We start from the raw sequence: 57,671 nt of genomic DNA on the forward strand, positions 1-57,671 counted from the left end.
CCTTGGCGCCGTAGCCCGCCGCGATCCGCGCCGCGCGCACGCCCCCCGAACCGCCGCCGATGACGAAGAGGTCGACGTCGAAATCGCTCATGGGAGATCATCCCCATCGGATGTCAGAATCGCGCCGGGTCCGGGCGCGGCGCGCATCCAGGTGATGGCAGCGCCGAGGCCCGCCGTCCACCACGCGGCCCAGCCGTTATGCTCCACGAAGGCGATCGCGGCCGCGCAGGCGACGAGACCGAGCGCCGTCGCGCGGTCCGGCTGATCGAGTCGGGCGATGCGGGCGAGACTCAGCATCAGGGTCAGCGCCGCAAGGAACGCGCCGGGCAGGCCCAGCTCGGCCCAGACCTGAAGGAAGCTGTTATGCGGGTGCCCGACCCCCAACAGCACGCGCATCTCGGGGGGAAGGGTCTGGGCGACCGGGGTCTCGGCAAAGCGCGCGCTCGTGCCGTAGCCGGTCCCGCGCCAGGGATCGGCCGCCACGGCCGCGCCGAAGCTGCGCGCGATGGCGACCCGCGCCCGGGAGGAGGATTGCACGAGGCGCTCGTGGGCCGCCTCCGGCATGGTCCGGGCGAGGAGATCGCCCTCGACCGGGGCGAGCGCCACCGCGAGGCCGAGGCCGAGGCCGGCGAGGCCGATTCCTGTGCGCCGGGGCAGGAGGCGGCCGGCCGCGAACATCGCGCCTCCGGCCAGCAGCCCGAGCTGGGCGGCGCCGCTGATCGAGCGCAGGACGCCGAGCGCCGCGAAGACCAGCGTCACCGCTGCCAGGCCGCGGGCGCGCTCCCGCCACAGGACCAGCGCGAGCGGACCCGCCACGAGATCGAGGGTGAGCGCCGGCCGATTGTGGACGAAGGCCGCGGCCCGGTGCCCGAGAGCGCGCTCAAGGACCAGATCGGCCGCGAGATCGATGGCGATCAGCAGGCCCGCGAGGGCCACCGCCACGGCCCCGAGCCGCGGCGCGAAGGCCGGGATCCGGCCCGGCGCGAGGCAGGCCAGGAGGTAGGCGGCCGCCAGCGTCGGCAGGAACTCGCCGGCCACACGCAGGGATGCGGCCGGGAACGGGCTCCAGGCCAGCGAAACGAGGCTCCACCCCAGGAAGGCGAGCGCCGCGACGGCGGGGGCGCTCGTCAGCGGCGCCAGAAGCCGGCGGCCCACCCCGGCACGATCCTCAAGCATGCGCCCGGAGAGGAAGGCCAGCGCCGCCAGCCCGATCACGACCGGGCTCGATCGGTTGGCCAGCACCATCGCGAGCGGCATGACGGCGAGGAGAACGCCGCCCGCCGTGTAGAGCCGGCCCGGTGCCGTCATCGCGCGCTCATCGGAGTACCGTCACGGCGATCCGCGTCCCGGATCCGCGGCCCTCACTGCATCTGGTGCCCGCGCTTGCCCATCTCGGCGCGGACGCGGACCATGACGTATTCCGACACGTCCTGGGTCCAGTCCTGCATCTCCTGCACCATCTCGTCGAGGAGCTGCGGCTGCGCCTCGACGTAGTGCTTGCCGGCCGGCGAACGGAAGAAGGTCGCGATCTCCTGCAATTCGGCCTCCGAGAACTTCGCCGCGTAGGTGCGCGCCGCGATGTCGATCATGCGCTGCTTCTGCAGCTCCATCTCGGGTTGCAGCGAGGCCAGGACTTCGTCGAGATCCTTGGCGAGCTCCGGCCGGGTGACGGCCTGCTTGCGGATCTGGTCGGCGAAGGCGGGCAGCACCGAGTCGAACGAGCGGGCGATGCCGGAGGAAAGCATCACCTCACGGGCCAGCGCGAGGTGGCCGGGCGTGAAGGTGGTGGCCGGCGTATTGGCCGCGGGGGTGCTGGGCTGCGCCGCCGGCTTGGCGGGCGCGGGCTTGTGGGCCTGGGCGAAGGCCGCGGCCGGGAGCGCGAGGCCGAGCGCGAGGCCGAGCGCGGCGGTGAGGCGTCGGGACATGCTGGATTGATCCTGAAAGGATGGCTTGCGAGAAAACCGGCGCCTCAGGCGAGGCTGCCGAGAACGGTGATGTCGGCCTGGCCGTCCCGCGCGGCCGCCAGGATCGCGGCATCGGCGATGCCGAGGAACAGGCCGTGCTCGACGACCCCCGGCACGGCCCAGAGCGCCGCGCCGAGCGCCTCCGGATCGGGGATCGCGCCGAGATGGGCATCGAGGATGTGGTGGCCGCCATCCGTGACGAGGGGCGTGCCGTCTGGCCGCCGGCGCAGCCGGACGTCGCCTGAGCAGCCGGCGCCGGCGACCGCGCGCTCCACCGCCCGGTGAGTCGCGGTGAGGCCGAAGGGATTGACCTCGATCGGCAGCGGGAAGGCGCCGAGCCGGGCCACGCGCTTGGCCGCGTCGGCGATCACCACCATGCGGCGGCTCGCGCAGGCGACGATCTTCTCCCGCAGGAGCGCCGCCCCGCCGCCCTTGATCAGGCGCAGGCTGTCATCGACCTCGTCGGCGCCGTCGATGGTCAGGTCGAGCTCCGGCTGCGCGTCGAGGGTCGCGAGCCGGATGCCGAGGCCCTCGGCCTGGGCGCGCGTCGCTTCCGAGGTCGGCACGCCGAGGATGTCGAGGCCCTGGCGGACGCGCTCGCCCAGCAGCGCCACGAAGGCCGCCGCCGTCGATCCGGTGCCGAGGCCGAGCCGCATGCCGGGCTCGACGAGGTCGAGGGCGCGCGCCGCCGCGGCCCGGCGCAGATCCGGAGCGCTCACCGGGACGTCGCCCGGTCGGCGAAGTGAAGCGAGGGCACGCGCGTCATGGGAGTCAGTCTTTCCGCGAAGGTCGCGCGGCCCCTACCACGGGAGCCGACGGACCGGAACGCCCCCGCGCCGACAATGCCGCGTCACGGGCGGGTGCCCTGGGCCGGCGTCGCGCTGGCCCCGGCCCGGCCGGGGGCCGGACCGGTCAGCGGCGCGTCGGAGGCGCCTTCGGCGCCGGGCTTGCCCTGCTGGGTGCAGACGACCTGCTCCTTCTTCACCAGCACGAAGCAGATGCTCATCTCGCCGGTCCGGTAATTCACCCGGAAGACGCCGGCCTCGCGGGTGTGGCGGCTCGCGACCAGCCCGTATTCAGAGGGCGTCTGCGGCCCCGCCCCCTCCCCGGCTCCGAAGCAGACCGTCTGGCCGATGCCGCCCGCCGATTCCTGAAGGCCGTACTGGCAGGACGTGACCTCGCCGGTCACCTTGTCGACCCGGTACATGCGGTTCAGGTCGGTCTGCGGCGCGGGCACGAACTCGTAGGAGGTCGCGGCGGCCGGCAGGACGTGGAAAGCCGCGCAGGCGGCCAGGAGAGGCAGGAAGGGTTTCATCGCGGGTTCCGGGGCGGGGACGCGCAGCCTTTCGCCGGGCTTTCGGGCGAGTCTGGGGCGGGGCGGCGAACGAATGGGCGAGGCGCAGGGGCGCAGGCGCGCCGGGTTGCCCGCCGCGGCGCCCGCCGGTAGCGAGGCCCGTGCCAGCCAGGAGCCCCGTCGACATGTCCGCCGCATCCACGACCCGCCCGCCCATCGCCGTGTTCGATCTCGACGGCACCCTGGCCGAGACCGCGGGGGACCTGATCGGCACCCTCAACGTGCTGATGCGGCGCGAGGGCCTGTCCGAGCTGCCGCTGTCGCAGGCCCGCGGGCTGATCGGCGCCGGCGCCAAGGCGCTGATCCGGCGCGGCTTCGAGGCGGAGGGGCGCACGCTGTCGCCGGACGACCACGAGAGGCTGTTCGAAGCCTTCATCGCCCATTACGGCGCGCACCTCGCCGACACGTCGCACCTCTTCCCGGGCGTCGTCGAGGCGCTCGACGCGCTGGAGGCCGAGGGTTTCCGCCTCGCCGTCTGCACCAACAAGTACGAGGGCCAGTCGGTCGAGCTGCTGCGCCTCCTCGGCATCGGCCACCGCTTCGCGGCGATCTGCGGCCGCGATACCTTCCCGTGCTTCAAACCCGATCCGCGCCATCTCACCGGCACGATCGCGCGGGCCGGCGGTGACCCGGCCCGTGCCGTGATGGTGGGCGATTCCCGCACCGACATCGACACCGCGAAGGCGGCCGGCATCCCGGTGGTCGCCGTGACCTTCGGCTACACCGACCTGCCGGTGACCGAACTCGGGCCCGACCGGGTTATCGAGCATTTTTCGGCGCTTCCAGCCGCGGTTCGGAACCTCGTGCCGGCGAAGGCTGCCTGAGCCGTCAGGCGAGCCAGCGCCGCAGCCGGACCACCGCCTCGCGGCACTCGGCCTCCGAGCCCGCGAACGAGAACCGGACATGGTGGCTGCCGAGGTCCGGGTCGAAATCCAGGCCCGGCGTCGCCGCGACATGCGCTTCGTGGAGCATCCGCCGGCAGAAATCCGCCGCATCGTTGGTCAGGTTCGCCACATCCGCGTAGAGGTAGAAGGCGCCGTCGGCCGGGTGCACGCGCCCGAGGCCCAGGCCGGGCAGCGCGTCGAGCAGGATGGCGCGGTTGCGCGCGTAGCCGTCGCGCACGGCGTCGAGCTCCCCCGTAGCGTCGAAGGCCGCGAGCGCCCCGACTTGCGACAGGTAGGGCGCCGAGATGTAGAGGTTCTGCGCCAGACGCTCGATCGGCCGGACCAAAGCCTCCGGCACCACCATCCAGCCGACGCGCCAGCCTGTCATGCAATGGTACTTCGAGAAGGAATTGATCACCACGGCATCGGGATCGAAGCGGAGCGCCGTGACGGTCGGCTGGCCGTAGCTGAGGCCGTGATAGATCTCGTCTGAGATCAGCGGCAGGCCGAGGCTGCGCGTGGCGGCGCAGAGCTCCCGCAGGGCCGCCTCCGTGATGACCGTGCCGGAGGGGTTGGCGGGGCTCATCACCAGCGCGCCCGCCAGGGGTGCCCGGGCGTGCGTGTCGCGCAGCAGCGCGGCGGTCGGGGCGAAGCGGTCCTCCGCGCGCAGGACCATCGGCGCCGGCACGAGGTCGAGGGCCGCCAGGATGTTGCGATAGGCCGGATAGCCGGGCTGCGGCACGGCGACCCGCGCCCCGGCATCGAACAGGCTCATGAAGGCCAGCACGAAGCCCGCCGACGACCCGGTGGTGATCACCACCCGCTCCGGCGCCACCGAGACGCCGTGCCGTTCCGCGTAGTCCCGGGCGATGCGCTCGCGCAAAGCCGGAAGGCCGAGGGCCTCCGTGTAGGGCACGCGCCCCGTCGCCAGCGCCGCCTGCGCGGCCGCGATCACCGCGCGCGGCGCCGGCGCCGAGGGCTGGCCGACCTCCATCCGCACCACGTCGGCACCGGTCCGCGCCTTGGCGGCGGCGGCGGCCATCACGTCCATGGCGAGGAACGGCTGGACGGCGGCGGCGCGTCGGGAGATCGGGGTCATGGGATCCTTCGGAGTGCCGGATGCGGCCGCGCGGTTGGGGCCATCCGGTCGGACCCGGAGGGTAGAGCGCGCCGCAAGACGGCTCAACCGCGCCCCGACGTCCCGAATCGCCTCTGATTGACCCGGTGCCGCGAAAACGCCAAACCCGGCGCCTACCGCTCGCGCCCAGCGCGGGCCGGCTTGCCCCGCAAGCGAGGATCCATGCCGTTCATTCGCCCCCTGCCCGCGCTGGCCCTGGCGCTCGGCCTCGTCGCCGTTCCCGCCCTCGCGCAGAACGCCGAAACGCCCGCCTCACCCTTCACGGATGCGCAGCGCACCGGGATCGAGGTGATCGTCAAGGATTACCTGATCAAGCACCCCGAGGTGCTGCAAGAGGCGCTGGCCGAGGCCGAGAAGCAGCAGGCCGAGACGCAGCGCCTCGCCCAGGCCGCCGCCCTCAAGGAATCCCGCGACGCGCTCCTGAACGGTCCGCACGACGTGATCGCCGGCAACCCCTCCGGCGACGTCACGATGGTCGAGTTCTTCGATTACAATTGCGGCTACTGCCGGAAGGCGCTGGGCGACGTGCAGGCGCTGATCAAGTCCGATCCGAAGCTGCGGGTCGTGATCAAGGATTTTCCGGTGCTCGGCCCGGAATCGCTGGAAGCCAGCCAGGTCGCGATCGCGGTGCGCCAGCAGCTCAAGGGCGACAAGCTGTTCGAATTCCACCAGAAGCTGCTCGAGACCAAGGGCCGGGTGAACGGCGCCCGGGCGATCCAGGTCGCCAAGGATCTCGGCGTCGATACGACCAAGCTCCAGAAGGACATGGCCGCCCCCGAGGTGAAGGCCGCGCTCAGCGAGAACCGCGGGCTGGGCGACCGGCTCGGCCTCTCGGGCACGCCCGCCTTCATCATCGGCGACGAGGTGATCCCCGGCGCGGTCGGCGTCGACCCGATGCGCAAGACCATCGCCGACGTGCGTCAGTGCGGCCACGCTTCCTGCTGAGGGAACGGGCTTTCCGGCGGCCCGCCGCGAAGGCAGAGGCGGCCTTGTCGCGCTGCACTGCCTTCGTCTAAGAGCCGCCAGCCGCAGGGCCGCGGTCCACCGCCGACTCGATGGACGGACCGACGCGCCGCGATACGAAGTAGGCCGGATGTCAAAGAACGACGCCATCGACCCCGAGCTCGTGCGCGAGCTCGCAAACCTCGTCACCGAAACCGGCCTCTCCGAGATCGAGGTCGAGAAGGGCGACCTGCGCATCCGCGTCGTGCGGCGCCTCGAACCCGTGGGCATCCAGGTCGCGGCGGCGGCGCCGGTCGCCGCCCTGGCACCGCCGCCGGCCCCGGCCCAGGCCGCCCCGTCCGCGCTGGCGCCGGCCGAGCCGGCCCGGAATCAGGCCGGCACCGTGCCTTCGCCGATGGTCGGGACCGCCTATCTGCGCCCCTCGCCCGATGCCAAGACCTTCGTGGATGTCGGCTCGAAGGTCGAGGTCGGCGACAAGCTCCTGCTCATCGAGGCCATGAAGACCTTCAACGAGATCGTGGCGCCCCGCGCCGGCACGGTGAGCGCCATCTTCGTCGAGGACGGGCAGCCGGTCGAGTTCGGCGAGGCCCTGCTCGTCATCAGCTGAAGCGCTCTTCGGAACGACGCCGCTTAACCAGAGGATAGAGCCTCCTGCGCGGTCCCGGATCGTCAGGACGCCCTAACGGGTCCGATGTTCGACAAGATCCTGATCGCGAATCGCGGCGAGATCGCCCTGCGCATCCTGCGGGCGGCGAAGGAGCTCGGGATCGCCACCGTGGCGGTCCACTCGACCGCCGATGCCGACGCCATGCATGTGCGGCTGGCCGACGAGAGCGTCTGCATCGGGCCGCCGGCGGCGCGTGACAGCTACCTCAACATCCCGTCGATCATCGCGGCCTGCGAGATCACCGGGGCGGATGCGGTCCATCCCGGCTACGGCTTCCTGTCGGAGAATGCCCGCTTCGCCGAGGTGCTGGCCCACCACCAGATCGGCTTCATCGGCCCGAAGGCGCAGCATATCCGCACGATGGGCGACAAGATCGAGGCCAAGCGCACGGCGCTGAAGCTCGGCATTCCCTGCGTGCCGGGCTCCGAGGGGGGCGTCGAGGATGCCGACGCCGCCAAGCGGATCGCCGCCGAGATCGGCTATCCCGTCCTGGTCAAGGCCGCGGCGGGCGGCGGCGGGCGCGGCATGAAGGTGGCGCGCACCGAGGCCGAGCTGGAGCAGGCGATCGGCATGGCCAAGTCCGAGGCCAAGGCCGCCTTCGGCGACGACGCGGTCTACCTCGAAAAATATCTTGAGAAGCCCCGGCACATCGAGGTGCAAGTCCTGGGCGACGGCCGCGGCGGCGCCGTCCACCTCGCCGAGCGCGACTGCTCGCTGCAGCGCCGCCACCAGAAGGTCTGGGAGGAAGGCGGCTCGCCGGCGCTCAACGAATCGATGCGTGCCGAGATCGGCGGCATCTGCGCCAACGCCATGAAGGAGTTGGGTTATCTCGGCGCCGGCACCGTCGAGTTCCTGTATGAGGACGGGCGGTTCTATTTCATCGAGATGAACACCCGCATCCAGGTCGAGCATCCGGTGACCGAGATGATCACCGGGATCGACCTCGTGATCGAGCAGATCCAGGTCGCCTCGGGCGGTCCATTGTCCGTCAGTCAGTCCGACATCAAGGTCGAGGGCCACGCCATCGAGTGCCGGATCAACGCCGAGCACCCCGAGACCTTCCGCCCCTCCCCGGGCGAGATCACCCACTATCACACGCCCGGCGGGCTCGGCGTCCGGGTCGATTCCGCAGCCTTCCAGGGCTACCGGATCCCGCCGAACTACGACTCGCTGATCGGCAAGCTGATCGTGCATGGCCGTACCCGCAACGAGTGCCTGATGCGCCTGCGGAGGGCACTCGACGAATTCGTCATCGACGGCATCGACACCACGCTGCCCCTGTTCCGAACCCTGGTCCGCAACCCGGACGTGCAGAACGGCCTTTACGACATCCACTGGCTGGAGCATTTCCTCGAAGACGGGGGCATGAAGGCCTGAACCGGAGCTGCGGCGACACCGGCACGCCGCGCCCCTGGTCTTCGCGCCGCCCGCGCGCGACACTCAGGCCATGCACGACAGCCACCGCGTGGACATCACCCCCGAGATCCTGCTGAAGGCCTATGCGGCGGGCATCTTCCCGATGGCCGAGGACGCGCACGACCCGACTCTCTACTGGGTCGAGCCCAAGGCGCGCGGCGTCCTGCCCCTCGACCATTTTCGCGTGCCCAAGCGCCTCGCCCGGACGGTCCGGTCCGACCAGTTCACGGTGCGGTGCGATACCGATTTCGACGGGGTGATCGAGGGATGCGCGGCCCCCCGCCGCGATAGCGAGCGGACCTGGATCAACGGCCGCATCCGCGAACTCTACGGGGCCCTGTTCGACCTGGGCCATGTCCACACGGTCGAGGTCTATGCGGGCACCACCGGGCGGCTGGTCGGCGGCCTGTACGGCGTCTCGCTCGGTGCGGCCTTCTTCGGCGAGAGCATGTTTCACGAGGTGCGCGACGCCTCGAAGGTCGCCCTCGTCCACCTGATGGGCCGCCTGCGCGCGGGGCGCTACCGGCTCGCCGACACGCAGTTCGTGACCGACCACCTGACGCAGTTCGGCGCGGAGGAATTGCCGCGGCACGTCTACAAGCGCCGCCTCGCCGAGGCCCTCGATCAGGTCGCAGACTGGAATGTCTGGCCCGGGGACGGCTCGGTCACGGGCGCGCGGGTGCTGGAGGCGCTCGGCGGCGACGCGTAGCGTCCGCTCAGCGGAACAGCGCGTCGAACAGGTTCTGCGGCTGCTGCTGGGGCGGGGGCGCCGGCGCCGGACCCTCGTTCGACGGGAAGAATTTGCGCGAGGGCTTCTGGCGGGGCTGGACCGGCACGCCGCGCGGCGCCTCGACATCGACCTGACCGGCGGCGTTGATCTGCTGGGCGGTCTTGGTCGAGTCCTTGCCCGCGCGCTTGGTCTTCTCGGGCTTGGCCGCGACCGCGGGGACGTCCTCCTGCTCCTTGGCCTCGGCGATCACGTCGGCGCCGCCTTTGCAGTCGACCAGCCACACGTCGTAGATCGGATGCTCGATCGCGTGCAGGCCGGGGCTCGACGCGAACATCCAGCCGGTGAAGATCCGCCGATACTTGTTGTCGAGGGTGACCTCGTCGACTTCGAGGAAGGCCGTGGTCTTGGGGCTCTCGGTCGGCGGCCGGGTATAGCAGACCCGAGGGGTGAGCTGCAGGGCGCCGAACTGAACGGTCTCGTCCACCGCCACCTCGAACGACACGATCCGGCCGGTGATCTTGTCGAGCCCGGAGAACACGGCGGTCGGGTTCTTGATCTTGTCGGCGGCGGCCGGGCAGGCCCACAGGGCGAGCACGAGGCTCGGGGCGAGCGCACGACGTGCGAGGACGGTGATGCGGCTCAAGGCGCGGACCCCTAGGCGAGGGAAGCCGGCCGCGCCGATGGATGCGCGGCGGGCATGTCGTTGGCCCGCCATGAACACCGGAACGGTGGCGGCAAAAGGGCGTCTGAGCCGCCCTGCAGCTGGTGTTACTCGCCCGGCGTCCAGGAGACGTAGTCGCCGGTCGCCGCCGGCCGCTGGCCCCAGGAGAGCTGCGAGCCCTGCGGCCGGTAGGCGTTGGGCGTACCGGTCTGGTTCTCGATATACGGCTTCTGCCACGCGCGGGGCTGATAGTTCTCCTCGCTCGGGGCGACGTCGACGTTGTGGCACAGCCAGCCGCGCCAGCCGGGGGGCACCTTCGAGGCGTCGGCATAGCCGTTATAGACCACCCAGCGGCGCTCGGATCCGACCGAGCGATCGATCAGCGCACCTTCCGCCTTGTAATACTTGTTCCCGTACTCGTCCTCGCCGACGAAGATGCCGCTTCGTGCGGTCTGGAGCGCGAGGGAAACGGTCTGACCGTTCCACCACGTGAAGACGCGCAGCAGAGTATCCTTCAGCGCCATCGTCGGTCCCAGAATCGTATCGCGCCGCGCGGGCGCCGTTCGGCGTTCTTATGGTGACCGAGCGCGCGCGAGTCCAGTCACGGGAGCCCTGTGTCGCCGGCGGGCAACGTGTGTTGCGCGGTTCGTCACACCACAACTTGTCGGGACCGATCCGCCCAACCGAGGGCTGTGAATCGAAAATAATCCCGATCCGAATCCGGAAAGCCGGAAGGGCACTTATCCCGGGCCGCCGGAATATCCACAGGATTATGCGAGCCGGCACAAGATCTAGCGGGGAACCGAGTCGGCACACACCACTTGTTGACGAGAGAGCAGAGGCGGCGTTATCGTCCCGGCATCGGTCGCGCCCCGGAGTGGCGCATTGGGCAGGGGCGACCGGTTCACGAATTCATAAGCGGACCCGGGGCGCGCTCAACATCTGGGCGTGGTCGGATCCGCATCCCACAATCGGGCAGAGACTCCGCGCCGCGCGGAGCCGGGACACGTGCGTCCCGACGGGAGAGGTGTGTTTCATGCGGTTCGAGCGTCGCTACACCACGGCCGGACAATCGCCCTATGCGGGCATCCCGTTCCGGAAGGCGCTGAGCGAGATCCGCAACCCGGACGGGTCGGTGGTGTTCCGTCTCGACGGCATCGACGTGCCCGAGAGCTGGAGCCAGGTGGCGAGCGACGTGCTCGCGCAGAAGTACTTCCGCAAGGCGGGCGTGCCGGCGCGGCTGCGCAAGGTCGAGGAGAACGCGGTCCCGTCCTTCCTGTGGCGCTCGGTGCCGGACGAGGCGGCGCTCGCCGAGCTTCCCGAGGATGAGCGCTTCGTCTCGGAATCCTCCGCCACGCAGGTGTTCGACCGGCTCGCGGGCTGCTGGACCTACTGGGGCTGGAAGGGCGGCTACTTCTCGTCGGAGGAAGACGCCTCGGCCTTCATGGACGAGCTGCGCTTCATGCTCGCCCGCCAGATGGTGGCGCCGAACTCGCCGCAATGGTTCAACACCGGCCTGCACTGGGCCTACGGCATCGATGGCCCGAGCCAGGGCCACTATTACTGCGACCCGCAGACCGGCGTGCTGACCAAGTCGGCCTCGGCCTACGAGCACCCGCAGCCGCATGCGTGCTTCCCGGCCGGGGCGCTGGTAACAACCGAGGACGGCTTCAAGCCGATCGAGACCATCGTCGTCGGCGACCGCGTGGTCACGCATCGCGGCCGCGTCCGCACCGTCACCGGTACGATGGAACGCACGGTCGGCGAGGATCTCGTACGGATCGATCTGCGGGGCCATGCGGGCGATCCGATCGTCTGCACGTCCAATCACCCGATCCTGGCCATTCGTGACGCGGCCGGCGCCGTCCGTAGCCGGCGGGCGGGTCGAGGCGCGCTCAAGCCCGACTGGGTTGCTGCCGGAGACTTGACCAGCCGCGACGCCGTCGTCGCCTCCTTCCCTGAGGAGCCCGAGAGCCGAATTCCGTCATTCGATCTCGGCGCCTACCTGCCGCCCGCTTCCAAGTTTTCCTCGGTCCGGTTGGAGGACGACGCGATCCTGTCGACGGGACCGGACGGCGTGGGGACGTTGAGTCTCAAGCGCCACGTCCTGGCCGACGACCCGGCCTTCGGGCGCCTCGTCGGACATTGGATCGGCGACGGCAGTCTGATCCAGGACACGCGCTCGGGTGCCCTCTGCGGCGTCCACTTCGTGTTCAACAAATCCGAGACCGAGTATGTCGCCGACGTACAGGCCCTGATGAAGGAATTCTTCGGCCTGGAGGCGCGACAGGAGCTGACGGAAAGCCAGCAGACTGTCGTGCTTCGGTACGGCCGGACCGCACTGGCGCGTTGGTTCGAGGCGCATTGCGGTCGCTACAGCCACGGGAAGTTCATCCCGGCTTTCGCCTACACGCTGCCGCGGGCGCACAGGCTTGAGCTTCTGGTCGGCCTCTGGCGCTCCGACGGATGTTCAGGGCGCTCGGGCAACGATCATTACCTGCACTTCGACTTCACCAACCGCATCCTCGCGCACGGCGTCGTGCGCCTGCTGCGGAGCATCGGCGCCGACCCGATCCTGTCCGGAGGCCGCATCGTCCCGGGCGGTTCCCGGCCGCACTATCGCGTCTCCGTCATGTCGGACGGCGCACCGGATCTCGCGGTTCTGACAGGCGTCCCGATCCGGTCCGATGTCGCCCGCCTGCGTCGCTCCAATCGGTACGGCGATGTAATCGCGCACCGGGTTCTGCGCGTGGCGTCCGTGCCTTTCTCGGGCTCCGTGTTCAACTTCCAGGTGGCGGAGGACGAGTCCTACGTCGTGAACGGCTTGGCCGTGCACAACTGCTTCATCCAGTCGGTCCAGGACGATCTCGTCAACGAGGGCGGCATCATGGACCTGTGGGTGCGCGAGGCGCGCCTGTTCAAGTACGGCTCGGGCACCGGCTCCAACTTCTCGCAGCTGCGCGCCGAGAACGAGAAGCTCGGCGGCGGCGGCAAGTCGTCGGGCCTGATGAGCTTCCTCAAGATCGGCGACCGGGCGGCCGGTGCGATCAAGTCGGGCGGCACCACGCGCCGCGCCGCCAAGATGGTGATCGTCGACATCGACCATCCGGATATCGAGGCCTTCATCGACTGGAAGGTGAAAGAGGAGCAGAAGGTCGCCGCCCTGGTGACCGGCTCGAAGGTCGTCTCCAAGCACCTGAACCTGGTGATGAAGGCCTGCACGCAGTGCGAGGCGGAAGGGGATGCCTGCTTCGATCCGGAGCGCAACCCCGCCCTCAAGCGTGAGATCAAGGCCGCCCGCCGCGCCTCGGTGCCGGACGCCTACATCAAGCGCGTGGTCCAGTTCGCCCGCCAGGGTTTCACCAAGATCGACTTCCCCGTCTACGACACCGACTGGGATTCGGAGGCGTACCTCACGGTCGCCGGCCAGAACTCCAACAACTCGGTCTCGCTGACCGACGACTTCCTGCGCGCCGTCGAGGCGGATGCCGACTGGCAGCTCACCGCCCGCACCACCGGCAAGGTCACCAAGACCCTGAAGGCCCGCGACCTGTGGGAGCGGATCGGCGAGGCGGCCTGGGCCTCGGCCGATCCGGGCCTGCACTTCAACACCACGATGAACGACTGGCACACCTGCCCGGCGGGCGGGCGGATCCGGGCCTCGAACCCGTGCTCCGAGTACATGTTCCTCGATGACACCGCCTGCAATCTCGCCTCGGCGAACCTGCTGACGCTGTACGACCGGGCGACGAAGCGCTTCGACGTGGAGGCGTTCGAGCATCTCAACCGCCTCTGGACGGTGGTGCTCGAGATCTCCGTGATGATGGCGCAGTTCCCGTCGAAGGAGATCGCGGAACTCTCCTACCGCTACAGGACGCTGGGCCTCGGCTACGCCAATATCGGCGGCCTGCTGATGACCATGGGCCTACCTTACGATTCCGACGCGGGCCGGGCTCTGGCCGGTGCGCTCACCGCGATCATGACCGGCATCGCCTACGCCACCTCGGCCGAGATGGCCGCGGAACTCGGCACCTTCCCGGCCTACGAGGAGAATGCCGACGCGATGCTGCGGGTCATCCGCAACCATCGCCGGGCGGCCCACGGCGAAACCGAGGGTTACGAGTTCCTGAACGTCGCGCCGGTCGCCCTCGACCACGCCAACATCCCGCAGGCGGACCTTGGCGACCACGCCCGGGCCGCCTGGGACCGGGCGCTGAAGCTCGGCGAGGAGCACGGCTACCGCAACGCCCAGGCCACCGTGATCGCGCCGACCGGTACGATCGGCCTCGTGATGGATTGCGACACCACCGGCATCGAGCCCGACTTCGCCCTGGTGAAGTTCAAGAAGCTCGCGGGCGGCGGCTACTTCAAGATCATCAACCAGGCCGCTCCCGACGCCCTGCGGGCGCTCGGCTACCGCGAATCCGAGATCGCCGAGATCGAGGCCTACGCGGTCGGCCATGGCTCGATGGGGCAGGCGCCGGGCATCAACCCGACGACCCTGCGCGCCAAGGGCTTCACCGACGACAAGATCGCCGCGGTCGAGAAGGGGCTCAAGTCGGCCTTCGACATCAAGTTCGTGTTCAACCGCTGGACGCTCGGCGACGACTTCCTCACCCAGACCCTGAAGGTCCCGGCGGAAAAGCTGTCGGACCCGAGCTTCGAGCTGCTGCCGTTCCTCGGCTTCTCCAAGAAGGAGATCGAGGCCGCCAACACCCATATCTGCGGGGCGATGACGCTGGAGGGCGCGCCCTTCCTCAAGGTCGAGCACTACCCGGTCTTCGACTGCGCCAACCCCTGCGGCCGGATCGGCAAGCGCTACCTGTCGGTCGAGAGCCACATCCGCATGATGGCGGCGGCGCAGCCCTTCATCTCGGGGGCGATCTCCAAGACCATCAACATGCCCAACGACGCCACGGTGGAGGATTGCAAGGCGGCCTACCTGCTGTCCTGGCGCCTCGCCCTCAAGGCGAACGCCCTCTACCGCGACGGCTCGAAGCTGTCGCAGCCGCTCAACGCTGCGCTCATCTCGGACGAGGACGACGAGGCTGATGAGGGGATCGAGGCGCTGATCCAGGCCCCGGCCGCCGCCAAGGCCGCCGCGGCCGCGGAGAAGATCGTCGAGCGGGTGATCGAGCGCGTCGAGCGGATCCGCTCCCGCGAGAAGCTGCCGGCCCGCCGGAAGGGCTACACCCAGAAGGCGGTGGTGGGCGGCCACAAGGTCTACCTGCGCACCGGCGAGTACGACGACGGCCGCCTCGGCGAAATCTTCATCGACATGCACAAGGAGGGCGCGACCTTCCGCAGCCTGATGAACAATTTCGCCATCGCGATCTCGCTCGGCCTCCAGTACGGCGTGCCGCTGGAGGAATACGTGGAGGCCTTCACCTTCACGCGGTTCGAGCCGGCCGGCTTCGTGCAGGGCAACGACGCGATCAAGAACGCGACCTCGCTCCTCGACTACGTGTTCCGCGAGCTGGCTGTCTCCTATCTCGGCCGCGCCGACCTCGCCCATGTCAGCCCCGCCGAGATCGGCGGCACGGTGATCGGCGGCGGCGAGAGCGGCGACACGACCCGCGAGGGTCCGAAGCCGGCGCCGGCCTCCTCGGTGGTCTCCCGCGGCCTGCTGCGCGGCTCGGCCGACCGGCTCACCCTGATCCAGGGCGGCCCGGCCGGCGGAAGCCTCGGCGTCGGCGCGGCGAGCGCCGGCCAGTCGGCCCCGGCCGGCGGCACGGTCCACGCGATCCGCGGCAGCACGGCGCTGAAGGCGGAGCCGGCGGCGGCCGGTCAGGCCGACACGATCGCCGACACCCTCCCCTTCGCCAAGGCGGAGCGGAGCGTCGCCGACCGCCGCGCCGAGGCGAAGATGAAGGGCTATGTCGGCGAGGCCTGCCCGGAATGCGCGAACTTCACGCTTGTCCGGAACGGGACTTGCCTGAAATGCGACACCTGCGGGTCCACGACCGGCTGCTCGTAGCCGCACCGTCGCCGCGTCAGCATCATCGACGCGGTGTCGCTCCTGCGGCGCCGCGTCGAACCGCGTTCGAAGTCGAGCGACAATGCTCGAGGTCGATGCCGCGCAATTAAATGTCGCACAATTCGGAACGTCGGGTCCGGTCCGCAGTTCAGTCCTCGCTTAACGGCGGAGACGAACCTTGCAAGCACCCGTTCGCTACAACCCCACCGTCGAGAACGTCCTGCCCGACGAGGGCGAGACCATCACGGAACTGTGCCAGACCTTCGACACGATCCTGCAGCGCGTCGCCGACGATTCCGGCCACGCCGTCCGGTCGGTCCATGCCAAGGCCCACGGCATCCTCGAAGGCGTGATGCGCATCGAGGACGGCCTGCCGCCGGAATTCGCCCAGGGCCTGTTCGCCCGGCCCGGCGAGCACAAGGTCTATATGCGGCTATCGACCAACGCGGGCGATATCCTGCCCGATGCCATCTCGCTGCCGCGCGGGCTCGCCCTGAAAGTGCTCGATGCCCCCGGTGAGCGCCTGCCGGACGCCGAGGGGACGACGCAGGACTTCATCATGGTCAATGGCCCGGTCTTCCAGGCACCGAATGCCCGGAAATTCCTGGGCAGCCTGAAGCTGCTCGCGGCCACCACCGACCGGGCCGAAGGGCTGAAGGTTGCCGCCTCGACCGTGCTGCGCGGCGTCAACAAGGCGCTTCAGGCCGTCGGCGTGGAGAGCGCGGCCATCAACGCCCTCGGGGGGGCGCCGAATGTCGATCCCCTCGGCGAGATCTACTACAGCGTCACCCCGTTCCGTTACGGCGACTACATCGCCAAGTTCTCGCTCCGGCCGCTCTCGCCCGGGCTGACCGCCCGCACCGGCACCGAAATCGACGCGTCCGGCCGGCCCGATGCGATCCGCGAGACCGTCCGCTCCGAGATGGCCGGTACCGAGGGCGTGTGGGAGTTCCGGGTGCAGCTCTGCCGCGACCTGGAGCGCCAGCCGGTCGAGGATCCGACCGTCGCCTGGGACGAGGCCGAGGCGCCCTTCCAGCGGGTGGCGACCGTCACGGTCCGACCGCAGGACAGCTGGGACCCGGCGCGGGTTCAGGCGGTGGACGAGGGAATGCGCTTCAGCGTCTGGACCGGCCTCGCTGCGCACCGGCCGCTGGGCAACATCAACCGCGCCCGCAACGCCGCCTACCGGCATTCGGCCGCGTTCCGCGAACGCTTCAACGGCTGTCCGATCCACGAGCCGGCGGCACGCTGAAGCCGACCTCGCCGGGACCCAAGGGACCCCGGCTTCCCCCTGATCTGTTGGCCCCTGAATCACTGGGAGTATGCGCCATGAAGTTCCCCGTCGGTTTTCGTCCCGGCCTCGCCCTCGCGCTGCTGTCCGGCACGGCGCTCCTGCCGGTGCCCGCCTCGGCGCAGCAATCCTCCGGCCAAGGCACGCTCACACAGGTGGCGCGCTTCGACCATCAGGTGACGGGCATAACCGTGAGCAAGGACGGGCGCATCTTCGTGAATTTCCCCCGCTGGAGCGAGGATGCCCCGGTCTCGGTCGCCGAGCTGAAGGACGGCAAGCCCGTGCCCTTCCCGAATGAGGACTGGAACAGCTGGCGCAACGCGAAATCCGACACCATCGACCCCAAGACCCACTTCGTCTGCGTCCAGAGCGTCGTGACCGATCAGCAGGACAGGCTCTGGGTGGTCGACGCGGCCGCGCCCGCCATGGCGCATGTCATCAAGGACGGACCCAAGCTCGTCGGCATCGACCTGAAGACCAACACGGTGGTGAAGACCATCCCGTTCGACACCAGCACTGTCCTGCAGGCCTCCTACATCAACGATGTGCGCATCGCGCCAGACGGGAAGACCGCCTACCTGACCGATTCCGGCGCCGAGGGCGCGCTGATCGTCGTGGATCTCGACAGCGGCTCGGCCAAGCGCGTGCTCTCCGGCCACACCTCGACCATGCCGGACAAGAGCGTGACGGTTCAGTATGACGGCAAGCCGCTGCGCCGCCCCGACGGGCGCGGCGTGGAATTCTCGGCGGACGGCATCGCCCTCTCGCCCGACGGCAAGACGCTGTATTGGCAGGCGATCAAGGGCAAGACGCTCTACAGCCTGCCGACCGACGCGCTCACCGGCTGGGCCACCTCGTCCTTCGTGCCCGAGATGCTGAGCGACCGGACGCTGAGTGGCAAGATCACGACCGTCGGCGAGAATGGCCCCGCCGACGGCCTGCTGATCGCCCGCAAGGACGGGCGGATGTACGTGACCTCGCCGCAGGACAACGCCGTGAAGGTGCGCGACCTGTCGCAGACGGGATCGAGCCTCACCACCCTGGTCCAGGATCCGCGGCTGCGCTGGCCCGACACGTTCAGCGAGGGGCCGGACGGCACGATCTACGTGACGACCTCGCACATCCAGGATTCGGCCGATTACAAGCCCGGCGCGCCGATCAGCCTGCCGACGGAGCTGTGGGCAATCAAGTCCGGCCCGGGCGACGTCACGGGCTCGACCGGCGGCGCGGCGCGCTGAAGCGCGATGCTCAACGCGGCGGCGCGGTCTCCGCATGGTGGCCGAACAGCGGGGTCTCGGCGGCCGCATTGACGATCACCGCGACATCGGCCGGCAGCAGAAAGCCCTCCGCCTGGGCGGCGCGGGCCGCCGTGCGGACGCGGTTCTCGTAATCCTGCCGGCTGGTGTAGCGCTCGGCCAGTGACGGAAGGCCGGTGTCGTTCCCGTCGCGGCTGCGCGCGAACGGCTGATAGGTCCCGACCAGCGAGCAGGTGAATTTGGCGAGCGGCGCGTTCTGGCCGCCGTAGACGCCCAGCGGGACTGCGATATCGGGCAGCCGCACGCCGCCGATCGGGTTTCCGTCCGCGTCGCGCTGGGGAACCTGCACGATCGCGTCCGGAAGCGCTTTCGGCGCCTGCAGGACGTTCGGATCCCCGGGGGCGGGCTGCAGCGGCATCAGCCGCGTCGCGGGCGGCGGCGCGTTGCGCGCCACCCAATCGTCCAGCCGCTCGAGCGTCGCCCGGGCGACGGGCGCCCAGTCGAGCCGACCGGGCGGGCGCGTGCAGCTCTCCGTCTTGACCACGGTAACGTGCGAGGCGCCGGCGACGTCGTACATCCGCACATTGGCGGGCAGAGGGAGGTCCGCGGTGCCGTGCGCGCCTGTCCGGCCGAGCGACGCACGCAGCGAGGCGTAATCCACCGTCGAATTGAGCAGCATCATCTTGGGCGGCACTTCCCCGCGCGCCTCGACCGTCTTGACGATCTCGCCGATCGTCAACGGACCGTCATTCACGCCCGGGAATTCGGGATCGGCGAAATTGGGTGTCTTGTCGCCGCTCGAAAGAGGCCCGGTGCCGGATTGCAGGATCGGCAGCAAGCCGGCGCCCGACACGAAGACGTGCAGGCCGTCGAACACCCGCCGCCCCTCTGCGACGTTGAAGCCGTGCAGCAGAAAGGTCTTCAGGAACCGGCCGTCCTGGGATTTGCCGGTGGCGAGCGTCCGGTTGATGGTCCCGGCGAGCGGGTTGCGCGTCCCCGCGGCATCGGCCGCCGCGTGGGCGAGGAAATCCGCCGTGTCGCGCACGATGGCGAAGCCGACACCCTCGACGAAGCGCCGCTTCCCATCCGCATCGGTGAAGGCCGGCAGCTCCGCCCCGCGGCCGAGTTCCCAATAGACCTCGGCCACCGCATAGCCGCGATCCTCCAGGAAGCCGGTGCCGGGCTCAAGGTTGCCCGATTGCATCGGGAGGGTGCGGGGGCTGTTGTAGAGCGCGTTCGCGTAGGCGTTCCCGCGATTTGGCACGTCGATCAGGAGCGCGCCGTTGCCGGCGGCGGGATCGGCCGGGACGAACAGGATGATGCGCGCCGCGTAGGCGACCTTGCCGTCCGGGGTGCGCTCGGCCTTGTCGAGGTCGGGGATGCCGCCCGCATCGGGCGCAAGTTCCCCATGCACCGTTCCGTCGAGCCGGAGGTAATCTCCCGCCGCGAACGTGCCGTAGGGGTGTCGGTCCGTGATTTCGAGGCGGGTCACCGCGGCCCGCGCGGCGCTCCCGCACAAGGCGAAGGCGATCAGCGTGGCCGCGCTCAGAAGGCGTTCCATGGCGATTCCCGTGCCGGTCCGGCCTCCTCCGAGCCGGATCTCACCGCGACCATCGCCGCGGCCGCCCGCCTGCGCAAGCGAAGGGAGAGGCTACGCCGTAACGTCTGGTTGTTCGTCGTCCCCGATCGCCCTGCCGACGATGCGACGCCAGCCGACCCGGTGACCGTCGTTCGGCGCGGATCGCATCGTGCTCAAGGATGCGGCGCGGGCGAGAAGCGGGCGGGCTCCGGCCCGTGGATACTCCGCGGCAGGATACGGCTGCCCTTCGCGCTCAGGAACCAGAGACCCGCCGTCCCGTCACCGGACCGTCTGGGCCGGACCAGCCCCCGCGCGAGAAGGGAGCGCACGGTGCGCATTTCCCAGGGGCCGGGCGACGGCAGGGCGCCCTCGCGCTCCAATCGGCGCAGCATTATCTGCTGCGCCGGGGTAAGGGCGCGCCAAGCCGGGGACAGTTCAGACTCTGCCATGACAGATTGGAACTAATCCAATGTGCGGCGCGCTGACAAGACGAATGGCCGCGCGCCTCGCTGCGAAGTGATAGACTTACGGCTTGGGCCATCAGGGCAGCCTCGGTCGGGCTGAGTCTCACCGCCGAGCAGCCTCACGGATCGCCCTGACGCAGGGAAGAGCGGCTTCGCCGCGTCTTCCCCGCTCTGCAGGATGGGAACGGTGATGCGGAAGGCGATCCTGACCGTCAGGGAGTGCCGAAAGCGCGTCATACCCCGGAACGGCGCCGCCTGCTCAACACCCTAGCCCATATGGGCGCGCTCGCCATCGCCCGGGGCTTCGTCGAGGCGAAGGGCGGCACCGTTACGGCGGCGAATTGGGGCGATCGCAGGGGAGCCTGCTTCACCATGACCCCGCCGGTTCCCAACCGGGTCGCGCTGCAAGTCATCGCGGCCTGATCGGCCCGGCCGTCAATGCGCTCCCCCGACGAACACGAACTTGAACAGGAAGATCGCGGCGATCACCCACACCACCGGCTTCACCTCCCGCGCCCGGCCGGTGAGGAGCTTGAGCGCCGCGTAGGTGATGAAGCCGCAGGAGACCCCGGTGGCGATCGAGTAGGTGAACGGCATGAGCAGCGCGGTCACGCAGGCCGGGATCACCTCGGTGCGATCGTCCCAGTCGAGATCGGCCAGGTCGCGCAGCATCAGGCAGGCGACGTAGAACAGGGCCGGTGCGGTCGCGTAGGGTGGCACCGCCGCCGCCAGCGGGGCGAAGAACAGGCAGGCCAGGAACAGGGCCGCCACCGTCACGGCGGTGAGCCCGGTCCTTCCCCCCTCCTCCACCCCGGAGGCGCTCTCGAGATACGCGGTGGTGCTCGACGTTCCGAGCAGCGAGCCCGCGAAGACCGAGACGGAATCGGCCATCAGCGCCCGGTCGAGGCGACGCATTCGGCCCTCCGTGAGCAGACCCGCGCGGTTGGCTACGCCCATCAGCGTACCGGTGGCGTCGAACAGCTCGACCAGGAACAGGACGAGGATCACGTTCAGCAGACCGCCCGAAAGCGCGCCCGGGATATCGAGCGCGAACAGCGTCGGGGCGATGGAGGGCGGCAGAGAGACGAGGCCCTGGAAACTGTTGCCCGCCACGGCGAAGCTGAGGACGGTGACCGCGAGGATGCTGGACAGCAGCGCCGCCCGTACCTTTCGGGCCGATAGAACGGCGACCATGAGAAAGCCGATCACCGCCAGCACGACCGCGGGCTTGTGCAGGTCGCCGAGGGTGACGAAGGTCGCCGGGCTCGCCGCGACGACACCGGCATTCCTCAGGGCGATGATCGCCAGGAACAGCCCGATCCCCGCCGTGATCGCGATGCGCATGGAGGGCGGGATTCCATCGACGATGATCGCCCGCAAGCCGGTCAGCGTGACGATCAGGAAGCACAGGCCGGAGATGAACACTGCCCCGAGGGCGGCCGGCCAGGAAAAGCCGAGGCCCTGCACCACCACGTAGGTGAAATAGGCGTTGAGCCCCATCCCGGGCGCGAGGGCGATCGGATAATTGGCGTAGAGCCCCATGATCGCCGAGCCGAGAGCCGCCACGAGGCAGGTCGCCACGAACACGGCGCCCCGGGGCATGCCGGCATCGGCCAGGATGCTGGGGTTGACGAAGACGATGTAGGCCATCGTCAGGAAGGTGGTCAGACCCGCCAGCAGCTCGGTGCGGACGGTGGTGCCGTGCTCGGCGAGCCGGAAGGTGCGTTCCAGAAGGCCGCCTGGGTTTGGCGCGGGCGAGACCGCGCCTCGCTTCATGTCCATGCCGCGTCCTCGCTCAGGCATGTCGCGACGGCCCGATAGATCCGGTCCGGCGCGAACGGCGTCGCCGTGAGCCGCGCCCCGGTGGCGTCGCGGATCGCGTTTCCGAGCGCCGCCGCGACCGGATTGTAGGGCGATTCGCTCATCGACTTCGCGCCCAGCGGCCCGACGCTATCGTACGTCTCGGCGAAGAGGACCTGCGTGTCCGGGACATCGGCGCAGGCGGGGACGTGGTAATCGCGGAAGACCTGCGTGACGACCCGGCCCTCGCCGTCGATGCGGACATCCTCGTAGAGCGCGGCGCCGATCGCCTGCGCGACGCCGCCCTCCACTTGGCCGCGGCACTGCATCGGGTTGATGACGCGGCCGGCATCGGCGGCGTGGATGCTGCGCAGGATGCGCACTTCCCCGGTCTGCGGCCGGACGGCCACCCGGAAGGCCTGGACGTTGAACGACACCGAGCGCGGGCTGCCGTCGGCGCGTCCATCGGCTTCGAGCGGTCCGAGCGCGGCGAGCGCGAGCGGGCCGTGCGGGGTCTCGACCGCGTCGCCGGTTAACCGGCACGCCTCGGCCGCCGAGCCGGACAATTCGGCCGCGCGCGCAAGGATTTGCTCCGCCAGAGCCTCGGCGGCCCGCAGAACCGCGAGGCCGCCAACTACGGTGCCGGTGCTGCCATAGGCGCCCGTGTCGTGGCCGACCGCGTCCGTGTCGGCGCCGAGGATCCGGACGCGTTCGGGATCGGCGCGCAACGAAGAGGCCGCGATCTGGCGATGCACCGTGATCGTCCCATTGCCGAACTCGGCGGTGCCGACCCTGACGGTGTAGCTGCCGTCCGCCTCCAGGGCCGCCCGGGCATCGGCGAAGTGGCCGCGGGGCGGGATCGTGTCGATCATCGCCATCGCCATGCCGGTGCCGGCGCGCCAGCCGGGCTCCGGCTCGGGCCCGGGGTCGGATCGCAGGGCCGCCTCCACCAGATCCAGGCACTGGTCGAGTCCGTAGCTGCCGAACACCACGTCGTGCGGCTCCAGGCTGTTCGACACCATGGCGTCGCCCGGCCTTACGGCGTTGCGGCGACGCAGGCTGAACGGATCCAGGTCGAGACGCCGGGCGACCTCGTCCAGGGCGGATTCGAGGGCGAAGACCGTCTGGCTCAGACCGTATCCCCGGAAGGCGCCGGCCGGCACCGTATGGGTGTAGACCGCGCGTCCCGCGACGCGCTTGTTCGGGCAGGCATAGGCGGCCAGCACCTCGTTGCAGCCGTGGTGGATCACCCCGCCCGCATGGTTGCCGTAGGCGCCCGTATCGGAGAGCACGGCGAGGTCGATGGCAGTGAGCGTCCCGTCCCGGCGGGCGCCGACCGTAACCGTGACCCGCATCGGGTGGCGCGTCGTGGTCGCGGTGAACTGCTCCTGCCGGGTCAGCTCCCAGCGCACCGGGCGGCCGGTTCGCAGCACCGCCAGGGCAACGAGGTCTTCGGTCAGCATCTCCTGCTTGCCGCCGAACCCGCCGCCGACCCGACCGCAGACGACGCGCACGGCGTCCTGCTCCAGGCCGAACAGGTCGCACAGGGCGTCGCGCGTGAGGAACGGCACCTGGCTGCTGGTGCGCAGCGTCAGGCGGCCGTCAGCATCGCGCCAGCCGATGCAGCCATGGGTCTCCAGAGCCGCGTGCTGGACGCGCTGGGACAGGAACGTCTCCGTGTAGACGATGTCGGCGGCGGCAAGCCCCGCCGCGACGTCGCCGATCTCGCCATGGACCTCCGCGGCAAGGTTCGGGTGACGCCCGAGCGGCGGCGCGTCGGCGCCGGGTGGTTCGCCGCGTTCGTGGACCCGCGGGGCATCCGCTTCGAGGGCGCGCGCCGGATCGAGCAGGGGGGGCCGAACCTCATAGGTCACGCGCAGCGCCCGGCAGCCGGCCTCGGCGGCCGCCTCGGTCTCGGCGACCACCGCGGCGACCCGCTGGCCGACGAAGCGCAGGATCGGATCGAGCACGCGCGTATCGGCGGCATCGTCCCGGGGGTCCTGGTGGCGGCCGGTCGAGAAGCGGCGGGCCGGAGCATCCGCGTGGGTGAGGATGGCGACGACGCCGGGAATCGCCGCCGCCGCGGACACGTCGATCGCCACGATGCGGGCATGGGCGTGCGGCGAGCGCAGGACTTTGAGGTGGAGGGCTTCCCCGGGTGGGAGGTCGAGGGTGAAAGGCGCCCGTCCGGAAACCACGAGCGGCGCCGCCGGTGCAGGCACGTTCCGCCCCACGGGATCGCCGCCCGCCCCTACGCCCGCCGCATGGCCGACCCCCGCGATCGCGTCCCGGATTGCGCGATAGCCGGTGCAGCGGCAGAGGTTGCCCTTCAACGCGGTGCCGAGGTCCCGCCGCTGACCCTGGTCGAGGGCGGCCGCGGTCATGATCATGCCCGGCGTGCAGAAGCCGCACTGGAAACCCTGCGCGGCCAGGAACGCGGCCTGCATCGGATGCAGCGCCCGAGGCGCATCCTCGCCCGTCCGGCATGGGCCGGCGAGCCCCTCGATGGTGGTCACGCTCCGGCCCTCGGCGCGGAAGGCCGGGATCAGGCAGCTATGCACTGGCTCGCCATCGAGATGGATCGTGCAGGCGCCGCAATCGCCCGCATCACAGCCTTTCTTGACGCCGAACCACCCGGCCTCGCGCAGGTAGGTGCGCAGGCATTGGCCGGGCCGCGGCTCGGCCTCGTGTGCGGTTCCGTTGATCGTCAGATGCATGATCCGCCCTCTCCCAGGGCGTCGCGGATCTCCCGGGCGAGGAGACCGGTGACGTGGCGCCGCCAGTCGGGACGGCCATGAACGTCATCGTGGTAGAGGGCGTCGGGGATCGCGGCGGCGATGGCCTGGGCCAGGGCCGCATCGTCGGGCAGGCCGTCGAAGGCGAGGCGGATCGGCCGGCGAACCGCGGCCGTCACGGTGAGCGCGACGGCGCCGCTGGCCTCCAGCGTACCGATCAGGAGCGCCCCGGATCGGCCGGCCGGGCTCAGGCTGATGCGCCGGAACGCCGTCCGCCGCATCAGAGCCTCCGTCGGGATGTGCAGGCCGCGCAGGATCTCGCCGGGGCGCAGGGCGTTGCGCCGGGGACCGAGCACGAAATCCATCGCGGGCAGATCCCGCTCGGCCCCATCCGCCGACCAGATCGTGCAACGCGCGTCCAGCGCCGCAGCCAGCGCGGTCATCGGCCCGGCCGGAAGGGCGAGGCAGAGATTGCCGCCCACGGTCGCGGTGTTCCAGATCTTGAACGAGCCGAGAAGCGCGCGGCAGCACTGCCCGATCAGAGGCGCTGCGCTCCAGGCGGGCGGGAGATCGAGCCGGTCGAGCTGCGCGAAGGTGCAGGTCGCCGCGAGCGTCAGGCCGTCCGGTCCGATCGCGTGCGGCGACCATCCGAGACTCGTCAAGTCGACAAGGCGGCGCGTCGTGAGCTGCGGCTCGGAGAACAGCCACGTCCCGCCCGCGAGGCAGGCATCGCCGTCCTGCCAGGACGGCAGCTGCGATCGGCTTCGCGGCCGGAGAACGGTCTCGACGGTGTTGAGATCCATATGGCTCGCTATCCGGCAGGGGGATTCGAGCGACGCACTATGCGTGCCGGTCCGCGGACCCGGTCAAGTCGAGGCACGGCCGGCCAGGCTTGGGACCTCGGGGATCGCGTCCTAAGCTCCGCCCGACCCCTCCAACCGGCGATCACCATGCCGCTGACGGCCGCGCGCTTCGGAAAGGAGCGCGTTCGGGTGATGCGGCTCGCCCGCGACGGCGACAACCGGGCCTGCATCGCGACCGACAGCGTGAAGAACATCGTCAACGTGACGGCGGCCCGGAATCTCACGCTCGACGCGGAATCGTTCGTCGGTACGGTGGCGCGCGTGCTCCTCGAAACCTATCCGCAGGTCGCTTCGGTCTCGATCGAGGCCGAAGAGACGCGGTGGCTGCGCCACGCCGTCGATGGTCTGCCGCATGGTCAAACCTTCACCCGCGACGGGAACGGCTTCGGCCTCGTGGCCGATCGCGCCGGATCGACCCTCCGCTCGGGTCTGCGCGGCTTCACCTTCATGAAGACCACGCAGTGCGGCTGGACCGGATTCGTCGATGACCCGTACCGCACCCTGCCCGCGATACGACCGACCGGATCGCCGCCACCAGCGCGGACGCCGCCTGGTCCTGGTCGGCGAAGCCGGCCGATTACGGGATTGTGAACACCCGCATCCTCGCGATCCTGCTGCGGGTATGTGGCACCACCTGAAGCCGGGGCATCCAGGACAGCCTGTACCGGATGGGCGAGGCCGCGCTCGCCGAGGTCCCGGAACTGGCCGACATCGCCTTCGTGATGCCGAACAAGCATGATGCCGAACAAGCATGATGTGCCGACCGATCTGAGACCGTTCGGTCTCGACCACGGCGGCGCCGTTTTCCTGCCGACCGACGAGCCGTATCGCCGGATCGAGACGACGATCGGCCGTCGCGACTGACCGTCTGCGAGGCACGACGGTGCCCGGATCACCGGAGCCAGCCAGGTACGCTCTGCGACAGGGTCGGGAGCGACGCAATCATAAGGCGAACTTGCATCAAAGATGCTCGTGATGCGCGAAGATCAAGAGTCGATCTGTGCTCCCTTAACTCGGATGTAAGAGCTGCGGATCATAGGGAATGCTTACGCATCGGGCATCCATGCGCGGCGCATTGCAAAACAGATCAATTCTGCGCCGCGTGATCAGGCTCGATTTCGGTGTGGACGCGCTTGGCGGGTGGGCGCGTCTTCCTGATCCTCGGAGAGAACCATGTTTGCGCGCCTGGCCAGACGGCGGGATCAGCGTGCCAAGCTCGCGGCCTTGAGCCGCTCGCTGGCGACGATCGAATTCGCGTTGAACGGCACCATCCTGGATGCCAACCCGAATTTCCTGGCCGCCATGGGCTACAGCCTCAACGAGATCCGGGGCCGCCATCACAGCCTGTTCGTGGAGCCCGCGTTCCGGGAGAGTGCGGCCTATCTGCAGTTCTGGGAATGCCTTCGGCGCGGCGAATACCAGACGGCCGAGTATAAGCGCATCGCCAAAGGCGGCCGCGAGGTCTGGATCCAAGCCACCTACAATCCCGTCTTCAACGCCGCCGGCAAGCCGACCAAGATCGTCAAATTCGCCACCGACATCACGGCCGAGAAGTTGCTCGCGCTGGATCTCGAAGGGCAGATCCAGGCCCTGCACCGCTCGCAGGCCGTCATCGCCTTCTCACTCGACGGCACGATCGTGAGCGCCAACCAAAACTTTCTGGGGGCGGTCGGGTACCGGCTCGATGAGATCGTGGGCCGTCACCACAGCCTGTTCGTCAGCGAAGCCGAACGTTCGAGCGAGGCGTATCGCGCGTTCTGGGCGGCGCTCGGACGCGCGGAATTCCAGTCCGGCGCATTCAAGCGCGTGGCCAAGGGCGGCCGCGAAATCTGGATTCAGGCGACCTACAATCCGATCACCGACGGGGAGGGGCGACCGATCCGCGTCGTGAAGTTCGCGACCGACATCACCGCTCAGGTGAAGGAGCGCGAGCGACGGGCAGAGGTCCAGAAGGCGGTCGCCACCGAACTCGATGCGATCGGTGGCGCTGTCGAGGAGGTGAGCCAGCAGACGCGCGATGCGGCCAAAACCGTGGGCCGCGTCTCGGATGATATCCGGTCGGTGGCGACCGGTTCGGAGCAACTGGCGTTCTCGGTGAACGAGATCAGCCAGCAGGTGAGTCACGCGGCCGGCGTCGCCGGGCAGGCCGTCGAGCAGGCACAGCGCACGGGCCAGATCGTCTCCGGCCTGAGCGACCAGGCGACGCAGATCGGGGCCGTGGTCGGACTGATCTCCGGCATCGCCGCCCAGACCAACCTCCTCGCGTTGAACGCCACGATCGAGGCGGCGCGCGCCGGCGAAGCCGGGCGCGGCTTCGCCATCGTCGCCAGCGAGGTGAAGACCCTGGCGCTTCAGACCGGACGCGCCACCGATGAGATCCGCGAGCAGATCGCCGCGACGCAGTCGACGACCCGCGAAGCCGTGGTCGCGATCGGTACCATCCGGGACACGATCGAAACGTTGAACGCCGTTTCGTCGGCGATCGCATCGGCGGTGGAAGAGCAATCCGTGGTGACCCGGGAAATGTCGAGCAGCTTGCAGACCGCTTACGGTGGCGTGGCTGCGATCACCTCGGGCATGAATACGATCGCCGAAGCGAGCACGCGCCTCGACCAAGCGACCCGCCACGTGCGGGAGGCGTCACGATCGATGGGCTGAGATCCCGGCTCCGTGCGGGACCCCTGATCTCGGCGGCGGGAACCGGCCGGAGATCGGGTCAGTTCGCCTCACCGGTCTCGTTCGCGCCGCCCTCGTCGATGACACGGCCGATCCGCGGTACGAGCGGGAGACGCATCGTGCATCGCAAGCCGTCTGTTTCAAAGGCGAGGTCGATCCGGGCATTCAGCTCATAGCGCAGCATGTCGTTCAGCACCTGCATGCCGAAGCCTTGTCGCGCCGGTCGGGCCACATCTTTGCCGCCCGTCTCCTTCCAGATCAGCGTCAGATCGCCCGGTTGCCCGGTGGAGCGGTCATCGACCGCCCAGATGACCTCGACCTTGCCTTCGGACAATCCGAAGGCGCCGTGTTCGATTGCGTTGCTGCAGAGTTCATGCACGGCCAGCGCCATGACCTGCCCGGCTTTGGGCCGGAGACGGATCGTTGGACCCGCCAGTTCCGCCTGATCGCCCTCGCGGATCAGATGGACCATCAGTTCGTCCGAGATCAGCGAGTGCAGGTTGATCTCGCCCGATATGTCCAGGCCGATCCGCGCGCGGGCGATCGCATCGAGGCGACCTTCCAGATGGGTCGCATAGCTCTCGACGCTCTCCGCGGTGTCGGCAGAGAGGCGCAGCACCGCGCGCAGCATCGCCATCGTGTCGCGCAGGCTATGACGGAGCCCGTCCGGCATCCCGCGCGCATCCAGAAGATGCCTCAGCCGCGCGTTGTCGGCCTCGAGCGCGTCCACGCGCGCGTCGCCCCCTTGATTCTGTGCCATGCAGGCCTTCTCCGGGCGAAAAGCCGCGATGATGCGTCTGGCTCCAGACACGAGCGTGATGCCTGCACGACCATCACGTGTTCAAAATATACGGTCAACCACATCCCGCCGATCAATCGGCCACCTGTGACCTGCGGGCGGTGCGACGTTTTTGACATTCCGGTCTCGGCCGGGGCGGACCGTCCGGCCTCGCCCTGCGAGTGCCTGATCGTGGGGTTCGCGGTTCATGGGAGCACCGCTCAGGATTTCGCCCCGGCTCCGGCATCGCTGCCCGAAGGAAAAGTGCGCCGTCCTCGCCGCTTCGCGATTCGTCTTATGCAGACGAGAATCCCAATCTGAGGCTTAATTTTTTATATTTGTACCACTATTTCGAGATACTCGAGATTACATACTTGAAAATACAACTAGATTTAGGCAAATCAGCTAATTGAACGCCGATCGTTGAGAAAAAGAATTTTGCCAAAAGCGAACGCTTGAGGTAAGGGGCCAGTTTAAATCTGCTCGATGTCATGTCGTTGCAGGAACAGGTTGTCGGATCATGAAGTCGCCCAAACAGACGATCTGCTTATCGATGATTGTCAAGAACGAGGCCCACGTCATCCGGCGCTGCCTCGACACGGTCAGACCAGTTATCGATCATTGGGTGATCGTCGATACCGGTTCCACGGACGGAACCCAGGATATCATCCGTTCCGCGCTGGCGGATATGCCCGGTTCGCTGGTGGAACGGCCTTGGGTCGATTTCGCCCATAACCGGAGCGAGGCGCTGCGCCTAGCCCGCCCGCATGCGACTTACACGCTGATTATCGATGCCGACGACGAACTGGTCATCCCGGCCGGCTTCACGATGCCGAAGCTCGATGCCCCGGCTTACAACTTCACGATCCTGGACAGCTTCACGCGCTACCCGCGCACGCAGTTGGTCAGCAACGCGTATCCCTGGCGCTATCGCGGCGTCCTGCATGAATTCATTGATTGCCCGGGGGCACCCTGGCGAAGTTCTCTGCCTCTGGCGATGCGACGCGGGGAAGACGGCGCCCGGCATCTCGATACCAAAACCTACGCGCGTGATGCCGTGATCCTGGAGAAGGCCCTGGAAACGGAGACGGATCCATTTCTCATTGCCCGGTACACGTTCTATCTGGCGCAAAGCTATCGAGACACCAGCGACTATAGCAACGCATTGAAATATTATTTGAAACGGGCCGAGCTCGGATACTGGGATGAGGAAGTTTATATCAGTCTGCTCAGCGCTGCCTACATCATGGAAGCCGCGGACGACTCCGTCGAAAGCGTTTTAGCCGTGTATGACCGCGCGATCGCGACGCGGCCGGAACGCGCCGAGGCGCGCCATGGGGCGAGCCGCTTCTGCCGGCGGAAGCGCAGGTTCGTCGAAGGGTTCTACTACGCCGAGGCTGGGCTACCTCCGAAGATGGCGAGTGATGGCCTTTTCACCCAGGTCTGGATCTATCAGTACGGTCTGCAAGATGAATTCGCGGTCAGCGCTTTCAACACGAGCCAATACCGCGCTTGTCTAGGGGCTTGCCTCGACATTCTTGCGAAGCCGGATGTGCCTGACGATGTGCGCACGCGCATTTCGAAATTGGCGCGTGAAGCGCTCGGGAAGATGGTGGATCCGATCTGGGGATTCGCCAAATCATCCTATCAGACGCAGTTCATGCCGCTCTGGCAATTCTGATCGCCACGCCGGCCCCGATTCTCGCGTCGACGTACGGGGCCGCCGCGGAATGGAGCCCCTAATCGCAGCCCGTACCGTCCGTACTGCGCACTGCCACCGCAGAAACGGGGCGCGGTCGCCGTGGGGGCTGAGGCACCCGATCACGACGACCATCGCGTTATAGGCAAGGATGACCGGAAATATACTGACTCATCTTTGCGGCAAGAGTATAGAAAATTTGTCTCGCGATGTTTCCGGCCAAACGGGATGGCTTCAGCCATCAAAATGCCCGATTGATCGATTGAATTCATAATGCTGAACGCCGGCGGTGCCCGTCGCCCCGGCGGCTCCCCAACATCGCGACGCGGACAAGCCCTGAAACGATGGCTGCAATCGTTCGACTGGCCCTCCTGCGCCCCTACACCTTCGTCGTGATGTCGATCCTGATCCTGATCTTCGGGATCCTGTCGGTCTTTCGCACCCCCACCGATATCTTCCCCAGTATCGGCATCCCGGTGATCAGCGTCGTGTGGCAGTATACCGGCCTGCCGCCGGAAGATATGTCGGGCCGCATCGTGTCCGTGTTCGAGCGCTCCCTCACCACCACGGTGAACGATATCGAGCACATCGAATCCCAGTCGGTTCCGGGCTACGGCATCGTCAAGATCTTCTTCCAGCCGAGCGTGAACATCACGGCCGCGCAGGCGCAGGTCACCGCCATCTCGCAGACGCAGCTCAAGCAGCTGCCGCCCGGCATCACGCCGCCGCTGATGCTCGCCTACAACGCGTCGAGCGTGCCGATCATCCAGCTGGCCCTGTCGAGCGACACGCTCTCGCAGACGGCCCTCAACGATCTGGCCATGAACTTCATCCGGCCGCAGCTCGCCACGGTGCCGGGCGCCCAGCTGCCCTATGCCTATGGCGGCGCCGCGCGGCAGGTGCAGATCGACCTCGATCAATCGGCCTTGCACGCCCACGGCCTGTCGGCGGCCGATGTCGGCGCGGCGCTCGCCCGGCAGAACCTGATCACGCCGGTCGGCACCCAGAAGATCGGGACCTACGAGTGGATCGTCGATCTGAACGACTCGCCCAAGACCGTGGAGGCGTTCAACGACCTGCCCGTGAAGGTGGTCAACGGAGCCGTCGTATTCATGCGCGACGTCGCGCATGTCCATAACGGCTCGCCGCCGCAGACCAATGTCGTCCAGCTCGACGGCAAGAAGGGCGTGCTGATGTCGGTCCTCAAGATCGGCAACGCCTCGACGCTCGACATCATCGCCGGCGTGAAGGCGCGGCTGCCGGCGATCCAGGCCACGCTGCCTCCGGGCGTCGATCTCAAATACGTCGCCGATCAGTCCGGCTTCGTGAAGGATTCGGTGGTGGCCGTGGTGCGGGAGGGCGTCATCGCGGCCGCGCTGACCGGGTTCATGATCCTAGTCTTTCTCGGCAGCTGGCGCTCGACGCTGATCATTACGGTGTCGATCCCGTTGGCGGTGCTGTGCTCGCTGATCGCCCTCTCGGTGCTCGGTCAGACCATCAACGTCATGACGCTCGGCGGCCTCGCCCTCGCCGTCGGCATCCTGGTCGACGACGCGACCGTGACGATCGAGAACATCAACCGGCACATGGAGGAATTCGGCGAGGACATCGTCACGGCGATCACCCGGGGCGCCCAGGAGATCATGCCGCCGGCCACCATCGCGCTGTTCTGCATCTGCATCGCCTTCGCGCCGCTGCTGGCGCTCGGCGGCGTGGCGGGATTCCTGTTCAGGCCGCTGGCCATGGCGGTGGTGTTCGCCATGATCGCCTCCTACGTGCTGACCTACACGGTGGTGCCGACCCTGGCGCGCTACCTGCTGGCCAGCCACGCCCACGGTCACGCAGATCATGCCGCGCCCGGATTCTTCGGCCGATTCCAGCGGGGCTTCGAGCGCCGCTTCGAGAGCCTGCGGCAGGGCTATCTCGGCTTGTTGGCCCTCGCCCTGGCGCATCGGCGCGTCTTCGCCGGCGGCTTCCTCCTCGCCGTGGGTCTGTCCTTCGGGCTACTCCCCTATCTCGGCCGGGACTTCTTCCCGTCGATCGAGTCCGACGCCCTGCGCCTCCACGTCCGCGCGCCCACGGGCACGCGCATCGAGGAGATGACGGCGCTGACCGGGCGGATCGAGGCCCGCATCCGCGCCCTGCTGCCCGCCGGCCGCGTCACGAGCGTGGTGAACAACATCGGCCTGCCGATCAGCGGCATCAACATCTCCTACGGCAACAGCGGCACGATCGGCACCTTCGATGCCGACATGCTGGTGACCATGACCGAGGGTGAGGCTTCGCCTGCAGAACTCACCCGTGAGCTGCGCGCACGCCTGCCGCTGGATTTCCCCGGCGTGACCGTCTCGTTCCTGCCGGCGGACATCGTCAGCCAGATCCTCAACTTCGGCTCGCCCGCGGCCCTCGACGTGCAGATCGCCGGCGCCGACACCGAGGCCAACCGCGCCTACGCCTACACGCTGCTGTCACGGATCCGGCATGTGGCCGGCGTCGCCGATGCCCGGATCCAGGAGCAGTCGAAGAACCCGGCCTTGCACGTCGACTTCAACCGGGCGCTCGCCGGCGTCGTCGGACTGACGGAGGGGGATGCCGCGACCAGCATCCAGGCGAGCCTGTCGGGCAGCACGCAGACGGCGCCGACCTACTGGCTCGACCCACGCAACGGCGTCTCCTACCCGGTCTCGGTCCAGACACCCCAATACGCGATCGACACGCTCGGCGACCTCAACAATCTGCCGATCACGGCCGCGCGCTCCACACAACTCCTCGGCGGCCTGTCGACGATCGCGCCGGAGCCGCTGAGCGCCGTGGTGACGCATTACAACGTGATGCACACGGTCAACATCCTGGCCGCCGCCCAGAGCCGTGATCTCGGCGGCACCGCGGCCGACATCCAGCAGATCATCGACGCCACGAAGGACGCTCTGCCGAAGGGCTCGACCGTTTCGGTGCGCGGCCAAGTGGTCACGATGGCGAACGCCTATCGGGATCTGCTGGTCGGTCTCGGCTTCTCGATCGTGCTGATCTACCTGCTGATCGTGATCAACTTCCAGTCCTGGGTCGATCCGTTCGTGATCATCATGGCGCTGCCCGCCGCGCTTGCCGGCATCGTCTGGATGCTGTTCGTGACGCAGACGCATGTCTCCGTCCCGGCACTCACGGGCGCGATCATGTGCATGGGCGTGGCGACAGCCAATTCGATCCTCGTCATCAGCTTCGCTCGGGAACAGCTGGCCGCGGGCCTGACTGCGCGCGACGCTGCCCTGGCGGCGGGCGCGACGCGGCTGCGGCCGGTGATCATGACCGCGCTCGCCATGGTGATCGGCATGCTCCCGATGGCGATCGAGCCCGGCCAGAACGCGCCGCTCGGCCGCGCCGTGATCGGTGGCCTGCTCTTTGCCACCACGGCGACGCTGTTCTTCGTCCCCGTCGTCTTCAGCATCGTCCACGGTCGTGCCCGGACCCGGAACGATGCCGCCCTCTCCGGTGCCCTCCCCTCCCCGTCCGTCTGAGCTGGATCATCCATGGATTCCGTCGAGCCTCCGAAGCCCAAAGCGGCGAAGGTCGTCGTGCTCCTGTGTGGGGTCGGGGCCGGAGCTGCGGCGCTGGCCTATCTCGGCATCGCCGATCGCGCGAAGGGGATGCAGGAGATCGTGGCCTGGACCGAGAAGCAGGCCATTCCGACGGTACGGGTGATCCAGGCGCAGCGTGGCCCCCGGGATCAGGACCTGACGCTCCCCGGCACGCTCAACGCCTTCTACACCGGCTCGCTCTACGCCCGTGCCAGCGGCTACGTGACGGCTTGGCACAAGGATATCGGCGCGCGCGTGCGCAAGGACGAGGTTCTGGTCGACATCTCGGCCCCCGACCTCGACCAGCAGCTCCTGGAAGCGCGCGCCACGCTGGTTCAGCTTCAGGCTGCGGTGCAGCAGGCCCAGGCAAATGCCGATCTCAGCGAGGCCACCAACAAGCGTACCGCCCGGCTCGTGACTCAGGGCTGGTCCAGCGAGGAGCGGGGGGATACCGACCGCTTCACCGCGGCCTCGCGCATGGCGGCTCTGGCCATCGCCAAGGCCAATCTCGTGGCCCAACAGGCTGTGGTCAGCCGCCTGGAGGAGCTGACGCGCTTCAAGCAGATCAAGGCGCCCTTCGACGGCGTCGTCACCGCCCGCGCGGTCGATCTCGGCGATCTCCTGACGGCCGGGGGAACCTCGGGCCGGCCGCTTTACAGAGTGTCTGACATCCACCGGATGCGCGTCTTCGTGAACGTGCCGCAGGCGTTCCTGGCGGTGATGAAGCCCGGCCTCAAGGCGTCGCTGCATGTCCCCGGCCAGGAGGCGTCCTTCTCCGCCGAACTCACCTCGACGGCCAATGCCGTCACGGAGGAGTCCCGGCAGGGTCTGGTCGAGCTGCAGGCGGATAATCCCGATGGCGCCCTCTGGCCGGGTGCCTTCGTCGAGGTGCAGTTCCACATCCCGTCGAGCCCCGACACCCTGCGGATCCCCGCCACCGCACTCCTGTTCAATCGCAACGGCACGCAGGTGGCCGAAGTCCAGGACGATCACACCGTGGCGCTGCGCACGGTGAAGCTCGGTCGCAACCTCGGCAACGAGGTCGAGATCCAGAGCGGGGTGACGCTGACGCAGCGGCTCGTCGACAACCCGCTCGAATTCCTGAAGTCCGGCGACGTGGTCCGGATCGCGGGCGAATCCGCCATCCCGCGGACGGCTTCGGCCGAGTGAACCGCCGCACGTTCGGTCGATCCGGCCGGAACGACATATGTTGTGTCTGCCGTCGGATATACCTTCGGCTTGGCCCGGAACATGGTCATCATGGCTCGGTTTTCCTGAATAATACACGAGACAATCTCGTATATTTGGCATCGGGAATCGGTCATGAACGCTGGATTTGTCCGCGCACGCGTTTGCACCGCGCTCCTGCTCACCGCCGCCATCGGTAGCGCCTCCGCCCAGGCCGCCGGTGGTGATACCGGTGCGGGTGCAAGCGGTGGTGCAGATCGTGGTGCGGGTACGAGCGGCGGACCGATTGGTTCGACGGGATCCCGGACCGGAGGCCCGACGAATGCGGGGCGCAGCGGGACATCGGGCGATCACGTCGGGCCGGGCACGACCGACCCGCGCGGGACAGGCGGTTCCATGGGCGGCGGCGCCGGCAGCCCGACCGGCACGACCGAGCGGTAACGCGCGCCGCTCGGCTTTGCCGCCGGTCGGCTGTTGCAGCGCGGTGATCCAGCGCCGGATCTCGCTCACGGTGTCGGTCGGCCGAACCGCATATCTGCCTGCGCGGCGGACTGGCCGGTCGCGGCGAGCGGTTGCTCATGCGGGTCCGGGCAGGCTTCCGCGGCGTCCTGCCGGATCGGCGCGGGGCTGGCGGCTCCCCGAAACCGCCCAGCCGCTACGACAGGCGTCAAAGGGCTAGGGCGACGCCTGCGGCCGCACAGGGGTCCGCGCATGCCGCCAGCGCCGGGGCCTGCCGGGACCCTTGTCCGGGATCCGCTAACCCGTCCTTCGGCCCTCGCCTAACCGTGGCCGCCCGTGATGTGGAGGGAGTGCAGGCGTGGCGGATCAATCGGTGCGGAAGGCGGGTCGGCTGAAACGGCTCTGGCCGGTTCGCGCCGCGGCGCTGCCACCGGCGCCGCGAATTCCCGCGCCGGCCGCTCCGGCGGAGCCTCCGCCGCTGCGGAGCCTGACCGCGGGTGAGTTGATCGCCATGGCCCGTCAAGCCCGAGCACGACGCGATGCCGGGGATCCGCCTCGATCCGCCGACGTTTCCTAAGCGAAGAGGCACGTCGCCGGGAGTTGGGCTGTGGGGCTGCTCGCGTTCATTGTCTTCGTCTGTCCCTGGATGGGCATCGCAGGCCTGCTCTGGCTGAGGCACCGGCAGGCTCGACCTCTCTGAGCGCGAGGGCTGAGCCTGGCTGGCGGCGGCTGCAGATCGATGCGGCGCGAGTCGGCCCTGTCAGAGAACCCGCTCTATTGGAGCTGGATTTCCGGGATCATAGTTCCCATCCCGAATCGGTCCGGGTCAATTTTCTTCGATGAAAGTTATTCATTGCAGATCGGGTCATTTTCCTCTCTGATAACGACGTAATATGAAGTCATAAAACGTAGTATTTCCATTTCGTGTGCCGACTTCGAGTGGTGATCTGTAGAAATCAACCCTCGAACGGAGCCGGAAAAATTTGATTCTCTCGGCCTATCGCGATAAGCGCAGGCACGACAAGACGTGGAATCATTTCGGATGGCGTCCCCCGAGCACGGCCGCGCGCGACAATCTACGATCAACCTGCGGTCGATCATCATCGGCTCCGCGATCGCGCTGTTTTTCATCTCCATCGGAATCGGCACGTTCGCGGTCTTCCGCATCGGCCTCATCAACGAGACCAATCGGTCGATCGCCGGCGAGGTTCGGGCCGTGACGATCCTGGGCACCATGAAGCAGCTCAGCCAGGAACTGCGTGCCCTCGACGTCCTGGCTCATCACGCACAAACCGACGCCGCGCGGCAGGATTTCCGCACCCGGATCGGCAAGGCGCAGGAGGCCTTCTCGGGGGCCTGGAGCGCTTACGCGCCCACCGTCATCGGGGCGGATGAGCAGCGGCTCGCCCACAGCCTGCGCGAGGCGTGGCAGCACTTCCTCGCGGTTGAGGCGGAGGCCGCGGCGCTCGACCGGGCCGGCGAACGCGAATTGGCCGACGTGGTGTTCGCCACCGCCCTTCAGAACGACGCGGCTGTCTTCAGTCAGGCGGTCGATACCGTTCTGGGCTACCGTCAGGCCCGGGCCTTCGAACAGACCGCGATGGCGGATTCGGTCGGCGATGCCTCCCGGATTGCGGTGATCGTCGCGGTCGCGGTCGCCGCCGTCCTGACGCTCGGAATCGTCTGGTTCATCCTGCGCCGGGTCGCGGCACCGATCGCCCGGATGACCCGCGCGATGGAGCAGCTCGCCGAGAACGACCTCGCCGTCGCCGTCCCCTCCGACGCGCGGGGCGACGAGATCGGCGCCATGGCCGGTGCGCTGCGGGTGTTCAAGGACAACATGCTGCGCAGCCAGGCCATGGAGGCGGAAGCCGCGCAGCTTCGCGCGCAGGCGGACGAACAGCGCCGGACGGTGATGCGTGAGATGGCGCAGAGCTTCGAGGCCTCCGTGGGCGCCATCGTCGGCACGGTCACGACGGCGGCCGTCGAACTCCGCGGGTCGGCGGATCAGATGAGCCGGGTGGCAGGCGAGACGGCGAACCAGTCGACCAGCGTGGCCGGCGCGGCCGAACAGGCGCAATCCAATGTCCGGATGATCGCCGCGGCGGCCGACCAACTCGGCACGTCGGTTCAGGAGATCGGGCGGCAGGCCGAGAAGACCGCCGCGATGGCCAACGGCGCCGCCGCCGACGCGGCGCAGACCACCGGACTGGTCCAGGCGCTCAACGGTGCCGCCGAACAGATCGGGGACGTCGTCCGGATGATCGCCAAGATCGCGGCTCAGACCAATCTCCTGGCCCTCAACGCGGCCATCGAGGCGGCCCGGGCCGGCGAAGCCGGTCGGGGATTCGCCGTGGTGGCCGCCGAGGTGAAGGTCCTTGCAGGGCAGACCAAGCAGGCGACCGACGCCATCACGCGCCATGTCGACGTGATCCAGGGCTCCACCGCTTCGGCGGTGGCGGCGATCACGGGCATCACCACCCGGATCGAGGACATGAGCCGGGCGGCCGCCTCCATCGCGGCGGCCGTCGAGGAGCAGGGCGCCGCCACGCAGGAGATCGTGCACAACATCACCCAGGCTGCGCAGGGCACCGGCGAGGTCAGCACGCACATCGCCGGGGTGGCCGGCACCGCCGAGAAGGCCGGGACGACGGCCGACACGGTGCTGACCGCCGCGAGCGCCCTGTCACGCGATGCCGAACGCCTGGGCGCCGAGGTCGCCCGCTTCCTTCAGACGATCCGCGCCGCCTGAGACCGCGCCGGACCAGACACGCCGGACCCGACATCATGAACCGATCACCTTGGACGCGTGCTCCCATCCGGATCCGCTCGGCTCTCCCCGCCGCATCCGACCCGGTGCGGTGGGCGATGGCGGCGCTCCTCGCCATCGTGGTTTCGGGATCGACCATGGCGGGGGCGACGACCCTCGGCGTGACGATGATCCCCCCGGTCGCGTTCACGCAGCTGCTGCACGATCGGATTGCGGAACACGCCAAGTCCCGCGGCGTGGCCGTCCAGTTCGCCTATGCGCCCGAGCGCGCGGGCGATCAGCAGATCGCGCAGGTTCGGTCCTTCATCGACGCGAAGGTGGATGCGCTGCTGGTCATGCCGGTCGATGCGGCGGCGAACGCCACCATCACCCGGCTCGCACGGGAGGCCGATATCCCGCTGGTCTACTTCAACAACGGGCCGAGGGAGGACTGGTTTCCCGGGCGCGTGGCCTTCGTCCTGCCGAACGATCTGGTCGCGGGGCGCCTTCAGATGCGCAAGCTCGCACAGATGCTGGACGGAACCGGTTCCGTCGCGATCCTCTCGGGGCATCCGTCGCATTTCGGATCGGTGTTGCGCACGCAGGGCGTGAAGGAGGTGATGCGCGAGTTTCCGAATCTGCGCCTTGCCGCAGAGGCCCCGGCGGATTGGGACCGCGCGAAGGCCCGCGCGATCGTCGCCGGATGGCTCGCCCAAGGCATGTCGATCGCGGCGATCGCCGCCAACAACGATGAAATGGCGCTCGGCGCCGCCGAAGCCGTCGAGGCGGCGGGCATCCCGGCCGGACGCATCCTGATCGGCGGCGTCGACGCCATCCCGGATGCCATCGCGGCGATGCAGCAGAAGCGCCTGGCGGTGACCATCCATCAGGATGCCGCGATCCAGGGCGCCAAGGCGGTGGACGACGCCCTCGCGCTCATCCGGCATGAACCGGTGCAGCAATACGATTGGGCGCCGTTCGAACTGGTCACCGATCGGATGTCCACCGCCCACTTCGCCAAATAGCCGAGGGCGCTCCTCTGTCCGGGGAGCGCCCTCGGGCCCGCTCAGCGCATGACGAACGGGTTTTCGGGCGCGTCGCGGCTGGTGGAGATCCAGACGCTCTTGGTCTCCAGGTATTCACGGATCGATTCGAGGCCGCTCTCGCGACCGATGCCGGAGCGCTTCATGCCGCCGAACGGCATCATGTAGCTCACGGCCCGGTACGTGTTCACCCAGACCGTGCCGGCCCGCAGCCCCTTCGATAGGCGCATGGCCCGGCCGATATCCTGGGTCCAGACGCCCGCGGCGAGCCCGTAGATCACGTCGTTGCCGATCTTCAGCGCCTCGGCCTCGTCCTCGAAGCCGATGATCGACAGGACCGGGCCGAACACCTCCTCCTGGGCGATGCGCATGTCGTTGGTGACGCCGGTGAAGATCGTCGGCTCGACGAACTGGCCGCCGAGCACCCCGGGTCCGGAAGCGGGATTGCCGCCGAAGACGCAGCGGGCACCCTCGCTCTTGGCGAGCGCGATGTAGTCGAGAACCTTGGCGTATTGGGGCGGCGTGGTGATCGGGCCGATATTGGTGTCGGCCTGCATCGGGTCGCCGAGTTTGGCGGTGCGGGCGAGTTCGACCAGCCGCTCGGTGAATTCCTGGCGGATGCTGTTCTGCACCAGCAGCCGCGAGCCGGCGATGCAGGTCTGCCCGGTCGCCGCGAAGATGCCTGAGATCGCGCCCGCGGCCGCGGCCTTCAGGTCGGCATCGGCGAACACGATGTTGGGTGATTTGCCGCCGAGTTCCAGCGACACGCGCTTGATCTGGCGCGCGGCCGCCTCGTAGACCTTGGCGCCGGTGACGTCCGAGCCCGTGAAGGTGATCTTGGCGACGTCCGGGTGCTCGACGATCGCGCTGCCCGCTTCGCCGCCGAAGCCGGTCACGACGTTGAACATCCCGTCGGGCAGCCCGGCCTCCTTGGTCAGACGCGCGAATTCGAGGGTGCTGGCGGAGGCGAACTCGGAGGGCTTCACCACCACGGCGCAGCCGGCCGCCAAGGCCGGGGCGCATTTCCAGGCCACGAACAGCAGCGGCGAGTTCCAGGCGGTCAGCGCGCCCACGACGCCCACCGGCTCGTGCCGCGTGAACGCGAAGGTCTCGGGCTTGTCGATCGGAATCTGCGCGCCCTCGACCTTGTCGGCGAGGCCGGCGTAGTACCACCACCATTCCGGCTGGTAGCGGGTCTGGCCGTACATCTCGGCGAAGAGCTTGCCGTTGTCGCGGACCTCGACTTCGGCCAGCGCCTTTGCCTCACGCTCGGCGAGATCGCCGATCCGCCGCAGGATCTTGCCGCGGGCCGAGGCGGTCATGGTCGCCCAGGGGCCGTCCCACATGGCGCGCTTGGCGGCCGCTACCGCGCGGTCGACATCCGCCCGGGATGCGCGCGGGATCCTGGCCCAGGGCTCGCCCCGATAGGGATCGATCGACTCGAACCAAGAGCCTTCGATCGGGTCGACCGACTGGCCATCGATGTAGAGCTGATAGGTCTTCACAACGCGCCTCTCCGTCAGCGGATGCGCGTCATATGGACCGGATTCGGGCGGTGCGCGAGGGCCTGTCAGGCGTTGGCGGAGAGGCGCCTGATATCGGCGTCGACCATCTCGGTGATCAGCGCTTCCAGGCTGGTCTGCGCCTCCCAGCCGAAGGCCGCCTTCGCCTTGGCGGGGTTGCCCAGCAGGACCTCGACCTCCGCCGGACGGAACAGCGCCGGATCGATCACCAGATGGTCGTCGATGTTCAGCCCGACATGCTTGAACGCGATCGCGCACATGTCCCGCACCGTCGTGGTCCGCCCGGTGGCGATCACGTAGTCGTCCGGCCGGTCCTGCTGCAGCATCAGCCACATCGCCTCGACATAGTCCCGGGCATGGCCCCAGTCGCGCTTGGCGTCGATGTTGCCCAGCCGCAGCTCCTTCTGCCGGCCCAGCTTGATCCGCGCCACCGCGTCCGTAACCTTGCGGGTGACGAACTCGACGCCCCGCAGCGGGCTCTCGTGGTTGAACAGGATGCCGTTCGAGGCGTGCAGCCCGAAACTCTCCCGGTAGTTGATCGTCATCCAGTGCGCGTAGAGCTTGGCCACGCCGTAGGGCGAGCGCGGGTAGAACGGCGTCGTCTCGCTCTGGCGCTCCTCCTGGATCAGCCCGAACATCTCCGAGGTCGAGGCCTGGTAGTAGCGCGCGTGCGGGGCGACCGAGCGCAGGCATTCGAGCATGTGCGCGGCGCCAAGCCCCGTCACCTGCCCGGTCAGCAGCGGCTGCTGCCAGGACGAGGTCACGAACGACTGGGCGGCGAGGTTGTAGATCTCGTCGGGCTTGGCGGCCTGGACGATCCGCAGCAGGGCGGAGAGGTCGAGCAGGTTGCCGTCGACCAGCTCGACATCGTCGAGGATGCCGAGCCACTTGAGCCGGTGGTCGAACACGCCGGCATGGCTGGAGCGGCGCACGATGCCGGTGACCGCGTAGCCCTTCTCCAGGAGCAGCTGCGCCAGATACGCCCCGTCCTGGCCCGTCACCCCCGTGATCAGCGCGCGCTTGCCCGTCATATCCCCGTCCCGTCCCGACAATCCCCGGCTGCTACGACCCGGGCGGCCCGCACGTCAAGGCGAGGGCGTTGCCGCGCAACAGCTTGGCCGGCGGAAAGAGGCGCAGGATCGCAGCCGCCGGGCGAGGCCGGCATCGAGTGCCCGGCGCGCCGGTGCCTATGGTCGGCCCACCCAGTCGCTCACGCCCGCGATCGTCCGGAACTCCTCCAGCGCATGAACCCGGGCTTCCGGCAGCGCGGACCTGGCCATGGTGGCGAGGGCATGTCCGGGGCCGAGTTCCAGAACCTGATCGGCTCCGTACTCGCGGCAGGCCTCCAGACAGGCCGCCCAGTCGATCGCGGTTGAGATCTGCCTCGCCAGCTTGTCCATCCCGTCTTCGCTGCGGAACACGAATGTGCCGTCGAGCCCGCTCACAAGGCGCGGCGACCCGGGCGGCGGACGCCGAACGGCCGTCTCGTTGAGTGCGGTGCGGAACGCCGCCGTGGCCTCGGCCAGCAAGGGCGTGTGCGACGGCGTGCGGACCGGAAGGAGTACGGCCCGCTGTGCTCCGCGCGCGCGCGCCGCGCGACACAGCGCCTCCAGCGCGTCGCACGCGCCCCCGACCACGCCGCTATCCGGGGCGTTGCGGATGGCCAGATGGCACCCATGCTGCTCAGCCAGCGCTTCGAGCGCGACGAGCCCGAGGCCCCGGACGCCCGCGAGCCCGAACCCGGCGCCGGTCGCCGCATCCATGGCCTCCGCCCGCCGCGCTGCGAGCGTCAGCACGTCGTTCGGCTCGAACCGTCCGGCGACGCCCCAGGCCGCGAGATCGCCGATGCTGTAACCCGCCACGATAAGGCGGCCGGCTCCGGCGGCACCCAACGCCCGCCAGCCGGCCAGGGCTGCCACGCAGCACAGGATCTGACCGGTCCGGTTCTCGTGCAGGGCGCTGCCGCCCGCGCGCACGACATCGCGCGGGTCGGCACCATCGAGGAGTGGCTTGGCGGCCGCGAAGATGGCCTGGGCCTCCGGGTGGTCGGCCGTCAGGTCGAACATGCCCGGATGCTGGCCGCCCTGGCCGGACAGGAGCAGCGCCAGCGTCATGGGTTCACCGGTTCACGCAAGCCGGCGACGGGCCTGAGCGTGACGCCGTCGAGGCCCTTGGCCAGGACCGACCCGCCCTCCGCCGCGTCGCGCAGTTCGCGCCAGTGGAGGCCAGAGCCGTTCGGAAGCAGGATCTCCCCGTCGATGCGCATCGGAGCCTTTCCCGCGATGGCGTCGAGGCCGTCGAGCAGACCGACCGGAACCGGCTCAGGACAGGGCCAGAGCAGATCGAGATCCGAGGCCGCGCTGAGATAGGTGAGGCCGGTCACGGCCTGCCAGAGCAGGCTGCCGAAGGGGCGCGGCACGACGCCGTGGTCGCGTCCGAGCGCGAGGAGCGCCGCGAGCGTCGGGCGCCAAGCCACCGGGGCGTGATCGCCGGCCTCAGAGAGATTGGGGGCCGTGATCGGCGTCAGTGCGGCGGCCGGAAGAGCGAGACCGATCCGCCGCTTGCCGTCCGCGGGCGGCATCGGCAATCCGAGCGGGATGAGTGCGCTGCTTTCCCCCGGCACGCGCCGCCGCACGATCAGCGGGCGGCCCGCTTCGGCCCATTCTCCGAGATGCCGCAGGCCCGCGAGATCCGGCCGGGTCTCCAGCCATGCCGCCCAGGCTGCCGGATCGACCCTGACGAGATCGTGCCGCCCAGGAGTCTCAGCCAAGGCCGGCCTCAGCTGCGCCGGGCCTGATCGATGACGGCCCCGGCGACATCGCGTGCGACCGGGCGGCCACCGCGCTCGGCACCGAGGCGGTCCCGGGCGTCGCCCGGTTCCATCCCGGCGATCAGGTCGCGGATCTGAGCATCCAATGGTTTGCCCGGGTCGAGCACGACGTGAACCGCGCCGGTCGCCACCATGTTGTCGAGGCCCGGGGCGAAGACCGGCGTCGATTTCGCCATCTCCTCGAGCTTGTCGAGGGGCAGCTTGGTCACCCGGGCGACCGAGGGCAGGTCCATCACGCTCGGATTGGCCCCGGGCAGAGCCGCCAGGATTCGGGTCGCCAGCGCCGTCGCGATGAAGGCGCCCGCGGCCGAGTGGCCGTAGATCAGCCCGATCGTCGGGTGGCCGGACCGATCCGCCAGCAGCAACGCCTTGGCGAGATGGGCCAGGCACTCGTTCAGCCCCAGCAACTCGTCCCGCCGGCTCATGCGCTGGCTGTCGGAATCGACCGCCACCAGGATCGGCCCCCGATCGCCCGCCCGGATGGCGTCGAGCACGGACCGCGACAGGTGAAGCGCCCCGTCGACCCCGAGCGGCGTATCGCCGTCGATGCCGACGACGGCGATCCGGCCTTCCGCGAACGGCCCGCTCCCGCTCACCAGCCCATCCCTGACCGTAACGTCATGGCCGTCCGGAAAGAGCGAGGCGAGGATGTCAGCGAGCGTCATGGTCCGCCTCCCGCACCCGGGCCACGGTCGCGTCGAACGCGTCCGTATCCATCGCCGGCACCGCTTCCGGGTCGTTGACGCCGAGCCGCCGCCAGAGATCCGTCGCGTCACGGCAATCGCCGAAGCGCGCGATCCGGTCCTCGAGCCGCGCCTGCTCGGCCGCCAGGGTTTCGAGATCGAAGGCCGGAGCCCGGCCGATCAGATCGAGGGCAGCCCGCCGGAAGGCCGAGACCGTATCGGCGCAGAAGGCGTCGGCCCCGCCGGTCAGACGGCGGTGCTTGCCGCCCATCGTCCGCCACACCAGTGCCCGGTCGCGGGAATCGAATTCCTCCGCACCCTTGTTGGTCTCGATCACCTCCGGTCCGGAGACCGAGATGCGGCCGCCCTCGGAGACGGCGAGCCGCGAGCAGGTGCCGGCGATCAGACCGCCGCCACCGTAGCAGCCGGCCCGGCCGCCGATCAGCCCGATCACGGGGATGCCGGCCGCGCGGACCTCCACGATCGCCCGCATGGTCTCGGCGATGGCCGTCTCGCCGGCATTGGCCTCCTGCAGGCGGACGCCGCCGGTGTCGAACAGGATCAGCACCGCCCTGGGCTTCAGCTCCAAAGCGGCGCGCAGCAGACCGACCAGCTTGGCGCCGTGAATCTCGCCGAAGGCGCCGCCCATGAAGCGGCCCTCCTGGGCGGCGATCAGCACCGGAGCGCCGTCGAGGGCCGCGCGGCCGACCACGATGCCGTCGTCGAAGGCGCGCGGCAGGTCGAAGAGTGGCAGGTGCGGGCTCATCCGCCGCTCGGTCGGCGGCAGGAATTCCTGAACCGTGCCCGGGTCGGCGAGCGCCACCACGCGCTGGCGGGCGGTCGCCTCGTACCAGCTGAGGGCGTCCGGATCGATACTCGCGGCGCGGTCGCCAGCCATGATCAGGCCTCCATCAGCCGGGCGCCCTGGAGCAGGCGCAGCGACACGGTATCGGGGCGGGCGCCGCCGTCGTTGATGCTGATCCGGATGCCGCCGGGCTGCGCCCGGGCGACGAAATCCGCGACCACCGCCTCCCAGACGTCGCCGTAGCCGGCAATCGGCGTCTCGACGGCGACCTCGCAGGTGTCCGGCGGCAGGACCCGCTCGAGGAGGACTTCCAGGTTGCCGGAGGCGACAACGCCGGTGAGCGCATTCGGCACGGAGCCGGACAGCGGCTTCTTCGTGGTGTGGCGGAAGGTCAGGGATTCCATCCGACTGTTCCTTGAAAGGCGCCTCTCCTCCCCCGCGGGGAGGGGAACTCTTGCGATCGGATTTACCAATTCCGGAACTTCGCCGGCGGCTCGTAGAGGCCGCCCGACCAGTGCACCAGATCCTTGATCGACTTTGCGGCCAGTAACGCCCGGTCGGCGTCCAGCGGCTCGATGCCGAGATCTTCCGGCCGGCGGATGATGCCCCGGCCGCGCAGCTCTTCGACCTTCGCCCGGTCACGGCCGCGGCCGACCTCGGTATAGCCGGCCACCCCCCGGATCGCCTGCTCGCGCTCGTCGGCATCCCGACAGAGCAGGAGGTTGGCGATACCTTCCTCGGTGACGATGTGGGTGACGTCGTCGGCGTAGATCATGACCGGCGCCAGTTCGAGGCCGATCTTTTTGGCGAGTTCCAGCGCGTCGAGCTTCTCGACGAAGGTCGGCACCAGCTTGTCGCCAAAAGTCTCGACCAGCTGCACGACCAGCTTGCGCCCGCGCATGAGCGCCGGGTCGCCGACGATCAGCCCCTCGCGGCCCGCCTTCATCCAGGCATCGGACGGGTGCCGGCGTCCGTGGGGATCGGAGCCCATGTTGGGCGCGCCGCCGAAGCCGGCGACCCGCGACTGCGTCACCGTCGAGGAATGGCCCATCAGGTCGATCTGGAGCGTCGCGCCGATGAACATGTCGCAGGCGTAGAGGCCGGCCGTCTGGCAGAAGGCGCGGTTCGAGCGCAGGCTTCCATCGGGGCCGGTGAAGAAGATGTCGGGCCGCTCGCGGATGTAGCGATCCATGCCGACCTCGGAGCCGAAGCAGTGGACCTGCTTCACCCAGCCGGACTCGATCGCCGGAATCAGCGTCGGATGCGGATTGAGCGCCCAATGGGTGGCGATCTTGCCCTTCAGCCCGAGCTTTTCCCCATAGGTCGGCAGCAGCAGCTCGATTGCCGCCGTGCCGAACCCGATCCCGTGGTTGAGGCGGCGGATGCCGTATTCCGCATAAATCCCCTTGATCGCCATCATGGCGATCAGGATCTGGGTCTCGGTCATGGCCGCCGGATCGCGGGTGAACAGCGGCTCGACGTAGAACGGCCTGTCGGCCTCGACCACGAAATCCACGCGGTCGCCGGGGATGTCGACCCGGGGCACCCGGTCAACGATCTGGTTGACCTGCGCGACCACGACGCCGTTCTTGAAGGCGGTCGCCTCCACGACGGTCGGCGTGTCCTCGGTGTTGGGGCCCGTGTAGAGATTGCCGTCCCGATCGGCCGAGACGCCGGCGATCAGCGCCACGTTGGGCGTCAGGTCGATGAAGTAGCGGGCGAAGAGTTCGAGGTAGGTATGCACCGCGCCGAGTTCGATCTGGCCGCCATACAGCATCTTCGCGATGCGGGCGCCCTGCGGGCCGGAATAGGAATAATCGAGCCGCCTGGCGATGCCGGTCTCGAACACGTCCAGGTGCTCCGGCAGCACGATGCCGGACTGGACCATATGGAGATTGTGGACCTTGCCGGGATCGCAGGCGCTGAGGCCGCGGGCGAGGCAATCGGCCTGTTTCTGGTTGTCGCCTTCGAGACAGACGCGATCCCCGGGCCGCAGGATCGCTTCGAGCAGGTCGACCACGGCGCTGGCCGGCACGATTTTGCCTTCGGCATGGGCGCGCCCCGCCTCGATGCGAACATCGCGGGCCTGCCTCTCGCCACGCCACTCGGTCATTCGCGCGCTCCTCGTGGGTATGCCGGATTGTAGATAGCGCGTGAAGTGGTATTTTCAAACCGACTGTTATCACGGTTTCGTATACGGGATTGTCAATCTGTCAACATCCTGCATACTCGTCGAAACGGCCCATGCGCCGCATCGGGAAGGAGACGCTCCATGTCGAGCGGGTCGAGACAGGCGCCGTCATGCGCCCGATTTCCGGCCGTGACAGGGGGACAACGTTCATGATTGTCCTCGGTGTCGCGCTCCTGGCCGCCTGTACGCTGATCGGCGTGTATCTCGGCGACCTCCTCGGCCTCCTCCTCGGCGTGAAGGCCAATGTCGGCGGCGTCGGCATCGCGATGATCCTGCTCATCGCGGCACGTCTCTGGCTCTCCCGGCGCGGCCGCCTGACCAAGGGCGTCCAGTTCGGCGTCGAGTTCTGGGCCGGCATGTACATTCCGATCGTGGTCGCCATGGCGGCCCAGCAGAACGTGGTCGCCGCCATGAGCGGCGGGCCGATCGTGCTGATCGCCGCGACGGGCTCGTTGGTCCTGTGCTTCGGCGCCGTGGCCCTGCTGAGCCGGATCGGCCGCCGCGATCCCGGCAGCGCTACCGTCGAGCATGGCGGCTCCGTGATCGAGGGGGATGCGGAACCGGCGGCAATCGGTCGGCCCGCTGTCTCTCAGGCCGGACGGGAGTAAGCGCCATGGACCACACGATCTGGCACGGCGTCGAGCACGTCTTCGTCGAGCAGAGCCTCGTGGCCGCCTTCGCGGTGGTCGGCGCGCTGATCCTCGTCTCGAACTACGCCGCCAAGCACCTGACCAACGGGCGGGTCCACGGGTCCGCCATCGCCATCGTGCTGGGCCTCGTGCTGGCCTATGTCGGCGGGCTCTATACCGGCGGGAAGAAGGGGCTCGCCGACATCCCGGCGCTGGCCGGCATCGGCCTGATGGGCGGGGCGATGCTGCGCGATTTCGCCATCGTGGCGACGGCCTTCGAGGTGGACGTCATCGAGGCCCGGCGGGCGGGCCTTCTGGGCGTGCTCGCCCTGGCCCTCGGGACGATCCTGCCCTTCATCGTCGGCACGCTCACGGCCGTGGCCTTCGGATACCACGATGCGGTCTCGATCACGACGATCGGCGCCGGCGCGATCACCTACATCGTCGGCCCCGTGACCGGGGCGGCGATCGGCGCGGATTCGACCGTCATGGCCCTCTCGATCGCGACCGGCGTGACCAAGGCCGTGATGGTGATGGTCGGCACGCCCCTGGTGGCGCGGCTGATCGGGCTCGACAATCCGCGCTCGGCGATGGCGTATGGCGGGCTCATGGGAACCGTCAGCGGTGTCGCCGGCGGACTCGCCGCGACCGATCCCAAGCTGGTCCCGTATGGCGCGCTCACGGCGACGTTTCATACCGGCATCGGATGTTTGGTCGGGCCGTCGATCCTGTTCCTGGCCGTGCGGGCGCTGGTCGGCTGACCGATGTTCCGGGTGCGTTGAGCCCCACGATCCGGTGGATGAGGAGGGAGGACTGCTTCGTTTGCCCCATGGACTTGAAGCCGCGGCCCGCGGATTGGTCTAGGATCGGCGGATGCACGGCGACTTTCAGAAGATCGACACCGGATTGCTGTCGGACCGGATCCGCGATGCCCTCACCGACGCCATCGCGTCGGGCTCGATCGCGGCCGGCACGGCCCTCGACGAGCAGAACCTCGCGCAGCGCTACGGCGCCTCGCGCACACCGGTGCGGGAGGCCCTTCGGCAGCTCGCGGCCTCGGGGCTCGTGGAGATCCGGCCCCGCCGGGGCGTCGTCGTCGCGCGGCTGACGCCGCAGCGCATCGCCGACATGTTCGAGACGACTGCCGAGATCGAGGCGATGTGCGCGCGCCTCGCCACCTATCGGATGACGCCCCTCGAACGGGGCCAGCTGATGGAGCTGCACGCGGAGTCCGCGATCGCGGTCCGGGACGGCGACCTCGACGCCTATGATCGCTTCAACCGCGCCTTCCACGAGGCGCTCTACACGGCGACCCATAACGGCTTCATGGCCGATCAGGCGCTGGCAATCCGCGAGCGGCTGGCCGCGTTCCGCCGGACGCAGCTGCGCCATGCCGACCGGATCCGCCGCTCTCACGACGAGCACGGCGAGATCCTGACGGCGATCGCCGAGGGCGACGGCGAGACGGCCGCCCGGCGGATGCGGGCGCACATGCTGCGGGCCGCGGTGGCGCTGGGGCGGTACATCGCGGAACACGGCTGAAGGCGAGGCATCGGCGGCCCTGCGAGGCTTGCTGCACGTGCCAGCACGTCCGGTCCAGGGGCCGCACCGTTCGAGCCGCCGAGATTTCGACGTCCGCAGCCGAGCGTTCGTCGCAGACGGATCGATCGCCGAAGCGGTGGGCCGGCAATTCTCGACGGCGCTCCGTCAGCCCCGTACCCCGGCGCCGCCGAGCGCCTCCGCGAGCTTGCCGATCCGCTCGGCCGCCCGGCCGATCCCCGCCGCGGCCCGGTCCGCATCCTCCGTCCGCCCCCGCTCCGCCGCCTCGGCGGCGGCCCGCAGCGTGGCGACCTCCGCTTCGAGTCCGGCCAGCCGTCCGCGCAACTCCGCCAGCTCGTCCGCGATGGTCAGCGCGGCCATCACCTGCAGGCGCATGTCGCCGATCTCGCCGAAGCTCTTGCGCATCTCGCCGATGCGTCCGTCCAGCGTCGCGGCGAGCTCGGCGAGATGCGCTTCCTCGCCCTCGCCGCAGGCCATGCGGTAGCTGCGGCCGTCGATGGTCACGTTGATCTGCGGCAAGGATGGCTCCGGGGGCGGCTCCGAGGGTCGTGACGTCGGGATCAGGCGCGCCCGAGAACGTCCTGAACGGTCTGGATCGCCCGGTCGAGGCGGTGCCCGACCTCGCCGGTCGTCGCGGTCACCTCCGCCAGCCGGGCGCTGGCCGCGTCGAGGGCGGCGGCGAGGCGTGCGCGATCCTCGTCCATCAGCGCCAGCTCGGCGTCCCGGTCGTCCGGCAACGCGGCCTTCTCCAGGCGATGCTGAACCACGGCGTCCATGCGGTTCACGGCCGCCTCGAGCCGGGCGAGCGCCGCGTCGATCACGCTGGTTTCGGTCTCTTCGGCCATGATTGTCCGTTCGTCGAGCGCGCAAGCTTTCGATCGAATGCCGACGGAATTCCAGCGCAAAATTGCGTCCCGGGTCCGGACCGCGTCGGCGCGCAAATCAAGCGTCGCGATCCCTGTTTATTGGTCGGTGAATCGAAGGTCTTTGTTACCGGGACGCGTTTGACAGGTCGGGGCGCCATGTTAGACAGCCGCGCGCTCCCGAGAGGGACCGCGCGCAGTAGGCCGGATCGCCGGTCCGTGACAGTCCCGAGGCCTCAGCCGGCACCGTTCGCTCCGACGGTTGCGGGCGGCAGAGCCCGGCCTCTCAGGGCCCGGTTCATCGCCGGTTCAAGCCCGCCCGTCCAGATCCGCGCGACCATGATCTGCGCGACTTGGGGCGGGCGTCGGGACCAGCCGCAAGCCCCGCACAGCGCGGTGACGCGCGGTCGAGGGCCGCATCAGGTAAGGAGTGACGCCGTGACGAAGGTTGCCATCAACGGGTTCGGCCGCATCGGCCGCAACGTCCTGCGCGCGATCGCGGAAGCCGGCCGCAGCGACATCGAGGTCGTGGCGATCAACGATCTCGGCCCGGTGGAGACCAACGCGCACCTCCTCCGCTTCGACTCCGTGCATGGCCGCTTCCCCGGTGAGGTCGCGGTGGACGGCGAGTTCCTGGTGGTGAACGGCAAGCGCATCAAGGTCACCGCCGTGCGCAACCCGGCCGAGCTGCCGCATCGCGATCTCGGCGTCGACATCGCGCTCGAATGCACCGGCATCTTCACCTCGAAGGACAAGGCCAAGGCCCATCTCGACGCCGGCGCCAAGCGCGTGCTCGTCTCGGCCCCGGCCGACGGCGCGGATCTGACGGTGGTCTACGGCGTCAATCACGACAAGCTGACCGGCGAGCATCTCGTGGTCTCGAACGCCTCCTGCACCACGAACTGCCTCGCCCCCGTGGCGAAGGTGCTGGACGAGGCCGTGGGCATCGAGCGCGGCTTCATGACCACGATCCACTCCTACACCAACGACCAGCCGTCGCTGGACCAGATGCACAAGGATCTCTACCGCGCCCGCGCCGCGGCGCTCTCGATGATCCCGACCTCGACCGGCGCCGCCAAGGCGGTCGGCCTCGTCCTGCCGGAGCTGAAGGGCAAGCTCGACGGGACCGCGATCCGCGTTCCGACCCCGAACGTCTCGGCGGTCGATCTCGTGTTCACGGCCAAGCGCGCGACCTCGGTCCAGGAGATCAACGATGCCATCAAGGCCGCCGCCGCGGGCCCGCTCAAGGGCGTGCTCGGCGTGACCGACCGGCCGAACGTCTCCATCGACTTCAACCACGACCCGCATTCGTCGACCTTCCACCTCGACCAGACCAAGGTCATGGACGGCACCTTCGTGCGCATCCTGTCCTGGTACGACAACGAGTGGGGCTTCTCGAACCGCATGGCCGATACCGCCGTGGCGATGGCCAAACTCATCTGAGTCGGCTTGCGAACGGCCGCCGTCCCGTGACAGGACGGCGGCCGTTCGCCCGATCGGGCGGCCTCATCACGAACCGGGAACTCGCCAGGGATGACCGACGCTTCGCAGGCCCCGTCGACCGCACCGAATACGGCCACGCCGAAGGCCGTGCCGCCCGCCCCTCTTCCGCCGCCGGCCGCCGCTGCACCGTCCAACGCCCTTCCGGCGAACCAGCTCTTCGATCAGCTCGCGCGGATCGAGGACAAATGTTCGCGGATCGAGGACAAGTATGCCCGGTCCGAGGCCTTGCTGTCGCGCGTCGAGGACAAGGTCGAGAACGCGACCAGCCGGATGAACGAATCCGCCCGGCAGACCGATCTCGCGGCCCTCCGGGCGGAGATGCGTGGGATCGCGGAGCGGACGCGGCGGCTTCCCGGGACCGGCGCGTTGGTCCTGACCGCCGTGATCACCGCCATCCTGACCGTCGTGCTGATGGTCGCGGTGGAACGGTTGAATCTCGTTCGGCTCCTGCCGCAGCCGGCCGCGATCGGCACGACCGCCCAGTAATCCACCGACCGACACAGGACCCCATGAGCGCCTTCCGCACCCTCGACGATGCCGGCTCCCTCAAGGGCAAGCGGGTTCTGATGCGCGTCGATCTCAACGTGCCCATGGAGAACGGGCGCGTCACCGACGCGACCCGCATCGAGCGCGTGGCGCCGACGATCCGCGAAGTCGCCGAGCAGGGCGCGAAGGTGATCCTGCTGGCGCATTTCGGCCGGCCGAAGGGCAAGCGCGAGCCGAAGGACTCCCTGGAGCCGGTGGTTCCGGCGCTCGGCAAAGCCCTGGGCCGCTCGGTTGCCTTCGCGCCGGACTGCATCGGTGAGGAAGCCGCGAAGGCGGTGGCGGCGCTGAAGGACGGCGACGTGCTGCTCCTCGAGAACACCCGCTTCCACGCGGGCGAGGAGAAGAACGAGGCGGCCTTTGCCGATGCGCTGGCGGCGAACGGCGACGTCTACGTCAACGAGGCCTTCTCGGCGGCACACCGCGCCCATGCCTCCACGGAGGGTCTGGCGCACCGCCTGCCGGCCTATGCCGGTCGCGAGATGCAGGCCGAGCTCGACGCCCTGACCAAGGGCCTGGAATCGCCGCAACGCCCGGTGATTGCTCTGGTCGGCGGTGCCAAGGTGTCATCCAAGATCGACCTCCTCGAAAATCTCGTCGCCAAGGTCGACATGCTGGTGATCGGCGGCGGCATGGCCAACACGTTCCTGCACGCGCAGGGCAAGGCGGTCGGCAAGTCGCTGTGCGAGAAGGATCTCGCCGAGACCGCCACCCGCATCCTGGCCGCCGCCGAGAAGGCCGGCTGCCGGATCATCCTGCCGGTGGATGCGGTGGCCGCCACGGAGTTCAAGGCCCAGGCGCCGCACGAGACGGTGCCGGTCGATGCCGTGCCGGAAGCCAGCATGATCCTCGATGCCGGCCCGCGCTCGGTCGCCGAGATCAACGCTGCGATCGACAGCGCCAAGACGCTCGTCTGGAACGGCCCCCTGGGTGCCTTCGAACTGGCCCCCTTCGACGCCGCCACGGTGGCCGCCGCCAAGCATGCGGCGTCGCGCACGAAGGCCGGGCAGCTGGTCTCGGTGGCGGGCGGCGGCGACACGGTCGCGGCCCTCAACCACGCGGGCGTGGCCGGGGATTTCACCTACGTGTCCACCGCGGGCGGCGCTTTCCTCGAATGGCTGGAGGGCAAGGCCCTGCCGGGCGTCGAGGCCCTGCGAGGCTGAGGCGCGCCGCCGCGATCGTCGGTCGCTCCTCCCGGCAGCCGGGATTCTCGCGATGATGGGGCGCCGACCGGCTTGCGTCGCGCCCGCCCGCAAAGCCGGCGGACGCGTACGGGTTGAGTGTGAGCGCTCTCCGCCGGAGTGGCCGCCGGTTCGGCTCAAGAGAGCGCGTTGCGTCAGCGGCGCGGGCACGCTCGATCCTGAACGTCCTCGTCCCTCACCCCGACCCTCTTCCCGTCCGGAGAGGGGGAAGATCGTGCCCGTCAAACGCGTCGGCGCGCGACTGTCGTGCACCATGTGCGAAGCGATCGGGCACGGCTCCGAGCCATCAACCGATAAACAGAAACCCTCATCCTCAACCGTGTTACTGCGCGGCGGCCTGCGTGGGCGCCAACATGCTGCCGGTCTCGCGCACGCGGCTGTGCCACGACAGCGCCTCCTCGATCAGGTGCGGCGTGTGGCCCTGCCGGGACAAGGCGCGGTCGTAATAATCTTGCAGCGCGTCGCGATAGAGCGGGTGGACGCAGGCATCCAGGATCGCCCTCGCGCGCTCCCGTGGGGCGAGCTCGCGCAGATCGGCGAGGCCGTTTTCCGTCACCACCACGTCCACGTCGTGCTCGGTGTGATCGACATGGCTGACCATCGGGACCACGCAGGACAGCGTCCCGTTCCGGGCGACGGATTTCGTGACGAAGACCGAGAGGTAGGCGTTGCGTGCGAAGTCGCCGGAGCCGCCGATGCCGTTCATCATGTGGGTGCCGCCCACATGGGTGGAATTGACGTTGCCGTAGAGATCGAATTCCAGCGCGGTGTTGATTGCGATGATGCCCAGCCGGCGGATGACCTCGGGGTGGTTGGAGATCTCCTGCGGGCGCAGGATCAGGTGGGGCTTGTAGCGCGCGATGGCCTCCATCACCTGCTCGCCCCGCGTTTCCGACAGGGTGATGGAGGAGCCCGAGGCGAAGGTGAGCTTGCCCGCATCGAACAGGTCGAAGGTCGAATCCTGCAGCACCTCGGAATACATGGTCAGATCATGGAACGGGCTGTCGATGAAGCCGGTCATCACCGCATTCGCGATGGTGCCGATGCCCGCCTGGAGCGGCTGCAGGCTCGTCGTCAGGCGGCCCTTGCTCACCTCACGCTCGAGGAACCCCATGAGATGACCGGCAATCGCAGCGGTCTCCGCGTCCGGCGGCAGCACGGTGGAGGCCGAATCGCGCTTCTCAGTGATGACGATGGCCGCGATCTTCTCCGGGGGCACGGGGATGAAGGGGAGTCCCACGCGGCTCTGCGCGCTCACCACCGGGATCGGCTCGCGGAACGGCCGGCGGGTTGGGATGTAGATGTCGTGCAGACCCTCCAGCGCCATCGGCTGCGACAGGTTGATCTCGACGATGACCTTCTTCGCCAGGATGGCGAAGGACGCGGAATTGCCGACCGAGGTGGTCGGGATGATGCCGCCATCGGCGGTGATCCCCACGGCCTCCACCACCGCCACGTCCAGCGGTCCGAGCTGATCGGTTCGCAGATGCTCGACCGTTTCGGACAGGTGCTGGTCGATGAACATCACCTCGCCGGCGTTGATCGCCCGGCGCAGGGTCGGGTCGGCCTGGAACGGCATCCGGCGGGCGAGGACGTGTGCCTCCGCGAGCTGCTTGTCGAGGTCGTTGCCGAGGGAAGCGCCCGTCACCAGGGTAATCGAGAACGGCGCATGTCGGGCCCGTGCCGCGAGCGCCACCGGAACCGCCTTGGCCTCGCCGGCTCGGGTAAAGCCGCTCATGCCGACCATCATGCCGTCCGTGATATGGCCTGCGGCCTCCTCGGCCGAGACGACCCTGTCGCGCAGGCGAGGGCAACGGATGCGTTCCCCTACCGCGTGCGGATCCGCTGCATGCGGACTCATGGCATCCCTCCTCAGGCTGTTCCGGTCACGCCCGCCCTCGATGCACATTAGGCTGAGATTCATCCGGTCACGAACGCTGCCGTGATCGGGTTGTCATGCAGCTCAAGCATGACTCGCGTCGAGCGGTGTCGAGACCCGACGCAGGCGCATCGATTCGCGCGGTGATGTCCGCTTCGCCCGGCCCGTGGTGAAGGCGTGCCGTCCCGGGGCCGAACCGGCCGGGTTTGCCGTCCGGCTGGCCCGAACCCGCCCGCCTCCCGCCGGCCTCATGTAGTGTATTGGAAACGCACGCTGTTCTTCGAAGATGACGGTTTCCCTCGCCCACCACATGCTCTAGATCGGCCGGACTTTGATCGGGCCGTTGCCGCCCTGGCCCGAAGCGACCCCTCACTGGAAGGCATGAGAGCATGGCACGCATCACCCTCAGGCAGCTTCTGGATCATGCGGCCGAGCACGAGTACGGCGTGCCCGCCTTCAACCTGAACAACATGGAACAGGGGCTCGCCATCATGGCGGCCGCCGACGCCACGGATTCTCCGGTGATCCTCCAGGCGAGCCGCGGAGCCCGCGCCTACGCCAACGATGTGGTGCTGGCCAAGCTGATCGACGGTCTCGTCGAGATCTACCCGCACATCCCGGTCTGCATGCATCTCGACCACGGCAACAACGAAGCCACCTGCGCCACCGCGATCCAGTACGGCTTCACCTCGGTGATGATGGACGGCTCTCTCAAGGCCGACGGCAAGACGCCGGCCGACTACAACTACAACGTCGAGATCACCCGCAACGTGACCAAGATGGCCCATTGGGCCGGCGTCTCCGTCGAGGGCGAGCTCGGCGTGCTCGGCTCGCTGGAGAGCGGCCAGGGCGAGGCCGAGGACGGCCACGGCGCCGAGGGCACCCTGAGCCACGACCAGCTCCTCACCGATCCGGACGAGGCGGTGAAGTTCGTCGAGGCCACCAAGGTCGATGCTCTGGCCGTGGCGATGGGCACGAGTCACGGCGCCTACAAGTTCACCCGCAAGCCCGATGGCGAGGTGCTGGCGATGAACGTGATCGAGGAGATCCACCGGCGCCTGCCGACGACCCACCTCGTCATGCACGGCTCCTCGTCGGTCCCGCAGGACCTCCAGGACATCATCAACCAGTATGGCGGCCAGATGAAGCCGACCTGGGGCGTGCCGGTCGAGGAGATCCAGCGCGGCATCAAGCACGGCGTGCGCAAGATCAACATCGACACCGACAACCGGATGGCGATGACGGGTCAGATCCGGAAGGTGCTGACCGAAAACCCGTCGGAATTCGACCCGCGCAAGTACCTGAAGCCCGCCATGGAGGCGATGACCAAGCTCTGCAAGCAGCGCTTCGAGGAGTTCGGCACGGCCGGCAAGGGCTCGAAGATCCGTCCGATCTCGGTGGCCGAAATGGCCAAGCGCTACGCGAGCGGCGCGCTCGATCCGAAGATCGGCGCGCGCTGAGAGCGTCCGGGCCGTCGCGATGAGTAACGATACGCGTCTCGCCCTGCTCGGGCCGCATGGCCTCGACGCGGCCGGCACGGAGGCTTTCGTG

The 57,671-nt window shown here is 68.8% G+C and carries 47 protein-coding genes and 1 pseudogene (2 of these 48 only partly in view); 24 read left to right on the forward strand and 24 right to left on the reverse strand.

All coding sequences use genetic code 11. From position 1 onward, the window contains the following. The 5 genes from gor to FVE89_RS19290 form a co-directional block, all read right to left on the reverse strand. Nucleotides 1-91 carry the start of a glutathione-disulfide reductase gene (gene gor / locus FVE89_RS19270; RefSeq protein ID WP_160535754.1) on the reverse strand. 1,292 nt of this gene lie to the left of the window's left edge, so 91 of the gene's 1,383 nt are visible here — the first part of the coding sequence; the start codon lies at nucleotides 89-91; its stop codon lies off the left edge, out of view. Continuing rightward, nucleotides 88-1,308 (reverse strand): O-antigen ligase family protein, encoded by a 1,221-nt coding sequence (locus tag FVE89_RS19275; RefSeq protein ID WP_160535756.1) that lies wholly within the window; start codon nucleotides 1,306-1,308, stop codon nucleotides 88-90. Before FVE89_RS19275 ends, gor begins: the two co-directional genes overlap by 4 nt. 53 nt (nucleotides 1,309-1,361) lie before the next feature. Continuing rightward, the gene (locus tag FVE89_RS19280; protein ID WP_160535758.1) at nucleotides 1,362-1,925 is read right to left on the reverse strand and encodes a DUF2059 domain-containing protein; all 564 of its coding nucleotides are present in this window, start codon (nucleotides 1,923-1,925) and stop codon (nucleotides 1,362-1,364) included. Nucleotides 1,926-1,969: 44 nt separating this feature from the next. Next, entirely contained in the window at nucleotides 1,970-2,683 is a 714-nt protein-coding gene (gene rpiA / locus FVE89_RS19285; protein ID WP_160535760.1) for a ribose-5-phosphate isomerase RpiA, read from the reverse strand. Between the two features lie 131 nt (nucleotides 2,684-2,814). Further along, nucleotides 2,815-3,279 (reverse strand): hypothetical protein, encoded by a 465-nt coding sequence (locus FVE89_RS19290; RefSeq protein ID WP_160535762.1) that lies wholly within the window; start codon nucleotides 3,277-3,279, stop codon nucleotides 2,815-2,817. A gap of 164 nt (nucleotides 3,280-3,443) precedes the next feature. Between FVE89_RS19290 and FVE89_RS19295 the strand changes: the two genes are divergently transcribed. Continuing rightward, the gene (locus FVE89_RS19295) at nucleotides 3,444-4,142 is read left to right on the forward strand and encodes a phosphoglycolate phosphatase (RefSeq protein WP_160535764.1); all 699 of its coding nucleotides are present in this window, start codon (nucleotides 3,444-3,446) and stop codon (nucleotides 4,140-4,142) included. Between the two features lie 4 nt (nucleotides 4,143-4,146). Here FVE89_RS19295 and FVE89_RS19300 read toward each other — a convergent pair whose 3' ends face one another. Continuing rightward, on the reverse strand, nucleotides 4,147-5,301 hold the full coding sequence (locus FVE89_RS19300; protein ID WP_160535766.1) for an aminotransferase class I/II-fold pyridoxal phosphate-dependent enzyme: 1,155 nt from the start codon (nucleotides 5,299-5,301) through the stop codon (nucleotides 4,147-4,149). A gap of 201 nt (nucleotides 5,302-5,502) precedes the next feature. On the opposite strand from FVE89_RS19300, the gene FVE89_RS19305 reads away from it, so the two are divergent. From FVE89_RS19305 to aat, 4 genes are all read left to right on the forward strand, one after another. Then, nucleotides 5,503-6,285: a DsbA family protein gene (locus FVE89_RS19305; RefSeq protein ID WP_160535768.1), complete on the forward strand. Its 783-nt coding sequence runs from the start codon at nucleotides 5,503-5,505 to the stop codon at nucleotides 6,283-6,285. 148 nt (nucleotides 6,286-6,433) lie between these two features. Next, nucleotides 6,434-6,910 carry an acetyl-CoA carboxylase biotin carboxyl carrier protein gene (accB, locus tag FVE89_RS19310; RefSeq protein ID WP_160535770.1) on the forward strand — a complete coding sequence of 159 codons (477 nt, stop codon included), beginning with the start codon at nucleotides 6,434-6,436 and terminating at the stop codon, nucleotides 6,908-6,910. Between the two features lie 84 nt (nucleotides 6,911-6,994). Next, on the forward strand, nucleotides 6,995-8,347 hold the full coding sequence (accC, locus tag FVE89_RS19315; protein WP_160535772.1) for an acetyl-CoA carboxylase biotin carboxylase subunit: 1,353 nt from the start codon (nucleotides 6,995-6,997) through the stop codon (nucleotides 8,345-8,347). Between the two features lie 70 nt (nucleotides 8,348-8,417). Beyond that, a complete protein-coding gene (gene aat / locus FVE89_RS19320) occupies nucleotides 8,418-9,095 on the forward strand; it encodes a leucyl/phenylalanyl-tRNA--protein transferase (RefSeq protein WP_160535782.1) in 678 nt (225 codons plus the stop codon). Nucleotides 9,096-9,102: 7 nt separating this feature from the next. Here aat and FVE89_RS19325 read toward each other — a convergent pair whose 3' ends face one another. Then, entirely contained in the window at nucleotides 9,103-9,759 is a 657-nt protein-coding gene (locus tag FVE89_RS19325; protein ID WP_160535784.1) for a DUF2155 domain-containing protein, read from the reverse strand. A gap of 125 nt (nucleotides 9,760-9,884) precedes the next feature. Continuing rightward, entirely contained in the window at nucleotides 9,885-10,301 is a 417-nt protein-coding gene (locus FVE89_RS19330) for an NADH:ubiquinone oxidoreductase subunit NDUFA12 (RefSeq protein ID WP_202130917.1), read from the reverse strand. Between the two features lie 512 nt (nucleotides 10,302-10,813). Here FVE89_RS19330 and FVE89_RS19335 point away from each other — a divergent pair. From FVE89_RS19335 to FVE89_RS19345, 3 genes are all read left to right on the forward strand, one after another. Further along, nucleotides 10,814-15,754: a vitamin B12-dependent ribonucleotide reductase gene (locus FVE89_RS19335; RefSeq protein ID WP_160535786.1), complete on the forward strand. Its 4,941-nt coding sequence runs from the start codon at nucleotides 10,814-10,816 to the stop codon at nucleotides 15,752-15,754. 178 nt (nucleotides 15,755-15,932) lie between these two features. Next, nucleotides 15,933-17,006: a catalase family protein gene (locus FVE89_RS19340; RefSeq protein ID WP_160535788.1), complete on the forward strand. Its 1,074-nt coding sequence runs from the start codon at nucleotides 15,933-15,935 to the stop codon at nucleotides 17,004-17,006. A gap of 77 nt (nucleotides 17,007-17,083) precedes the next feature. Beyond that, nucleotides 17,084-18,283 carry an L-dopachrome tautomerase-related protein gene (locus tag FVE89_RS19345; protein ID WP_160535791.1) on the forward strand — a complete coding sequence of 400 codons (1,200 nt, stop codon included), beginning with the start codon at nucleotides 17,084-17,086 and terminating at the stop codon, nucleotides 18,281-18,283. A gap of 10 nt (nucleotides 18,284-18,293) precedes the next feature. Here FVE89_RS19345 and FVE89_RS19350 read toward each other — a convergent pair whose 3' ends face one another. Next, complete coding sequence (locus FVE89_RS19350) at nucleotides 18,294-19,862, reverse strand: alpha/beta hydrolase domain-containing protein (RefSeq protein WP_160535793.1); 1,569 nt, start codon at nucleotides 19,860-19,862, stop codon at nucleotides 18,294-18,296. A 701-nt stretch (nucleotides 19,863-20,563) separates the two neighbouring features. Between FVE89_RS19350 and FVE89_RS19355 the strand changes: the two genes are divergently transcribed. Next, nucleotides 20,564-20,767, forward strand: a complete 204-nt coding sequence (locus tag FVE89_RS19355; protein ID WP_160535795.1) for a hypothetical protein — start codon at nucleotides 20,564-20,566, stop codon at nucleotides 20,765-20,767. 12 nt (nucleotides 20,768-20,779) lie between these two features. Here FVE89_RS19355 and FVE89_RS19360 read toward each other — a convergent pair whose 3' ends face one another. From FVE89_RS19360 to FVE89_RS19370, 3 genes are read right to left on the reverse strand one after another with little or no spacing between them, the layout of a single operon-like run. Continuing rightward, entirely contained in the window at nucleotides 20,780-22,126 is a 1,347-nt protein-coding gene (locus tag FVE89_RS19360) for an NCS2 family permease (RefSeq protein ID WP_160535797.1), read from the reverse strand. Then, nucleotides 22,117-24,861: a molybdopterin cofactor-binding domain-containing protein gene (locus FVE89_RS19365; RefSeq protein WP_160535798.1), complete on the reverse strand. Its 2,745-nt coding sequence runs from the start codon at nucleotides 24,859-24,861 to the stop codon at nucleotides 22,117-22,119. Before FVE89_RS19365 ends, FVE89_RS19360 begins: the two co-directional genes overlap by 10 nt. Further along, nucleotides 24,852-25,682 (reverse strand): FAD binding domain-containing protein, encoded by an 831-nt coding sequence (locus tag FVE89_RS19370; RefSeq protein ID WP_160535800.1) that lies wholly within the window; start codon nucleotides 25,680-25,682, stop codon nucleotides 24,852-24,854. Before FVE89_RS19370 ends, FVE89_RS19365 begins: the two co-directional genes overlap by 10 nt. A 147-nt stretch (nucleotides 25,683-25,829) precedes the next feature. Between FVE89_RS19370 and pucL the strand changes: the two are divergent. Next, a pseudogene (gene pucL, locus FVE89_RS19375) lies at nucleotides 25,830-26,606 on the forward strand (factor-independent urate hydroxylase). A gap of 393 nt (nucleotides 26,607-26,999) precedes the next feature. Then, nucleotides 27,000-28,400, forward strand: coding sequence for a PAS domain-containing methyl-accepting chemotaxis protein (locus FVE89_RS19380; RefSeq protein WP_246731026.1), 1,401 nt, complete (start codon nucleotides 27,000-27,002; stop codon nucleotides 28,398-28,400). 58 nt (nucleotides 28,401-28,458) lie between these two features. Here FVE89_RS19380 and FVE89_RS19385 read toward each other — a convergent pair whose 3' ends face one another. Further along, nucleotides 28,459-29,178, reverse strand: coding sequence for an HWE histidine kinase domain-containing protein (locus tag FVE89_RS19385; RefSeq protein WP_160535804.1), 720 nt, complete (start codon nucleotides 29,176-29,178; stop codon nucleotides 28,459-28,461). 538 nt (nucleotides 29,179-29,716) lie between these two features. Here FVE89_RS19385 and FVE89_RS19390 point away from each other — a divergent pair. The 5 genes from FVE89_RS19390 (at nucleotide 29,717) to FVE89_RS19410 (ending at nucleotide 39,891) form a co-directional block, all read left to right on the forward strand. Continuing rightward, the gene (locus FVE89_RS19390; protein WP_160535806.1) at nucleotides 29,717-30,877 is read left to right on the forward strand and encodes a glycosyltransferase; all 1,161 of its coding nucleotides are present in this window, start codon (nucleotides 29,717-29,719) and stop codon (nucleotides 30,875-30,877) included. Between the two features lie 362 nt (nucleotides 30,878-31,239). Continuing rightward, nucleotides 31,240-34,410 (forward strand): efflux RND transporter permease subunit, encoded by a 3,171-nt coding sequence (locus tag FVE89_RS19395; protein ID WP_160535807.1) that lies wholly within the window; start codon nucleotides 31,240-31,242, stop codon nucleotides 34,408-34,410. 12 nt (nucleotides 34,411-34,422) lie between these two features. After that, nucleotides 34,423-35,640, forward strand: coding sequence for an efflux RND transporter periplasmic adaptor subunit (locus FVE89_RS19400; protein ID WP_160535809.1), 1,218 nt, complete (start codon nucleotides 34,423-34,425; stop codon nucleotides 35,638-35,640). A gap of 1,519 nt (nucleotides 35,641-37,159) precedes the next feature. Beyond that, a complete protein-coding gene (locus FVE89_RS19405; protein ID WP_160535811.1) occupies nucleotides 37,160-38,869 on the forward strand; it encodes a methyl-accepting chemotaxis protein in 1,710 nt (569 codons plus the stop codon). A gap of 35 nt (nucleotides 38,870-38,904) precedes the next feature. Further along, nucleotides 38,905-39,891, forward strand: a complete 987-nt coding sequence (locus FVE89_RS19410) for a substrate-binding domain-containing protein (RefSeq protein WP_160535813.1) — start codon at nucleotides 38,905-38,907, stop codon at nucleotides 39,889-39,891. Between the two features lie 41 nt (nucleotides 39,892-39,932). On the opposite strand, the gene FVE89_RS19415 is transcribed toward FVE89_RS19410, so the two are convergent. The 8 genes from FVE89_RS19415 to mdcA all read right to left on the reverse strand — a co-directional run bounded on the left by FVE89_RS19415 (nucleotide 39,933) and on the right by mdcA (nucleotide 47,863). Then, the gene (locus FVE89_RS19415; protein ID WP_160535815.1) at nucleotides 39,933-41,414 is read right to left on the reverse strand and encodes an aldehyde dehydrogenase; all 1,482 of its coding nucleotides are present in this window, start codon (nucleotides 41,412-41,414) and stop codon (nucleotides 39,933-39,935) included. A 65-nt stretch (nucleotides 41,415-41,479) separates the two neighbouring features. Beyond that, nucleotides 41,480-42,463, reverse strand: coding sequence for a GDP-mannose 4,6-dehydratase (gmd, locus tag FVE89_RS19420; RefSeq protein ID WP_160535817.1), 984 nt, complete (start codon nucleotides 42,461-42,463; stop codon nucleotides 41,480-41,482). A 156-nt stretch (nucleotides 42,464-42,619) separates the two neighbouring features. Continuing rightward, the gene (locus tag FVE89_RS19425; protein WP_160535819.1) at nucleotides 42,620-43,546 is read right to left on the reverse strand and encodes an acyltransferase domain-containing protein; all 927 of its coding nucleotides are present in this window, start codon (nucleotides 43,544-43,546) and stop codon (nucleotides 42,620-42,622) included. Continuing rightward, nucleotides 43,543-44,202: a malonate decarboxylase holo-[acyl-carrier-protein] synthase gene (gene mdcG, locus FVE89_RS19430; protein WP_160535821.1), complete on the reverse strand. Its 660-nt coding sequence runs from the start codon at nucleotides 44,200-44,202 to the stop codon at nucleotides 43,543-43,545. Before mdcG ends, FVE89_RS19425 begins: the two co-directional genes overlap by 4 nt. A gap of 8 nt (nucleotides 44,203-44,210) precedes the next feature. After that, the gene (mdcE, locus tag FVE89_RS19435) at nucleotides 44,211-44,927 is read right to left on the reverse strand and encodes a biotin-independent malonate decarboxylase subunit gamma (RefSeq protein WP_160535823.1); all 717 of its coding nucleotides are present in this window, start codon (nucleotides 44,925-44,927) and stop codon (nucleotides 44,211-44,213) included. Then, entirely contained in the window at nucleotides 44,914-45,843 is a 930-nt protein-coding gene (locus FVE89_RS19440; protein ID WP_160535825.1) for a biotin-independent malonate decarboxylase subunit beta, read from the reverse strand. The genes mdcE and FVE89_RS19440 overlap by 14 nt, the downstream gene beginning before the upstream one ends. 2 nt (nucleotides 45,844-45,845) lie before the next feature. Further along, nucleotides 45,846-46,154 (reverse strand): malonate decarboxylase acyl carrier protein, encoded by a 309-nt coding sequence (gene mdcC, locus FVE89_RS19445; RefSeq protein WP_160535827.1) that lies wholly within the window; start codon nucleotides 46,152-46,154, stop codon nucleotides 45,846-45,848. Nucleotides 46,155-46,216: 62 nt separating this feature from the next. After that, nucleotides 46,217-47,863 carry a malonate decarboxylase subunit alpha gene (gene mdcA, locus FVE89_RS19450; RefSeq protein ID WP_160535829.1) on the reverse strand — a complete coding sequence of 549 codons (1,647 nt, stop codon included), beginning with the start codon at nucleotides 47,861-47,863 and terminating at the stop codon, nucleotides 46,217-46,219. 227 nt (nucleotides 47,864-48,090) lie between these two features. On the opposite strand from mdcA, the gene madL reads away from it, so the two are divergent. The 3 genes from madL to FVE89_RS19465 all read left to right on the forward strand — a co-directional run bounded on the left by madL (nucleotide 48,091) and on the right by FVE89_RS19465 (nucleotide 50,112). Beyond that, the gene (gene madL / locus FVE89_RS19455; RefSeq protein WP_160535831.1) at nucleotides 48,091-48,549 is read left to right on the forward strand and encodes a malonate transporter subunit MadL; all 459 of its coding nucleotides are present in this window, start codon (nucleotides 48,091-48,093) and stop codon (nucleotides 48,547-48,549) included. Between the two features lie 17 nt (nucleotides 48,550-48,566). Next, on the forward strand, nucleotides 48,567-49,331 hold the full coding sequence (gene madM / locus FVE89_RS19460) for a malonate transporter subunit MadM (RefSeq protein WP_160535970.1): 765 nt from the start codon (nucleotides 48,567-48,569) through the stop codon (nucleotides 49,329-49,331). Between the two features lie 112 nt (nucleotides 49,332-49,443). Next, a complete protein-coding gene (locus FVE89_RS19465) occupies nucleotides 49,444-50,112 on the forward strand; it encodes a GntR family transcriptional regulator (RefSeq protein WP_160535833.1) in 669 nt (222 codons plus the stop codon). Nucleotides 50,113-50,277: 165 nt separating this feature from the next. Here FVE89_RS19465 and FVE89_RS19470 read toward each other — a convergent pair whose 3' ends face one another. Then, the gene (locus tag FVE89_RS19470) at nucleotides 50,278-50,649 is read right to left on the reverse strand and encodes a cell division protein ZapA (protein WP_160535836.1); all 372 of its coding nucleotides are present in this window, start codon (nucleotides 50,647-50,649) and stop codon (nucleotides 50,278-50,280) included. A 41-nt stretch (nucleotides 50,650-50,690) separates the two neighbouring features. Next, nucleotides 50,691-50,975, reverse strand: coding sequence for a DUF4164 family protein (locus FVE89_RS19475; RefSeq protein WP_160535838.1), 285 nt, complete (start codon nucleotides 50,973-50,975; stop codon nucleotides 50,691-50,693). Nucleotides 50,976-51,431: 456 nt separating this feature from the next. Here FVE89_RS19475 and gap point away from each other — a divergent pair, with 456 nt between their 5' ends. From gap to FVE89_RS19490, 3 genes are all read left to right on the forward strand, one after another. Further along, nucleotides 51,432-52,436 (forward strand): type I glyceraldehyde-3-phosphate dehydrogenase, encoded by a 1,005-nt coding sequence (gene gap, locus FVE89_RS19480; RefSeq protein ID WP_160535840.1) that lies wholly within the window; start codon nucleotides 51,432-51,434, stop codon nucleotides 52,434-52,436. Between the two features lie 90 nt (nucleotides 52,437-52,526). After that, nucleotides 52,527-52,982, forward strand: coding sequence for a hypothetical protein (locus FVE89_RS19485; RefSeq protein ID WP_160535842.1), 456 nt, complete (start codon nucleotides 52,527-52,529; stop codon nucleotides 52,980-52,982). Between the two features lie 23 nt (nucleotides 52,983-53,005). After that, complete coding sequence (locus FVE89_RS19490) at nucleotides 53,006-54,202, forward strand: phosphoglycerate kinase (protein WP_160535844.1); 1,197 nt, start codon at nucleotides 53,006-53,008, stop codon at nucleotides 54,200-54,202. A gap of 361 nt (nucleotides 54,203-54,563) precedes the next feature. Here FVE89_RS19490 and FVE89_RS19495 read toward each other — a convergent pair whose 3' ends face one another. Continuing rightward, nucleotides 54,564-56,102, reverse strand: coding sequence for an acetyl-CoA hydrolase/transferase family protein (locus FVE89_RS19495; RefSeq protein WP_160535846.1), 1,539 nt, complete (start codon nucleotides 56,100-56,102; stop codon nucleotides 54,564-54,566). Nucleotides 56,103-56,509: 407 nt separating this feature from the next. Here FVE89_RS19495 and fba point away from each other — a divergent pair, with 407 nt between their 5' ends. Continuing rightward, a complete protein-coding gene (gene fba / locus FVE89_RS19500) occupies nucleotides 56,510-57,580 on the forward strand; it encodes a class II fructose-bisphosphate aldolase (RefSeq protein ID WP_091714358.1) in 1,071 nt (356 codons plus the stop codon). A 19-nt stretch (nucleotides 57,581-57,599) separates the two neighbouring features. Then, nucleotides 57,600-57,671, forward strand: the beginning of a protein-coding gene (locus FVE89_RS19505; protein WP_160535848.1) for a thiamine phosphate synthase. 576 nt of this gene lie beyond the right edge of the window; 72 of the gene's 648 nt are visible here — the first part of the coding sequence; it begins with the start codon at nucleotides 57,600-57,602; its stop codon lies off the right edge, out of view.

Origin of the sequence: Methylobacterium sp. 2A (genome assembly GCF_009806555.1) — a bacterium.
In the GTDB taxonomy this organism is placed as follows: domain Bacteria; phylum Pseudomonadota; class Alphaproteobacteria; order Rhizobiales; family Beijerinckiaceae; genus Methylobacterium.

Coding starts and splice junctions, on each gene's coding strand:
- FVE89_RS19295 (WP_160535764.1), top strand. CDS start 3,444: ATGTCCGCCGCATCCACGACCCGCCCGCCCATCGCCGTGTTCGATCTC.
- FVE89_RS19410 (WP_160535813.1), top strand. CDS start 38,905: ATGAACCGATCACCTTGGACGCGTGCTCCCATCCGGATCCGCTCGGCT.
- FVE89_RS19360 (WP_160535797.1), bottom strand. CDS start 22,126: ATGGACATGAAGCGAGGCGCGGTCTCGCCCGCGCCAAACCCAGGCGGC.
- FVE89_RS19300 (WP_160535766.1), bottom strand. CDS start 5,301: ATGACCCCGATCTCCCGACGCGCCGCCGCCGTCCAGCCGTTCCTCGCC.
- FVE89_RS19365 (WP_160535798.1), bottom strand. CDS start 24,861: ATGCATCTGACGATCAACGGAACCGCACACGAGGCCGAGCCGCGGCCC.
- accC (WP_160535772.1), top strand. CDS start 6,995: ATGTTCGACAAGATCCTGATCGCGAATCGCGGCGAGATCGCCCTGCGC.
- madL (WP_160535831.1), top strand. CDS start 48,091: ATGATTGTCCTCGGTGTCGCGCTCCTGGCCGCCTGTACGCTGATCGGC.
- mdcC (WP_160535827.1), bottom strand. CDS start 46,154: ATGGAATCCCTGACCTTCCGCCACACCACGAAGAAGCCGCTGTCCGGC.
- FVE89_RS19345 (WP_160535791.1), top strand. CDS start 17,084: ATGAAGTTCCCCGTCGGTTTTCGTCCCGGCCTCGCCCTCGCGCTGCTG.
- FVE89_RS19485 (WP_160535842.1), top strand. CDS start 52,527: ATGACCGACGCTTCGCAGGCCCCGTCGACCGCACCGAATACGGCCACG.
- FVE89_RS19440 (WP_160535825.1), bottom strand. CDS start 45,843: ATGGCTGGCGACCGCGCCGCGAGTATCGATCCGGACGCCCTCAGCTGG.
- FVE89_RS19305 (WP_160535768.1), top strand. CDS start 5,503: ATGCCGTTCATTCGCCCCCTGCCCGCGCTGGCCCTGGCGCTCGGCCTC.
- FVE89_RS19385 (WP_160535804.1), bottom strand. CDS start 29,178: ATGGCACAGAATCAAGGGGGCGACGCGCGCGTGGACGCGCTCGAGGCC.
- FVE89_RS19395 (WP_160535807.1), top strand. CDS start 31,240: ATGGCTGCAATCGTTCGACTGGCCCTCCTGCGCCCCTACACCTTCGTC.
- FVE89_RS19330 (WP_202130917.1), bottom strand. CDS start 10,301: ATGGCGCTGAAGGATACTCTGCTGCGCGTCTTCACGTGGTGGAACGGT.
- FVE89_RS19280 (WP_160535758.1), bottom strand. CDS start 1,925: ATGTCCCGACGCCTCACCGCCGCGCTCGGCCTCGCGCTCGGCCTCGCG.
- FVE89_RS19425 (WP_160535819.1), bottom strand. CDS start 43,546: ATGACGCTGGCGCTGCTCCTGTCCGGCCAGGGCGGCCAGCATCCGGGC.
- fba (WP_091714358.1), top strand. CDS start 56,510: ATGGCACGCATCACCCTCAGGCAGCTTCTGGATCATGCGGCCGAGCAC.
- FVE89_RS19335 (WP_160535786.1), top strand. CDS start 10,814: ATGCGGTTCGAGCGTCGCTACACCACGGCCGGACAATCGCCCTATGCG.
- FVE89_RS19400 (WP_160535809.1), top strand. CDS start 34,423: ATGGATTCCGTCGAGCCTCCGAAGCCCAAAGCGGCGAAGGTCGTCGTG.
- FVE89_RS19390 (WP_160535806.1), top strand. CDS start 29,717: ATGAAGTCGCCCAAACAGACGATCTGCTTATCGATGATTGTCAAGAAC.
- FVE89_RS19290 (WP_160535762.1), bottom strand. CDS start 3,279: ATGAAACCCTTCCTGCCTCTCCTGGCCGCCTGCGCGGCTTTCCACGTC.
- FVE89_RS19370 (WP_160535800.1), bottom strand. CDS start 25,682: ATGGATCTCAACACCGTCGAGACCGTTCTCCGGCCGCGAAGCCGATCG.
- mdcE (WP_160535823.1), bottom strand. CDS start 44,927: ATGACGCTCGCTGACATCCTCGCCTCGCTCTTTCCGGACGGCCATGAC.
- FVE89_RS19405 (WP_160535811.1), top strand. CDS start 37,160: ATGGCGTCCCCCGAGCACGGCCGCGCGCGACAATCTACGATCAACCTG.
- FVE89_RS19475 (WP_160535838.1), bottom strand. CDS start 50,975: ATGGCCGAAGAGACCGAAACCAGCGTGATCGACGCGGCGCTCGCCCGG.
- accB (WP_160535770.1), top strand. CDS start 6,434: ATGTCAAAGAACGACGCCATCGACCCCGAGCTCGTGCGCGAGCTCGCA.
- aat (WP_160535782.1), top strand. CDS start 8,418: ATGCACGACAGCCACCGCGTGGACATCACCCCCGAGATCCTGCTGAAG.
- FVE89_RS19490 (WP_160535844.1), top strand. CDS start 53,006: ATGAGCGCCTTCCGCACCCTCGACGATGCCGGCTCCCTCAAGGGCAAG.
- FVE89_RS19495 (WP_160535846.1), bottom strand. CDS start 56,102: ATGAGTCCGCATGCAGCGGATCCGCACGCGGTAGGGGAACGCATCCGT.
- gmd (WP_160535817.1), bottom strand. CDS start 42,463: ATGACGGGCAAGCGCGCGCTGATCACGGGGGTGACGGGCCAGGACGGG.
- FVE89_RS19350 (WP_160535793.1), bottom strand. CDS start 19,862: ATGGAACGCCTTCTGAGCGCGGCCACGCTGATCGCCTTCGCCTTGTGC.
- FVE89_RS19275 (WP_160535756.1), bottom strand. CDS start 1,308: ATGACGGCACCGGGCCGGCTCTACACGGCGGGCGGCGTTCTCCTCGCC.
- mdcA (WP_160535829.1), bottom strand. CDS start 47,863: ATGACCGAGTGGCGTGGCGAGAGGCAGGCCCGCGATGTTCGCATCGAG.
- FVE89_RS19465 (WP_160535833.1), top strand. CDS start 49,444: ATGCACGGCGACTTTCAGAAGATCGACACCGGATTGCTGTCGGACCGG.